The sequence below is a fragment of the Roseateles sp. P2_H4 genome, assembly GCF_056403315.1.
Genome location: NZ_JBFUFR010000044.1, coordinates 1 through 50,880 on the forward strand (window position 1 = coordinate 1; position 50,880 = coordinate 50,880).

Below are 50,880 nucleotides of genomic sequence, written 5' to 3' on the forward strand. Positions count from 1 at the left end.
CACGGCTGGCGCGGCGCCCCACTGAACCCCGAGGACATCTCCATGTTCAACCGACGTTCCCTGCTCGCGGGCTCGACGCTGGCGTCACTGGCCGCGGTCTCCAAGGCGGCCCTCGCGGCCCTGCCCGAGCCCGTCATCCAGACCTCGCCCGACACGCAAGCCCCCCTCGTGCCGCCCAATGGCCGGCCCTACAACCCCGTTGTCACGCTGAACGGCTGGACGGCGCCCTGGCGCATGAACGCCGGCGTCAAGGAATTCCACCTCGTCGCCGAGCCCGTCGTGCGCGAGATGGCGCCCGGCTTCAAGGCCCATCTGTGGGGCTACAACGGCCAGAGCCCGGGGCCCACCATCGAGGTCGTCGAGGGCGACCGGGTGCGCATCTACGTGACCAACCGCCTGCCCGAGGTCACCAGCATGCATTGGCATGGCCAGCGCCTGCCCAATGGCATGGACGGCGTGACCGGCCTGACGCAGCCACCCATCCCGCCGGGCAAGACCTGGGTCTACGAATTCGTCGCACGCCGCCCCGGCACCTTCATGTACCACCCCCATGCCGACGAGATGGTGCAGATGGCCATGGGCATGATGGGCCTGTGGATCACGCACCCGAAAGCGAAGCACCCGCAGATCGACGAGGTCGATCGCGACTACGCCTTCCTGCTCAACGCCTACGACATCGAGCCCGGCAGCGCGACGCCCAAGGTCATGACCATGCTGGACTTCAATCTGTGGAGCTGGAACAGCCGCGTCTTCCCCGGCATCGCGCCGCTGGTGGCGCGCCAGGGTGACCGGGTGCGCATCCGCATCGGCAACCTGACGATGACCAACCACCCCATCCACATCCACGGCCATGAGTTCATGGTCACGGGCACGGATGGCGGCCCGGTGCCCAGGACGGCACGCTGGCCCGAGGTGACGACGGATGTGGCGGTCGGCCAGATGCGCCAGGTCGAGTTCGTCGCCGACGAGGAAGGCGACTGGGCCTTCCACTGCCACAAGGCCCACCACACGATGAATGCGATGGGCCATGCGGTGCCGACCATGATCGGCGTCGACCACAGCGGCCTGACGGCCAAGATTCGCAAGCTGGTGCCGGACTACATGGTCATGGGCGAGCGTGGTATGCACGACATGACCGAGATGAGCATGCCCCTGCCCGACAACACGGCGCCCATGATGGCGGGCGAGGGCCCCTTCGGCCCGGTCGCGATGGGTGGCATGTTCAGCATGCTCAAGGTCAGGCGCGGCCTCAAGCGCGGCGACTACGCCGACCCTGGCTGGTTCCAGCACCCGCCCGGCACGCTGGCGCGAGAAGTGGGCGACGCGCCGCCTGCGCCCAAGGCTCCGGACACGCCGGCGTCCCAACCCGGAGACGTCGAAGTACAGGTCCGCAAACCCAACGGCCATCATGGCCACTGAGATCACGATGAAGACCCTCATCATCACGTTCGCGCTGGCCTTCGCGGCTGTCGCTGCCCATGCCCACGGAGACCATGCCGCAAGCGCGCCTGGCGCGGCCAGGAAGGAACAGAAACCCTGGGGCATCGCCGGCGAACGCCGTGCCGCCAAGCGCGCCATCGAGATCAGGATGAGCGACGACATGCGCTTCATGCCGTCGCGCATCGAGGTCCGCCAGGGCGAGACCGTCCGCCTCGTCATGCGCAACCGCGGTGCCGTACTGCACGAGCTTGTCATCGGCACCCAGCAGGAGCTGGAGGAACACGCGGCATTGATGCTGAGGTTCCCGGACATGGAGCATGACGAGCCCTATATGGCCCATGTGAAGCCGGGCCAGACCGGTGAAATCGTCTGGACCTTCAACCGTGCGGGCGAGTTCGACTTCGCCTGCCTCATCGCTGGCCATTTCCAGGCTGGCATGCGCGGCAAGTTCATCGTCCGCGCGCGTTGAATCGAGGAATCCCATCCATGAAAAAACTGCTTCTCTGCGCCGCGCTGCTGGCGGCACCCGCCCTGCCCCTGGCCGCCGAAGCGCCTGCTGCCGCAGCGTCGGCTGCTGCCGATGCGATGACCGATGCCGAGATCCGCAAGATCGATCTTGCCGCGGCCAAGCTGACGCTGCGCCATGGCGAGATCAAGTCCCTGGACATGCCGGCCATGACCATGGTCTTCCAGGCCCGCGACAAGCGCCTGCTCGAAGGCCTCAAGGTCGGCGACAAGGTGCGCTTCAAGGCCGCACACGAGGGCAGCCAGTTCATCGTCACGCACATCGAGGTGGCGAAATGAAGACTGCCATCACCCTGCTCTGCCTCGCCGCGAGCGGCCCCGCCCTCGCTGCTGCGCAGGTTGTCGACATTGACTGGACGAGCGAAGGCCGCTTCGCCCACGCGACGACGCTGGCGCCCAAGGAGGTGCTGGAGGTCTGCGGCAAGCTGCCCAAGGGCAGCCGTGTCCAGTGGTCTTTCGAGGCCACGGCCGCCCTGCCCTTCAACATCCACGTCCACCAGGGCAAGGAGGTCGTCTACGTGGCCCGGTTGGAGCGCGCCGAACGCGCCCAGGGCCTGCAGACCTTCGACGCCGAGCCGGCGCATTGCTGGATGTGGGCGAACAAGGGCGCGCAAGCCGTGAAGGTCGGCGTCGAGCTGCAACAGCTGCCGCGCTGAGCGCACAAAGAAAAAGCCCGCCGGGGTTGCCGGCGGGCTTGGTCTGGAGGAGAGGGGGGGATTCGAACCCCCGAGACGTTACCGTCCGCCTGATTTCGAGTCAGGTACATTCAACCACTCTGCCACCTCTCCGAATCTGGTGCGAGCTGAGCCCAGCATTATAGCCAGGATTTTTCGGTTCAGCCGCGCAAGGTGTCGACACCACCCAGATAGGGGCGCAGCGCCTCGGGCACCGTGATGCTGCCGTCCGCGTTCTGGTAGTTCTCGAGCACGGCAACCAAGGTCCGGCCGACGGCCAGGCCGGAGCCGTTCAGCGTGTGCACGAACTCGTTCTTGCCCTGGGCGTTCTTGAAGCGCGCCTGCATGCGGCGGGCCTGGAAGGCGCCCATGTTCGAGCAGGAGCTGATCTCGCGGAAGGTGTCCTGCGCCGGCAGCCAGACTTCGAGGTCATAGGTCTTGGTCGAGCCAAAGCCCATGTCGCCGCTGCACAGCAGCACCGTGCGGTAAGGCAGGCCGAGCTTTTGAAGCACAGCTTCGGCGTGGCCGGTCATCTCTTCCAGCGCGGCCATGCTGTTCTCGGGCAGCTCGATGCGCACCATCTCGACCTTGTCGAACTGGTGCTGGCGGATAAGGCCACGCGTGTCACGGCCAGCAGAGCCGGCTTCCGAACGGAAGCAGGGGCTGTGCGCCGTCAGCTTGACGGGCAGGTCCTCGGGCTTGAGCACGCTCTCGCGCACGGTGTTGGTCAGCGAGATTTCCGAGGTGGAGATCAGGTACTGCTCGACCTGCTCCTCGTCGCCGCCGCGCAGCACCCAGAACATGTCTTCCTTGAACTTGGGCAGCTGGCCCGTGCCCTCGAGGATCTCGCGGTTGACGATATAGGGCGTGTAGCACTCGGTGTAGCCGTGCTCGGTGGTCTGCACGTCGAGCATGAACTGGGCAAGCGCACGGTGCAGGCGTGCGGCCGGGCCCTTCAGGAAGGCGAAGCGCGAGCCCGAGAGCTTGGCGCCCATCTCGAAGTCCAGGCCCAGCGGCGCGCCGAGGTCGACGTGGTCCTTGACCGGGAAATCGAAGGACTTGGGCGTGCCCCAGCGGCGCACTTCGACATTGCCGTTTTCATCCACACCCGCCGGCACGCTGGCGTCCGGCAGGTTGGGCACGCTCATCAGCAGCGTGTTCAGCTCGACCTGGATGGCGTCCAGGCGTTCGGCGCCGGTCTTCAGCTCGTCGGCAATGCCACCGACTTCGCTCATCAGCGCCGAGGCGTCCTCGCCCTTGCCCTTGGCCATGCCGATCTGCTTGGACAGCGCGTTGCGGCGCGCCTGCAGCTCCTCGGTGCGCACCTGCACCGCGCGGCGCTCGCCTTCGAGCGACTTGAAGCGCTCCACGTCGAGGAAGGTCTGGGGGTTCTTGCGCGCGTTCAGGCGCTCGATGACGGCATCGAGGTCCTTGCGCAGCTGGGTGATGTCGAGCATGGGATAAAACCTTGGGAATCGAATAGACAAGCGGCGCCGATGTCAGGCGCCGCCGGGAGCTGGACGCACCGGCATCAGGATCGGGACGAACTCACCTCGGCCATGGACTTGTCGCCCAGGCCCATGGGCAGCGGGAAGCGCACATGCTCTTCGACGCCCGGCAGGCTGCGCACCGTCGTGGCGCCGAGGGCGCGCAGGCGGTCGATGACGGCCTGCACCAGCACATCGGGCGCCGAGGCGCCGGCCGTCAGGCCCACGCGGGCGCGGCCTTCCAGCCACTCGGCCCGCAGGTCTTCGGCGGCATCGACCATATAGCCCGGCGTGCCCAGGCGCTCGGCCAGCTCGCGCAGGCGGTTGCTGTTGGAGCTGGTGGGGCTGCCGACGACGATGACGACGTCGACCTGCGGCGCCAGCACCTTGACGGCGTCCTGGCGGTTCTGGGTGGCGTAGCAGATGTCCTGCTGCTTGGGCTCGCGCACCTGCGGGAAGACRCGCTTCACCTCGGCCAGGATGKCGGCGGCGTCGTCCACGCTCAGCGTCGTCTGCGTGACGACGGCCAGCCTGGCCTGGTCCTTGACCCGCACCTTGGCCACGTCCTCGACGTCCTCCACAAGGAAGATGCCCTCGGACAGCTGGCCCATCGTGCCCTCGACCTCGGGATGGCCCTTGTGGCCGATCATGATGAATTCATAGCCCTCGCGGTGCAGCTTGGCCACCTCGACGTGGACCTTGGTCACCAGCGGGCAGGTGGCGTCGAACACCGTGAAGCCGCGTGCGGCGGCCTCGCGGCGCACCTCCTGGCTGACGCCATGGGCGCTGAACACCAGCGTCGCGCCGGGCGGCACCTCGGCCAGGTCCTCGATGAAGATGGCGCCGCGCGACTTCAGGTCGTTGACGACATAGGTGTTGTGGACGATCTCGTGGCGCACATAGATGGGCGAACCGAACTTCACGAGGGCCCGCTCGACGATCTCGATGGCCCGGTCCACGCCCGCGCAAAAACCGCGTGGCTCGGCCAGCACGACTTCCTGGGGAAGGATGACGGCGTTCATCACAGCACCCCGATCACTTGCACCTCGAAGCTGACCGGCTGGCCAGCGAGGGGATGGTTGAAATCAAACAGCAGGGCCTCGTCGCCCAGCTCGCGCACGACGCCGGCGTAGCCGCCCTGCCCGTCCGGTCCGGGGAACTGCACCACGTCGCCGACGTTGTAGACCTCGTCCGGGTCGCCCAGCTGGCGCAGCAGGCTGAGCTTCACGCGCTGCAGCAGCTCGGGGTTGCGCTCGCCAAAGGCCTCGCCCGGCGCCAGCGTGAAGCGCTCGTGCGCGCCCTCGGGCAGGCCGATGAGGCGCGCCTCGATGGCCGGCGACAACTGGCCGGCGCCCAGGGACAGGGTGGCGGGCTTGTCGTCAAAGGTATTGACGATGTCGGCGCCGTCCGGGCCCGAGAGCCGGTAGTGCAGGGTCAGGAAGGACCCGGCCTGGATAGGGTTCATGCGAGGAAGAGAAACGCTTGGCTAGACTGGGCGCGATTTTATGTCGTTGACCCATCTACCCCCGGAAGCCCGTCCGCGCGAGAAGCTGCTCGCCCGCGGTCCGCAGGCACTGGCGGACGCCGAACTGCTGGCCCTGCTGCTGCGCACCGGCCTCCCGGGCCTGCCCGTGCTGCAGCTGGCGCAGAGCCTGCTGGACCGCTTTGGCGGCTGGGCGGGGCTGCTGGCGGCGAGTGTTCAGGACCTGGCCAAGGTCAAGGGCCTCGGGCCCGCCAAGCGCGCCGAGATTGCCGCCGTGCTGGAGATCGCGCGGCGTTCGCTGAACCAGCAACTGGCCGAAAAGCCGGCCATGAACGACGTCGACACGGTGAAGACCTATCTGCGCCTGCACCTGGGCGGCCTGGGTCACGAGGTCTTCGCGGTGCTGTTCCTGGACGCTCAGCTGCGCCTCATTGCGATGGAGACGCTGTTCCAGGGCAGCCTGACGCAGACGACYGTGCACCCGCGCGAGGTCGTCAAGCGGGCCTTGGCCCTGGGCGCAGGCGCCGCCATCCTGGCCCACAACCACCCCAGCGGCGTGGCCGAGCCGTCGCGGGCCGATGAACTGCTGACCCAGCATCTGAGCCAGGCCCTGGCGCTGGTGGACGTGCGCGTCGTCGACCATTTCGTCGTCGGCGCGAGTGGGGTCGTGTCCTTCGCCGAGCGGGGGCTGCTGTGAGCGCCAGGACCGTGCGCAGCCTCGCCGACCTGAAGCCGCTGGCGCGCGAACTGGCCGCGGCCAGGCTGGCCGCCGAGATCGAGCGCGAGCGCGTCGCCGCCGCCGTGCGCCTGGCCGAGCAGGAAAGGCGGGTCTTCGAGCTGACCGTCGGCCCGGTGACGCCGCTGCGCAGCATGGACCGTTTCATCCACGAACTCGAACAGCCGGCGCCCGAGCCGCGCCAGCGCGAAGCCGACGAGCGCGCCGTGCTGCTGCAGGCCCTGTCCGACGAGATCGACGTCGACACGCTGCTGGACACCGACGAGACGCTGAGCTTTCGCCGCGAAGGCATCAGCCTGGAGGTGGTGCGCAAACTGCGCCGCGGCCACTGGTCGCTGCAGGCCCAGCTTGACCTGCATGGGCTGCGCCGCGACGCGGCCCGAGAGGCCCTGGGCCTCTTCATCCATGACAGCGCGCGGCGCGGCCTGCGCTGCGTGCGCGTGGTGCACGGCAAGGGCCACGGCTCGCCGGGCCGCGAGCCGGTGCTCAAGGGCCGCGTGCGGCGCTGGCTGGTGCAGAAGAACGAGGTGCTGGCCTTCGTGCAGGCGCGCGCCAGCGACGGCGGCGCGGGCGCCCTCGTCGTGCTGCTGGCGGGAACGCCCTGACGAAGCGACGCCGCGCGCGCCTATTCGATCTTGCTGGCGCCTTCGATCCCCAGCACCAGCGGGCGCTTCAGGTCACCGGCGTTGTGCAGGCCCGAGGGCGTGAGTTGCAGATCACGCGCCTTGAAGTACAGAAAGCCGTTGACCTGGCTCACGGTGACGCTGCCCTTGGCTGCACCGCCGGAGTTCCATTCGACGATCTTCTTGTTGGACACGTCGGCGAAGTTCACCTTCACCTTGCGGGCCGCGAGATTGGGCTGGGCGGCGACCTGGTAGACGCCCGGCGCCGGCGTGGCACTGCCGAAGTTCAGCGAGGCCACTTGCAGCTTGTCGCTGGGCGCCAGCACGAAGGCCTCGGACGTGGCGAGATACAGCAAGCCGGCCTTGAGGGCGTACTCCTTGGCGCCCGCGCTGGCGCGCAACTCGCCGTAGTTGAACCAGCCGTTGGGACCGGCGTAGAGCTTGCTCTTCGGGTTGGTGTAGCGGTCATCCGGCGCTGGAGACACGTTGGTCCAGGCATCCGCCGCCGGCTGGGCATGGGCCAGCGCGCTGGCGGCGAGGGCGACGCAGAAGAACAGTTTCCGGTGCATGGAGAGCGTCCCTTCAAGATGGCGAAGCGCGCGGCGCGCAGGACGGGCACGTTAGCACGCGTGCCGCCGCTGGCCGAGCGCGCGCGTTGCCCAGCGGAACGGCCTGACGCGCCGCTGACGGCGAATGACACCGGGCTGTCGCGTCGCGCGGCAGACACGCGGTGCAACGCCATTGACCAGTCCGGTTAGCCCGGAGTAGTCTGGGCTCGAGCCGCCATCAGCGCGACATCCGGTTTCCCAGCCCCAACGAGGAGAGCCCATGTCCCTTACCTTTTCCGATCGTGCGCCCCAGCCCAAGAGCTATGTGGGTATCGGTTTCGTCGTCGCGCTGCATCTGGCCGCGATCTATGCGCTGAGTGCAGGGCTGATGAAGACACCCCCGCCACGGCACGAGAGCACACCGATCAAGCCGCTGCCGCCCGAGGTCCGGGAAATTCCGCCGCCCCAGGAGCCGGCGCTTCCGCCTCGCCCGATCTTCCGCGATGTGCACATTCCGATTCCGGAACCCACGGAGCCCGTGGTCGCACCGCAAGATCCCGTCATCCGCGGCACCGTGGTCCGCGAACCGGGTCCCATCACCGATGGGCCGACGGCTGGCACGGTTCCGACGGTCGTCCCACCGACGACCAAGCCCGACACCAGCATCAAGGCGCCCGGCGCCGTCTGCTCCATGATGCCCAAGCCCGAGGTGCCTGTCGTCAACTGGGCCGGCGAAGCCGTGCTGCAAGTGATCGCCACCGTGCGCGGCGGCCGCGTCGTCGGCACGGACTTCCGCGTGGCCCAGGGCGCGCTGGACAGCAAGACCAAGCGCTCGCTGCAACGCTCGGTGGAGTCCGCCCTCGCCGGCTACCAGTGCCAGGGCGACGCGACCTTCCAGCAGGACTTCGCGTTCCGCCTCGACTAGACGTTTCTCATCCAGTCGGCCGTTCCTGCGAAGGACTCGGCCAGACGGGCCTGCAGGGCCGGGTCCACCCCGGTTTCCTGCATGGCCTGGCCCATGCAGGCCAGCCACTCGTCGCGCTCGGCGATGCCGATGCGAAACGGCATATGCCGCGCCTTCAAGCGCGGGTGGCCGAAGCGGCTGATGTAGTGGTCAGGGCCGCCGAGCCAGCCGCACAAGAACCAGAACAGCTTGTCGCGCGCGCTGTCCAGCATGTCGCCATGCGCCGCGCGCAGCCGCGCGTAGGCGGGCTCCAGGTCCATCAGGTCGTAGAAGCGGTCGACGAGTTCGCGCACCCGCGCCTCGCCGCCTGCCCATTCGAAGGCAGTGGTGGGAGTCGATTCAGCCAAGGAGTTTGGAGGCGAGCGCCTTGATGGCCTGGGCTGCGTCGCAGCCGGGGTAGTGCTCCAGCATCAGCTGGCGCTTGAGCACGGCCTGCTTGACGGCGACATCGGCCTTGACCTCACCGTAGAGCTCGAGCCGGAAGCTCTGGCCCGGCGTCGGGCCGACGAAGCGCTGCAGCACCTGCTGCAACTGGCCGCAGATCAACTTGCCCTCGCCGACGCGGTTGGCCTGGTTGACGAGCAGGCCCACATGGCGGCGGTCCTGCTGCGTGGCCAGCACCTTGATGGTGGCGTAGGCATCGGTGAGCGACGTGGGCTCGGGCGTGGCGACGACGAGGACGTCGGTGGCCAGCGAGATCGCGAACAGCACGACGTCGGAGATGCCGGCACCCGTGTCCAGCAGCACCCAGTCGAAACGCGGCTTGACGAGGTCGATGATGTGCAGCAGCTTGTCGCGCACCTCGGGCGTCAGGCGCGAATACTCGACCATGCCCGAACCGGCCAGCAGCACGGAGAAGCCGCCCGGCGCGGGCAGGATGGCCTGCTCCAGCGTGGCCTTCTCGGTGAAGACGTCGTGCAGCGTCAGCTTGGGGTGCAGGTTCAGCACCACATCGAGGTTGGCCAGGCCCAGGTCGGCGTCCAGCACCAGCACCTTCTGGCCGCGCGCGGCCAGGGCCGCGGCGAGGTTGGCGGTGACGAAGGTCTTGCCGACGCCGCCCTTGCCGCTGGTCACGGCGAGGGTGCGGGCGCCGGAGCGCGCCGGGCGTGCCGGCGGCGGCGTGGGGGCAGCAGGATCGGAGGTCGTAGTCATATGAAAACCTTCGTGCTGCGCACTGCGGTGCGAGCCCTTTCGGGCGGCCGTGCAGGGCTCATATCGTGTCCTGTTGCGTTTCGAGATTCAGGGAGGCGAACAACATGCCCTTTTCTTCGGCGCTGACCAGGGAGTCGATCTGGGGTTCGAGGCAGGCGCGGTTGCGGCCTTCGGCCTTGGCGCGGTAGAGCTGGCGGTCGGACCGCTCCGTCCACAGCAGTGGCGACGAGCGCACCCATTGCGGCGCGAAGGCGCCGCCCAGGCTGACGGTGACACTGAGCATCTGGCCCGGGCCGACCTCGATGGCGAGTTCGGACACGCGCTCGCGCACCCGCTCGGCCACGGCCAGGCCCACATGCGAGGCGCAGTTGGGCAGGATGATGGCGAACTCCTCGCCACCCACGCGGGCGACGAGGTCCATGGGCCGCACCGTTTGCTCGACGGCGCGGGCCACGGCGCGGATGACCTGGTCACCGGCACCATGGCCGTGGGTGTCGTTGACCGCCTTGAAATGGTCGATGTCCAGCATCAGCAGCAGCGCGCCCTCACCGGAGCGGGCGACGCGGTCGACCTCGCGGGCCAGGGCCATCTCGAAGCTGCGGCGGTTGACGAGGCCCGTCAGCGCGTCGCGGCTGGAGAGATCACACAGCGCATCGAGCACGGCCTGCAACCAGGCGGCGCTCATCGGTTCTTCGTCCGGAAGCAACGCCCCGGCCTGCTGCAGCAACTGCAGGGCCTGGTCCAGAACGAGCACTTCGGCGTCGATCAGGTGGGGGGCGGGCAAGCGGTGTTCCAAAGGTTGGGACGGAAGACTGGATTGTGGTTTCGGGGCAGTCTAGCAGCGGCCCCTGTGTGTCCAGGTCGTGAAACAGGCACGTTCCTGAGGCCTGTTTGCACTATGCTGGACCGGACCAGGACCGTACAAACGCCCTGCGGTGCAGAATCGGCGCGCCACGCCAGAACTGCTGCGAGCACCAACAAATCTGATTTTTAGACATGCCCGCACCCGACCTCGCCACCGGCAACGACGCCCTCGATCACGAGTTCAGTTTCAGCAAGGCCGACTTCGACCGTGTGCGCGAGCTGATCTACAAGCATGCCGGCATCAGCCTGCATGACGGCAAGCATGCGATGGTCTACAGCCGGCTGTCGCGGCGCCTGCGCGAGACCGGGCACAAGAGCTTCGCGAGCTATCTGCAGTGGCTGGAATCCTCCAGCGGCGCATCGGGCGCCGCCGAATGGCAGGAGTTCGTCAACTGCCTGACGACCAATCTGACGTCGTTCTTCCGCGAGGAACACCATTTCCACGCCTTGAAGGACGACCTCAAGCCCTACGTCGGCAAGCCGGTGCGCATCTGGTGCTGCGCCGCCTCCACCGGCGAAGAGCCCTATTCCATCCTGATGACCTGCAGCGAGGCCCTGGGCGCCAGCGCCTCGGTGCAGCTCGTCTCCAGCGACATCGACACCAATGTGCTGGCCGCGGCCAAGCGCGGCGTCTACAACGCCGATGCGCGCGGCCTGGACGCGACGCGGCTGAAGAACTTCTTCATGCGCGGCACCGGCGCCAACTCCGGCAAGATCCGCGTCAAACCCGAGTTGCAGCGCTGGGTCGAGTTCCGCGCGCTGAACCTGATGGACGCGCAGTGGCAGTTGGGCGACCCCTTCCACATGGTGTTCTGCCGCAACGTGATGATCTATTTCGATGCGCCCACCCAGCGCAAGGTGCTGGAGCGCATCCACCGCGTCATGCGGCCGGGAGGGCTGCTGTTCGTCGGGCACTCGGAGAACTTCACCGAGGCCCGCGACCTGTTCAAACTGCGCGGAAAAACCATCTACGAACGGGTCTGAGCATGAGCACTCCCCTCGCCTCCGCACCCACCATCGGCTTCGGCAACCCGGCCGGGGTCGCCAAGGTCAACCACCTCAAGGCCCAGCCTCGCAAGCAGGGCGAGGCCTCGTTCTTCTTCTACGACGCCCACTTCAAGAACGCGGCCGTCAAGATCCTGCCGGGCGAGTACTTCGTCGACCAGGAGGACCTGCTCGTCATGACGACGCTGGGCTCCTGCATCGCTGCCTGCCTGTGGGACCGCGTCGCCAAGGTCGGCGGCATGAACCACTTCATGCTGCCCGAGGGCAATGGCGACTCGGGCCGCTACGGTTCCTACGCGATGGAACTGCTGATCAACGAGATGATGAAGCGCGGCGCCAGCAAGGCCCGCATGGAAGCCAAGATCTTCGGCGGCGGCGCCGTCATCTCGGGCATGAATTCGCTCAACGTCGGCGAGCGCAACACCAATTTCGTCATCGACTTCCTGAAGCTGGAGCGCATCCCCATCGTGTCCAAGGACGTGATGGACGTGTACCCCCGCAAGGTCTGTTTCCTGCCCGCCAGCGGCAAGGCCATGGTCAAGCGCCTGGCACCGACGAATACCGACGCGCTGGTCCAGCAGGACAGGGCAGCAATCCAAAAGGTGCAGCCGGTCGCCAGCAGCGGCGGCTCCATCGATCTGTTCTAGGAGGCCAACGATGGCCAAGACCAAAGTCGTGGTGGTGGACGACTCGGCGCTGGTGCGCTCCATCCTCACCGAGATCATCAACCGGCAGTCCGACATGGAATGCATAGGCGCGGCCGCCGACCCGCTGGTCGCGCGCGAGATGATCCGCAACCTCAACCCCGACGTCATCACGCTGGACGTCGAGATGCCGCGCATGGACGGGCTGGATTTCCTGTCGCGCCTGATGCGGCTGCGGCCCATGCCGGTGGTGATGGTGTCCACGCTGACCGAGCGCGGCGCCGAGGTCACGTTGAAGGCGCTGGAGCTGGGCGCCATCGACTTCGTCGCCAAGCCCAAGATCGGCGTCGCCGACGGCATCAAGCTGCTGGCCCAGGACATCACCGACAAGATCCGCATCGCCTCCAAGGCGCACATCCGCCGCGCCCCGCCGCCGCCAGCACCCGGCACGGCGGCGCCAGCGCCGGTCAAGGCCGTGACGATGGCCAGCCTGGGCAAGGCCTCGACCGAGAAGATCATCTTCATCGGCGCCTCCACCGGCGGCACCGAGGCCACCAAGGACGTGCTGATCAACCTGCCGGCCGACAGCCCGGCCGTCGTCATCACCCAGCACATGCCGCCCGGTTTCACCAAGAGCTATGCGGCGCGCCTGGACGGCCTGTGCAAGATCCGCGTCAAGGAAGCCCAGGACGGCGAGCGCATCCTGCCCGGCCACGGCTATATCGCGCCGGGCGGCATGCATCTCAGCGTGGAACGCAGCGGCGCCAACTACATCGCGCGCGTGCAGGACGGCGAGCCCATCAACCGCCACAAGCCTTCGGTCGAGGCGCTGTTCCTGTCGGCGGCCAAGACCGTCGGCCCGAACGCCATCGGCATCATGCTGACCGGGATGGGCGCCGACGGCGCCAAGGCCATGAAGGTCATGAAGGACGCCGGCGCCTACAACTACTGCCAGGACGAGGCGAGCTGCGTCGTCTTCGGCATGCCGCGCGAGGCCATTGCGGCCGGCGCGGCGGACGAGGTGCTGCCGCTGAACCAGATCGCGACCAAGGTGCTGGAGCGGCTCCGCGCGACGTCGGGCATCTCGCTCAACCGCGTCTAGAAGCTCAGCGCTTGGAGGCGCTGGCCGGCACCTCCGCCTTGGCCAGCAGCAGCGGGCGCTGGCGGGCGACGACGACGGAGTCGTTCGGGAACACCGGCTTGAAACCGTCCAGCGACTTCGGGCTGGCTGGTACCCATGCCGTCTGTGCGGGAGGCGCGGCCTTGCCAACCACGACGACACGGTTCGAGCGGTCCGCGGCCGCCTCCTTCAGTTCGGCATTGGCATCCGTGAAGGCCCGGGCGGTCGTCGTGGCGAGCACGAGAACGGCGGCAAAAGAGGCAAAAGCAAGCCAGCGGGGCAGCGTGTTCATGGTGGATCTCCTTCAAGTGCTGGTTATGCTATGCATCCAGCGCCGCGCTGAGAAACGCTTATTTCTGCACTGATTGGTTGGATTGGCTTACCAGATGGCCTTACTGGACCGCTTTCCCCTGCACTACCTGGCCGCCTTCCGTGCTGCGGCCCAGACCGAGAACCTGCGCGCCGCGGCCGAGAGCCTGCACCTGACGCACAGCGCCGTCAGCCAGCAGATCCGCGGCCTGGAAACGGCCCTGGGCTTCGAGGTCTTCACCCGCCAGGGCCGGCGCTTGGTGCTGAATCCGGCGGGACAAGCCCTGCAACGTGCGGTCAGCAAGGTGTTTGCCGAACTGCAGGCCGGCCTGCTCGCGGCCGGCCAGGCGCATGGCAACCAGGCGCAGATGCTGCGCGTGACCTCCCTGCCCTCCTTCGCCCAGCGTTGGCTGATGCCCCGCCTGCCGCGCTGGCAGGCCCTGCAGCCCTGCATCACGCTGGACCTGCACACCGGCCAGCAAGTCGTCGACCTGGAGCGCGAGGGCTACCAGGTCGGCCTGCGCGTCGGCCGCGGCGGCTGGGCCGGCCTCGTCAACGAGCGTCTCTTCCACTCGCCGCTGATCGCCGTCGCCGCACCGGCCCTGGCGCACCGGCTGATTGGCCAGCCGCTGGAGGCGCTGGCCTCACAACCGCTGCTGGACGACGTCGACGTCTGGCGCGAATGGTTTGCGCTGGCCGGGTTGCCGATCGCGCCTGTCGTCGTGGCGAGCTTCAACGATGCCGGCGTGCTGCTGCAGGCCGCCGAGCAGGGCATGGGCGTGGCACTGGCGCGGGAGTTGATCGCCGGCGACGCGCTGCTGGATGGGCGCCTGGTGCGCGTGGCCGCGCAGGAGCTGGATCTGGATGCCGGGCGCGACTATCACGTGGTCTACCCCGAGGCGCTGCGCGACGACCCGGCCGTGCGCGCCTTCTGCGACTGGCTGCACGCCGAGATCGCCGCACTCCAACAACGACTCACAGAAACAGCTGCTGTAGATCGCTGAGGAAGTCGAAACCACGCGCCGTGGGCTGGATGCGGGCCGGATCGGCCTCCAGCAGCCCTTGCGCACGGCCCTTGGCCATGCCGGCCGAGATGCTGGAAACGGGCAGTCCGGTGCGCTCCAGGAACTGCGTCATCGTGACGCCCTCCTTCAGCCGCAACGCGTTCAGCATGAACTCGAAGGGCAGGTCCTTGCGCGCGACCTCGTGCTCGTTGCTGACCTTGTTGGTCTGGGCCATGAAGGCCGCCGGCTCGCGCCAGCGCACCTGGCGCAGCACGCGGTTGGGAAAGCTCAGCTTGCTGTGGGCGCCGGCGCCGATGCCGAGGTAGTCGCCAAACTGCCAGTAGTTGAAGTTGTGCGCGCAGCGGTGGCCGTCGCGGGCATAGGCCGAGACTTCATAACGCGCCAAGCCATCGGCGCCGGTGCGCGCCGTGATCAGGTCCAGCATGTCGCTGGCCAGATCCGCATCGGGCAGCCCGGCCGGCGTGCGCGTCGCGAACACCGTGTTGGGCTCGATGGTCAGGTGGTAGATGGACAGATGCGGCGGCTTGAAGCTCAGCGCCGTGTCCAGTTCCCGCGCCAGATCGTCCAGCGTCTGGCCCGGCAGGGCATACATCAGGTCGAGGTTGAAGGTCTCGAAGGCCGAGGCAGCCTCCGCCAGCGCCTCGCGCGCCTGGGCCGAGCTGTGCACGCGACCCAGCGCCTTCAGTTGCGCATCGTCGAAGCTCTGCACGCCCACTGACAAGCGCGTCACGCCGGCCTGACGGAAGCCCTTGAAGCGCTCGCGCTCGAAGGTGCCCGGGTTGGCTTCCAGCGTGATCTCGCAGCCCGGCTCCAGCGGCAGGCGGGCGCGGATGTCGGAGATCAGCTGGGCGATCTGCTCGGGGTTGAAGAGGCTGGGCGTGCCGCCGCCGATGAAGATGCTGACGACATGCCGCCCCCAGATCAGCGGCAGCGCGGCTTCGAGGTCGTCACGCAGCGCGGCGAGRTAGGCCTCGGCCGTGTCGATGGCCAGCGCGCCRTCCTTGACCTCATGCGAGTTGAAGTCGCAGTAGGGGCATTTGCGCAGGCACCAGGGCAGGTGCACATAGAGGGCGAGCGGGGGCAGTGCGGGCAGCTGCAGCGTGCCCGGACGCATCAGATGAACAACGTCAGCCATCACTCACCCGAGGCGCCAGACCTCGCGGAATTGCTCGATCAGATGAACCGCAGCCAAGGCACGATGGCTGTGGCGATTCTTGACCTCGGCACTCAGGCTGGCCACGGTCCGGCCCAGGGCCGGGATGTGCATCAGCGGGTCGTAGCCAAAGCCGCCCTCGCCGCTCGGCGCGGCCAGGATCTCGCCGCTCCAGCGGCCCATCGCGATCAGCGGCTCGGGGTCGTCGGCGCTGCGCACCGCGACGAGAGCGCAGACAAAGCGTGCGCGGCGGTCCTCGATCGCAGCCATCTCGCGCAGCAGGCGCTCGTTGTTGGCCGCATCGCTCTTCTCGCCACCGGCGTCGAGCGCGTAGCGCGCCGAGCGCACACCGGGCGCGCCGCCCAGCGCGTCGACGCTCAGGCCCGAGTCGTCGGCCAGCGCAGGCAGGCCGCTCAGCCTGGCCGCATGACGGGCCTTGACCAGGGCGTTCTCCGCAAAGGTGTCGAAGGGTTCTTCGGCCTCCGGGATGCCCAGGCTGCCCTGGTTCACCAGCTCGATACCGAGCGGCGTGAACAGGGCCTGCAGCTCGACGAGCTTCTTGGCATTGTTGGAGGCGAGGACCAGCTTCATGCTCAGGCCTTCAGCGCTGCCTGCTGGGCGGCGAGCAGGTCGCGAATGCCCTTGTCGGCCAGGTCGAGCAGCGCATTCATCTCGTCGCGCGTGAACACGACCCCCTCGGCCGTGCCCTGCAGTTCGACAAAACCGCCCGACGCCGTCATGACGACGTTCATGTCGGTGTCGCAGGCCACATCCTCGACGTATTCGAGGTCCAGCAGCGGCACGCCATCGACGATGCCGACGGAGATGGCCGCCACGGCCTCCCTGATCGGCGAGCGGGCCAGTTTGCTGTCGGCGATCAGCTTGTTGACGGCATCCTGGGCCGCGACGAAGGCGCCCGTGATGGCCGCCGTGCGCGTGCCGCCGTCCGCCTGCAGCACGTCGCAGTCCAGCGTGATGGTGCGTTCGCCCAGCGCGCTCAGGTCGAACACGGCGCGCAGCGAGCGGCCGATGAGGCGCTGGATCTCCTGCGTGCGGCCGCTCTGCTTGCCGCGGGCGGCCTCGCGGTCGCCGCGGGTGTGGGTGGCACGCGGCAGCATGCCGTACTCGGCCGTCACCCAGCCCTCGCCGGAGCCGCGCTTGTGCGGCGGCACGCGCTCCTCGACGGAGGCGGTACAGAGGACGCGGGTGCCGCCGAACTCGATCAGCACCGAACCCTCGGCATGCACGGTGAAACCGCGGGTGATGCGCACGGGGCGCAATTGATTGGCGGCGCGGCTCGCGCTGCGCGTGAAGGTCTTGGTCATGAGGGCGGGAGGGTTGGCGGCAATCAGCGGCGATGGGCGCCGCGGCCGGATTGGCGGATCACTTCGTTGATCTCGCGCACGGCGCGCTCGATCTCCTCGTCGTCCATGGCAGCCATGCCGGCGACGAGGTCGGCGTCCAGCGCACCCTGGATGGTGGATGCAAAGCCGGAGTTGCCAAGGTTCTGCGTGGTCTCGCCACTGGGCTCGCCCTCGCCTTCCCATTCGACGGCCAGCACGGTGACGTTGTCACTGCGTGCGCCGCCGCGGCGCAGGGCCTCCTCGACGAGATCGGGCACCGCCTCGGAGATGGCCTGGTCGGCGATGTGCTGGACGATCTCGCCGTCCTCGACGCTGCCCCAGAGGCCGTCGGAGCACAACAGGATGCGATCCGCGGCCTCCATGACGAGAGGCCCCTGGCAATCGATCATGGGCTTGCCGGGGCTGCCCAGGCAGGTGAAGAGCACGTTGCGGTTGAAGGGCTCGCCGCCTTTGGCAACGCGGCCGAGGGCTTCCTGCAACTCGGAATAGGAATGGTCGCGCGTGCGGGCGATCAGCTTGCCGGCACGCACGAGATACAGGCGCGAGTCACCGCAATGCGCCCACCAGGCCTGGTTGCCCTGCAGGATGCAGGCCACGACCGTGGTGCGCGGCGTGTCATGCAGGCCCTTGCTTTCGGCATAGCGCAGCAGCTGCTGGTGGGCAATGACGATGGTTTCCTGCAGGAAGCGCTGCGGGTCTTCGATGACCGGCCGGGCATCCTGCTGGAACAGGGCCGCCAGGGTCTGCAGTGCGATCTGGGCCGCGACTTCGCCTTCGGGATGGCCGCCCATGCCGTCAGCCAGCGCAAACAGGCCAGCCTCCCGCGTGAAGCAATAGCCCATGCGGTCTTCATTCGTCTCGCGGCCACCGCGACGACTGACTTGAAAGACGCTGAATCTCAAGCCTTCGCTCCAGATTTAAGGTTCTCGAGCTGGAGTTTGAGCCTTTCGCTGAAAGAAAGCTTGGTGTAGCGGCGCTCGGTCTCGCGGGCGAGCTCCTTCTGCAGCGCGAACACGCTCTGCGGGCGCGACAGCGCGTCCAGCGACATGCACCACTCGGTCACCTCGAGCAGGTTGTCGGAATAGACATTGCGCAGGCGCGACAGGCTCAGGGACAGGCGGTCCTTCTCCAGGCGCTGCGGCGCGTCGTTGGGCGGATAGCCCTGCATGCAGGCATAGATGCAGGCGCCGATGGCGTAGATGTCGGTCCAGGGGCCGAGCGAGCCGTCGCGGCGGTACATCTCCGGCGCGGCAAAGCCTGGCGTGTACATCGGGCGGATGAAGTTGCCTTCCTTGCTCAGCACTTCACGCGCGGCGCCGAAGTCCAGCAGCACGGCCTTGTTGTCGTTGGTGATGAAGATGTTGGCCGGCTTGATGTCCAGGTGCAGCATCTTGTGCTGGTGGACGATGCGCAGGCCGCGCAGGATCTCGTCGAAGAGGCTGCGGATGGTCGACTCGCGGAAGACCTTGTCGCGCTTCATGTCGCGCGCGGTCACGATGAAGTCCTGCAGGGTGTCGCCCTGCAGGTAGTTCATGACCATGTAGACGGTTTCGTTCTCGCGCAGGAAGTTCAGCACCGAGACGACGCTGGGGTGGGAGATCTGCGCGAGCGAGCGGCCTTCCTCGAAGAAGCTCTTCAGGCCGAGTCGGTATAGCGGTTGCTTCTCGGGCTTGACGCGAGGGGTCAGTTCGCCGGGCGAACGTTCGGCCAGCGATGAGGGCAGATATTCCTTCAATGCGACCAGGTGGTGGTCGGGATCCTCGGCGAGATACACCACGCCGAAACCGCCCGCCGCCAATCGCTTGATGATCTGATAGCCCCCAACCACCGTGCCTGCGGGCAAGGGCGCCGGCTTCGGCTTGGACATAATCGCGTTTTGTCTGTTTTGCGAGATGCGAAATGCCAGTCTACAGCATGACCGGGTATGCCAATTCCCTGGCGCAACCCCCTAAAGCCGAGGACGGCAACAGTTCAGTGCAAGCTTCGGTCAGCGTGGAGTTGCGCTCGGTCAACGGCCGGTTTCTGGACCTGTCCATGCGCATGCCCGAGGAAATGCGCGGCCTCGAACCCCAATTGCGCGAACTGATCGCGGCGCGTTTCAAGCGCGGCAAGATCGAGCTGCGCATCAACACCCAGCGCGACGCCGACGGCGCCTGGCCGCAACCCCAACCCGAACAGCTCAACCGCCTCGCCAGCCTGGAAGCCAAGGTTCTTACCTGGCTGCCCCAGGCCGCGCCGCTGTCCGTCCATGAGGCCTTGAACTGGTGCAAGAGCGGCACGGCGGCGCCGGTCCAGCTGGACGCGGTCACGCTGGAAGCCGCCCAGGCCTGCGTACAGGGCCTGGCCGACGCCCGTGAGCGCGAAGGCGAGAAGCTGGTCGCCATCCTGAGTGAACGCATCAAGCGCCTGCGCGAGCTGGCCGACGAGGCCGAGCCCCTGCTGCCCGCCGTCGTCGCGCGCCAGCAGCAGCGCTTCCTGGAGCGCTGGCAGGAGGCGCTGACGGCCAGCGCCGCCGGTAGCAGCGTGCCCAAGGAGGCCTTGCAGGAACGGGCGCTGAACGAGGCCGCGGCCTTCGCCATCCGCATCGACGTGGCCGAGGAACTGGGACGGCTGCGGGCGCATCTGGAAGAGCTGACCCGATTGCTGAAAAAGGGCGGCGAGCTCGGAAAACGGCTGGATTTCCTGATTCAGGAATTACATCGGGAAGCGAATACCCTGGGTTCCAAATCCGCCGCGCTGGAATTGACGAATATCTCCGTCGAAATGAAAGTCGCGATCGAGCAAATGCGCGAGCAGGTCCAGAACATTGAGTAGGTTTTTGAGGCGCCCCAAGACGTCCCGCTTCCCATGAGGCCGCCGTTGCCGAGCGGCGGGTCGCCGCTCGGCATCGATGGCCTCTTCACGGATCGCGTCGACCAGTTCATGCCGTGACGCGGCGCCTTCTGCCGTGGTCCCACGCGCCGACGGTGCCCCTACAGCGCCTTGACGACGAGACGGTCTCCGGAATAGGTCACGGGAACAGCGGGCGCATCGAAGTCGACGGTGCGGTCGCCGGGTTTGAGGAAGCGGATGTTGAAAGTTCGTCTGGGCACCATGCCCGCATAGGTCCCGGAGCGGGGCCCGATGGTGACTTCGGCGCGTTTGTCGTCATAGGCAAAAGGGATGCGCGTGTACTGGCCGGCCTTGTACGAATTCGAGACGCCGTCGTCCTCGTAGAGGCTGAAGCTGCCATCGGCGCCGGTATAGACATGGATGGTGAGCGGCGCGTCGGGCTTCTCGTCCACGTATTGCATGACAGGCCCCATGGGCACGATGGCGCCCGCTTTGACGAAAAGGGGTATCTGGTTCAGCGGTGCGGCCACGGTTCGCGTCTGCCCCCCCTTGACCGCCTCGCCCGTCCAGATGTCGTACCAGGTCGCCGTGCCAGGGAAGTAGACCGTGCGGGACGTCGCGCCATACCGCGTCACCGGCGCCACCAGCATTGATTTGCCGAACAAGTATTGGTCGGCGATCTTCTTGGCCTTGGCGTCTGCCGGGAAGTCGAGGGCCAGGCCGCGCATGATCGGCGCGCCCTCGTAGTGGCTGTCAGCGGCGGCCGTGTAGATGTAGGGCATCAGCCGGTAGCGCAGTTCCAGGAACCACACCATGTTCGCCCGCATGGCGGACCCCTCGGGCGAGATTTCGTGGATCTCGCGCTTCACGCCTTCACCGTGGCTGCGCATCAAGGGTGAGAAGGTGCCGAACTGCCACCAGCGCTGATTCAACTCCTGCCACTCCTGCAGGTCTTCGGCGGACCGCACGCCGCCTGCTGCGCGGTTCTCCTGGAGCCCCGCAACCGACTTGTCCTGGAACCGGGCTTCCTGCGAGTAGCCGCCGATGTCGTGCGTCCAGTTGGGCACGCCTGAAAACCCGGTTTGCACTCCTGCCGAGATCTGCTTGTACAGGCTGTCCCAGGTGCCGACGACATCTCCCGACCACAGCGCCGCCGAATTTCGCTGCACGCCCGCGAAGCCGGAGCGGGTCAGGATGAACTGGCGAGCGTCAGGCCGGTCCCGCTTCAGGCCGTCGTGAACGGCCTCGGTGCTCATGGTGGCGTAGGCGTTGGTCACCAGCGCACCCGGCCCCATCTGCGTCGGCGTGATCAGTTCGGCGAGTTCTTCGGGGCTGGCGTTGGAGCGCACGTCGGGTTCGGTGTTGTCCATCCACCAGGCGTCGAAGCCGAGGTCGACCAGGGGCTTCTTCATCTGGCGGTAGAAGATGTCCCGCGCTTCCTGGTTGTAGGGCGAAAAGTGGCTGTTGAGATGGCCCGCGCCGACCCAATCCTTCATGCCGAGTTCGACATTGCGGCGCCACATATAGCCCTTGGCGTCCAGCTCCTTGTAGTTGGCGGTGTTGGGATAGAACTTGCCCCAGATCGAAATCATGATCCGGGCATGCTGGCGATGAACCTCATCGACCATGCCCTTGGGATCGGGGAAGCGTGCCGCATCGAAGCCATGGCTGCCCCACTGGTCTTCCGGCCAGTAGAACCAGTCCTGCACGATGTTGTCGATGGGCCACCGATTGGCGCGGTAGGTCTTGAGCACGCCGAGCAACTCGGCCTGGGTGCGATAGCGCTGCCGGGATTGCCAGAAGCCGTAGGCCCATTTCGGCATCATGGGCGGGATGCCGGTGACCTGGTGGTAGCCGCGGATGACGCCCTGGATGGAATCGGCGCCGATGAAGTAGTAGCTCAGGCCGGTGCCGGCTTCGGACGCAAAGCGCAGCGAGTGCTTGTCGTCGTTGGGCTCTGGGTCGGAGTGATGCAGCGAGATGAGGCCGCTCGTCGGCCGCCATTCGACGTGCAGGCTGACCGGCTTGCCTGGGCTGAACGGCTGCTCGAAATTGTTGTACCAGCCGTTCCAGTTCACACGCCAGATGTCATGGTCGAAAAGGGTCTTGCCGTCGACCTTCAGCGTCACGTAGTCCGAAGCGAACAGGCGCATCTTGTGCAGCCCCGGCTTGTCGGAGGCGGCCGTCCCTTCCCAGACGACCTTGACCCTCTTGCCGCGGGTGGCGGCCTTGCTCAGCGCGGCGTCGGCGGGCCAGTATTTGCTGACATCGCTGAGGAACTGATAGCGGATGTCGGGCTCCACGCGGGTCAGGATCAATTGATCGTCGACGTAGTACTTCGCGGTCAGGCCGCTGGCGCCGTTCAGCGCCGTGAGCTTCAAGTCACGGCTGGCCAGCCCGAAGCGCTTGGGGTTGCCGAAGCGCGTGACGGCGTTGTTGTCCCAGAGCACGCCGTAGTTCCTGTCGGACACGACGAACGGGATGGCGATGTCCATGTTGTGCTGACGCAGCTCGATGTCTTCGCCGTTCAGGTCCATCTGGGCGTTCTGGTGCTGGCCCAGGCCGTAGAACGCCTCGTTCGTGCCCCGGTTGAACTGGACGGAGGGTGCGACGTAGGGCCGGCCCTCGACCGTGACCGGCTGGAGATCGGCTCTTGCGGTCGTCAGCACGGCAGCACCCTTGGCGTCCAGGAAGGTGACCCGGCCGTCCTTCAGCGACACCTGGGCCGACGCCTTGCCTGCATCGAGCGTCACGGCATCGGGGCCGGCCTTCACCGTGAAGCGGCCACTCGGCTTGGCGACGGCCATCAGCGACTCGAGCTGCGGGCGCGCGGGATCGTCAACCCCGGTGACCTGGATGATCGACTCCGTGATGGCATTGAGGCGCAGTTCCTTCACGCTGCCCGTATCGGGCCTCACCACCACGCCCGTGGGCGTTTGCTGGTAGGTGCCGGCGAAGGAAGCCGTCGTCGCCAGCAACGTGGCGGCGAGCAGGGAAAGCGAAAGGGATGGGGTCATGTCGTTCAGGCCGCGGTGACCGTCAAGGTGGTGGTCTTCAGGTTGACGCTGTTGGGGCCGGTCATGATGGTGAAGCTGCCGGGCTCGACGACGCGCTTCATGTCCATGCCGTAGAACTGGAGTTCTGCTGGCGTGATCGTGAGGGTGACCGTCCGCTTCTCGCCGGGCGCCAGCGTCACGCGGGCAAAGCCCTTGAGTTCCTTGACGGGCCGGGTCACCGACGAGATGTCATCACGGATGTAGAGCTGCACCACCTCGTCACCCGCGCGCTTGCCGGTATTGGTGACGTCCACCGAGACCGTCACGCTGTCCGCCGGCGCTATGGTTGCCTTGGACAGGCGCGGCTCTGACAGCGCGAACGTCGTGTAGCTCAGGCCGAAGCCGAAGGGATAGAGCGGTGTGTTGTCAGCGCCGAGGTAGCCGCGGTTGGCCGTCGGTTTGGCGTTGTAGTAGACGGGCAATTGCCCGACGTTGCGGGGGAAGCTGATCGGCAGCTTGCCGCCCGGGTTGGCGCGGCCGAACAGGATGTCGGCAGCGGCATGGCCGGTTTCCTGCCCGAGGTACCAGCCCTCGATGATGGCGCTGGCCTTGGCATGCAGCAGGTTGATCGCCAGCGGCTTGCCGTTCAGGAGGAAGACGACCGTCGGCTTGTTCAACGCGAAGATGGCGGCTGCCAGGTCGTTCTGCTGGCCGATCAGTTCCAGCGAGTCCCGGTCGCCCAGATGGGTGTCCGACCACGCCTCGCGGGTGGTCTGTTCGTTGTCGCCCAGCACCATCACGATCGTGTCTGCCGTCCTGGCCGCTTCGACGGCCTCGGCGATCAGGCGGGCATTGACCGCCGGGGCGATGAACCGCACGTCGTCTTCCGTCCACTCGCGCTTCTCGGTCAAGCGCACCGCTTCGCGGTACTCGAAGCGGAAGCCCTGCGACTTCGCTTCGCCGGCCAGGGCATCGTGGATCGACACCACATGGCGAGGGATGTCGGAGTAGCCGCCGATGGGCGTGTCCCTGGCGTGCGTGCCCAGCAGCAGCAGCTTGCCGACCTTTTTGCCGTCGAGCGGCAGCACGCCGTCGTTCTTCAGCAGCACGACGGATCGCACCGCCGCTTCGCGCGCCACGGCCACCGCGTCTGGTGTGGCGGTCAGGCCGTCCGCCTTGCTGGCGTCGACGTAGGGGTCTTCAAACAATCCGGCGAAGAACTTCAGCTCCAGGATGCGACGCACGACCTCGTCGATCTCGGCCTCCTTGATGCGGCCGGCCTTCACCAGGTTGACGAGCTCGGGGAAGCCGCCGCTGTCAGGCGTTTCGATGTCGACCCCGGCGGTGAAGGCGCGATAAGCCGCCTCCTTCATGTCAGGCACCAGCCGGTGGCGCGACACCAGATCCCCGATCGCGAAGTAGTCCGAGACCGTCAGGCCCTTGAAGCCCCATTCACCGCGCAGGATGGTCCTCAGCAGCCACGGGTTGGCATGTGAAGGCACGCCGTCGATCTCGTTGTACGACGGCATGACGGCCGCGATCGGCGCCTCGCGGATGATCTTCTCGAATGGCGGGAAGAAGACTTCGCGCAACACCCGCTCGGAGATCTGCGCCGGCGCGGTGTTGATGCCGCGCTCGGGCTGGCCGTGCCCTGTCATGTGCTTGAGCGTCGCCAGCACCTTGGCCGGCGCCAGCTTGCGCTCGGTACCGGAGAAGCCGATGACGGCCGCCTTGCCCAGCACGCCCGTCAGGAAGGGGTCTTCACCGAAGGTCTCCTCCACGCGGCCCCAACGCGGATCGCGGCAGACATCGACGACCGGCGCCAACGCGAGGTTGGCGCCCCGCGCCCGCATCTCCCGGGCGCAGACCGAATAGATCCGCTCGATCAGCGCCGGGTCGAAGGACGACGCCAGCCCGATCGCCTGCGGGAAGCAGGTCGCGTCGCGCGCCGCGTAGCCATGCAGGCTTTCCTCGTGCATGAACAGCGGGATGCCCAGGCGCGTGCGCTGCACCGCCCAGGCCTGGGCGGCATTGACGTAGGCCGCCGTCTCGGCCGCCGTGCGGTTCGCCATGCCGGCATCTGCACCGGCGTTGGTGTTGCCCACACCCTTGCGGTCGCTCGGGCGGCCCAGCATGCCCAAGCCGTGCGGCAGGGCCTGCGCGGCCCGTACCGCATCGAAGTCACCGCGTTCGTTCTGCACGCGGTTCTTGCCGATCCAGATGCACAGGGTCTGGGCCACCTTCTCTTCCAGCGTCATGCGGGAAAGCAGGTCTCTGACACGCAATTCCACGTCCGCGGAAGCCTGCTTGTAAAGCGGCTGATCGGACTGAGCCGCCACCGCATGGCCTGCCGTGGCAAGCCCGACGGCACCGACGCCTTGGACAAAGTTGCGACGCGTCACACCGGCAGTACTCATGGATCTCCCTCGCAGGCTGTTCAGTCTGGGCGCACACCCTAACGCAGGTCGACGCATGGCGGCAGGAACTGGCGGGAAAGGGGGCTCACCCGCATGCGGCCGAGTATTGCAACCCGCCAGTCGGCGCGCGATGCCACGGTGCTACGGCCGCAGTGTCACGTCCACGTCTTGGACGACGCCTGCCCCGACAGCGGGCAGCAGGCAAAGGGGCCAGTGCTTGCAGCGGTGGCACACCGCGAGCAAGATGGGTGCGGAGCGATCCAAGCGCCAACTGCGGGTAGCTGCATCACGTGATGCATGCGCTATCGAGTCCGAAAATGCCGCTGTGAATCCCCGTTGCGTTGGTTGAGGGCGCTGCGTTCCATCCCAAGGAGCAGCCATGTTTGCAAATCTTCGGCTCGGCACCCGCCTGTTGCTTGCCTTCTCCACATTGGTCGCCGTGGGTGCCATCGTGGCCGGGTTTGGCATCAATGGCCTGTTCCGACTCAACATGGTCAACGACGCGCTCTACCAGCGCGAACTGCTTGCCATTTCCTACGTGAAAGAAGCGAACATCAACCTCATCTACGCGGCGCGGGCGCGGGGTCAGTTCGCACTCGCAACATCTGAGGCGGAGCGCCAGGCCGCGCATCAGACCTTCAAGGAGTCCGTCGACGTCATGCGCAGTTGGATCGACAAGTCCCGACCGCTGTTCTACCTGCCCAAGGGACAGGAGGAGCTTCGCAAGCTGGACGCGACGATCCAGGCCTGGCTGCCCGCCACCGAGGCCTACTTCAAAGCCGCATCGGCCAAGGACGTTCATCCTGCCGACGCGTCGCTCGCGGATCTGGACAAGGCCGTGAAACAGACGAACAAGGTCGTCGACGATCAGCTTTCGCTGCTGACTGAAATAAAGGAGAAGAACGGCGAACAGGCCTCCAAGGACGGGACGCGCCTGTTCGAGACGGTCARCATGACCATGGGCTTGCTGACGCTCGCCAGTGCCCTCGGCGGCTTGGCGATAGGCGTGATGCTGACCCGGAGCGTGACTCGGGCGCTTGGCGGAGAGCCCGGAGCAGTGGCCGCCGTGGCCAATGCCGTCGCGGCGGGCGACCTGACGACCCGCATCGATACGTCTCAGGCCCGAGCGGGCAGTGTCGTCGCGGCGATCTGCGATATGCAAGCGTCGTTGTCCGAGGTGGTGCGCAAGGTTCGTGCGAGCAGCGACAGCATTGCGACGGGGTCTTCCCAGATTGCCACCGGAAACGCCGACCTCAGCCAGCGCACCGAAGAGCAGGCGGCCAATCTCGAGCAAACGGCGGCGTCGATGGAGGAACTCACAGCCACGGTCCAGACCAATGCGGAGACGGCCCGCACGGCTACGCAGCTTGCGGGCTCCGCGTCCGCTGCAGCGGCCCACGGGGGGCAGGTGGTGGGACAGGTGGTCCGAACCATGGAGGGCATCACCGCGTCGAGCAGGAAGATCGCAGACATCATCGGCGTCATCGACAGCATTGCGTTCCAGACCAACATCCTGGCCCTGAATGCCGCGGTCGAAGCAGCGCGTGCCGGCGAGCAGGGCAGAGGCTTCGCCGTCGTGGCAACCGAGGTCCGCACCTTGGCGCAACGCTCGGCAACGGCGGCGCGGGAGATCAAGACCCTCATTACGGAAAGCGTCGAGAAGGTAGACGCGGGCAGCGACCAGGTCAATGAGGCGGGCAAGGCGATGAATGACATCGTCTCGCAGGTCCAGCGTGTCAATGATCTGATCACCGAGATCGGCTCGGCAACGAAGGAGCAGACGCAGGGCATCAGCCAGATTGGCGATGCCGTCAATCAGCTCGACCAGGTCACACAACAGAATGCGGCGTTGGTTGAAGAAAGCGCGGCGGCCGCGGAAAGCCTCAAAGTGCAGGCGGAGAACCTTGTGACCGCGGTGCGGGTATTCAAGCTGAGCTGATTGCGCTATTCACGCCTGACTCGGGCGAGCCTCGACGACCAACGAATCCCCCTGGCCTGCGGGAACCGCAGCCTTCGAGCGCTGAACACGCCACCGTCGACGCCGAGGCCATGCCAGTGGCGTGTCAGGCTTTTGCGGGATCACCAACGGGTACAGGCATGTTGATCCACCGGCAGCGGCTTATCGCGATACGCTGCTTGCCTTCTGGCCAGCGGCAAAGGATTCCAAGTGAGTCAACTGGTAGGCCGACCTCAAAGATGCCTCCTGCCAGGCCTGACCCTGGCATTGGCGCTGCTTGCCTCGCTCCCCGCCCGCGCGCTCGATCCACCCCTGCAGATCTCGCAGTACGCCCACACCTCGTGGACAGCCCGGGACGGCGCCTTGCTGGGCCTTGTCTTCACGATGGCGCAGACGCCCGACGGCTATCTCTGGGTCGGCGGGTCATTTGGCATGTTTCGCTTTGACGGCCTTCGCTTCGTTCCCTGGCAACCCCCTCAGGGCCAATCGCTACCAGACAATCCCTACGCCCTGTTGGTCGCCCGTGACGGAACGCTGTGGATTGGCACCTTCAATGGCGTTGCCAGCTGGAATGGTGTCGAACTGACGCGGTATCCGCAAATCGCCGGCGGCTTCGTGACGTCCTTGCTCGAAGATCGCGATGGGACGATCTGGGTCGGCCTGCTTGGGAACCCGGGCCGGCTTTGCGCGATCCGTGCTGGGCAGGCCGAATGTTTCACGCAGGACGGCGGCTTCGGCCAGTTTGTCTGGAGCCTGGCCGAAGACGGTGCGGGGGTGCTGTGGGCGGGTGCGGACTCCGGCCTCTGGCGATGGAAACCCGGGCCTCCGCAGCGATTCGAGACGCCCGGCATGCGCGTGGGTGACCTGAGCACGACTGCCGATGGAGAGTTGCTGGTCGGCATCCGGGGCGCAGGGATCAAGCGGATGGCCGGCGACAAGTTGCTGCCTTACCCGACGCAAAATGCCGCCAGGCCCGTCGAGTTGCTCCGTGACCGCGAGATCAAGTCGAACAAGTTGCTGCGCGATCGCGATGGCGGTCTTTGGGTCGGGACCGAGGGCAACGGCATCGTCCATCTGCAAGAGGGCAAAGCGGACGCGTTCACCCGTGCAGATGGCCTCTCGGGCAACATTGCCTGCAGTCTCTTCGAAGACCGCGAGGGCAACATCTGGTTCGGCAGCGAGAAGGGGGTGGACCGTTTCCGGAAGCTGCCGGTCACCACTGTTTCAACGCCACAAGGTCTGCCCAACGAGGCAACGAAGGCCGTGCTGGCCACCACGGACGGCAGCGTCTGGGTGGCAACGAACGATGGACTTGCCCGGTGGAAGGGCGGCATACCTGCCATTTACAAGGAACGCGAGGGGCTGCCGGATGCAAAGGTGCAGTCGCTGCACCAGGACGCCGACGGGCGCCTCTGGGTGAGCACGGGCCGTGGCCTGGCCTATTTCGCGGCCGACCGCTTTGTCGCCGTCAGCGGCGTGCCGGGCAAGGAGTTCTACTCCATCACGGCGGACGCGGCGGGCCACCTCTGGCTGTCGGGCAACGAAGGCCTCGTGCGGCTGCACAAGGGCCGATTCGTCGAAAGCATTCCGTGGACCGCGCTCGGACGCCGGCAACAAGCCAAAGTCATCGTCGCCGATAGCGACGGCCTGTGGCTGTCCTTCTGGCAGGACGGCGGGGTGTTGTATTTCAAGGATGGGAAGGTCCAGGCGAGTTACACGGCCGCGCAAGGACTGGGGGCGGGCCATGTCGCGGGCCTGCGGCTCGATGCCGACGGGGCCGTGTGGGCGGCCACGGAACAGGGCGGCCTGAGCCGGATCAAGGACGGTCGCGTCACCACGTTGACGGTGGGCAATGGCCTGCCCTGCAATACGGTTCACTGGTCGACGTTGGACGACAACGGCTCGCTGTGGATGTACGCGTCCTGCGGACTCGTGCGGGTCCTGCGTGACGACCTCGCCGCCTGGATCGCCGACCCGGGCCACCGGGTCGCGCCCAAGCTCTGGGGCGCCGCGGATGGCGTGCCGTTGCTGGCTTTTACGCCGGCCTACTTCAACCCTCCGGTGGCGAAAGGCCCGGATGGCAAGCTCTGGTTCGTGTCGGGCGCCGACGTCCAGGTGATAGACCCCGATCACCTGCCCATCAACCCGCTGCCTCCCCCGGTCCACATCGAGACGCTCGTCGCCGACCAGCAGGCCTATGCCGTCGCCAACGGCCTGAACCTGCCCCCGCTGGTGCGCGACATGACGATCGCGTTCACCGCGCTGAGCCTCGTCGATCCGAAGAGCACGCGCTTTCGCTACCGGCTGGAAGGGCACGACAACGATTGGCAGGAGGCCATCGACAGGCGCCAGGCCACTTACACGAATCTGCCGCCGGGAAACTACCGCTTCCACGTGAAGGCGGCCAACAACAGCGGCGTGTGGAATGAGGATGGCGCGCAGCTCGAGTTCGCCATTGCGCCGGCCTTCTACCAGACGAGCTGGTTCCGCTTCGCCGTGGTGGTTGTGCTGCTGGGCCTGGCCTGGAGCGGTTTCCAGCTCTGGCTGCGCATGCGCATCCGGCGGCTGCACCGGCAGTTCGAGGCGAGGCTGGAGGCGCGCGTGGCCGAGCGCACGCGCATCGCCCGCGACCTGCACGACACGCTGTTGCAGCATTTCCACGGGCTGCTGCTGCAGTTCCAGGCGGCGTTCAATCTGCTGCCCGACCGGCCGCGCGAATCGAAGCAGGTCCTCGCGAGCGCCATCGACCGGGCGGCCGAGGCGATCACGGAGGGCCGCCACACCGTGGAAGGTTTGCGGGCCTCGGCGCTGGAGACGAACGACCTCGCGGACGCCTTGCGGGCGCTCGCCGAGGATCTCGCGAACGAGAACAGCCATGCGACATCGGCCCATGTCGAAGTGCAGGGCAGGCCGCAGGCTCTGCATCCCGTCGTGCGTGACGAGGTCTTCCGCATCGCCGGTGAGGCGCTGCGCAACGCCTTCCATCACGCCGACGCGACGCATATCGAGGTTGAGATCCTCTACGACGCACGGCAACTGCGCGTGCGCGTGCGCGACGATGGCAAGGGCATCGCCCCGGAGGTGCTGCGCACCGGCGCGAAGGAGGGGCACTTCGGCTTGAGCGGCATGCGCGAGCGCGCCGCACTCGTCGGCGGCACGCTCACCATCAGCGGCCTGGACAAGGGCACGCAATTAGAGTTCAGCGCTTCCGGGTCGCGGGCGTACAGTCAACCGTCATCCACCAAGTCGTGGTTCCTCAACAGGAAGCTGGCGGCCAACGAGACCGGCGAATGAGCGAAGAACTGACCCGCATCCAGGTTCTCTGCGTCGACGACCACCCGATCGTGCGGCAGGGCATCRCAACGCTGCTCGGCGTGGAGCCGGACATGGTCCTCGTGGCCGAAGCGGCGAACGCCCGCGAAGCGATCCAGCATTTCCGCGCCCACCGCCCGGACGTCACGCTGATGGACCTGCAGATGCCCGGCATGAGCGGGCTCGACGCCATCGGCGCCATCCGCGCCGAGTTCCCCGCCGCGCGCATCATTGTGCTCACCACCTATGCCGGTGACACCCAGGCGCAGCGCGCCTTGCAGGCCGGTGCCTGCGGCTACCTGCTGAAGAACGCCCTGCACAAGGAGTTGCTCGACGCCATCCGCGCCGTGCACGCAGGCCGACTGGCACTGCCCTCGGAGGGCTCGTTCGAGCTGGCGGGTCAAGTCGCGGACGTGGCCATCACGCCGGCCGAGATCAGCGTGCTGCGGTTCATCGCGCAGGGCAACGCCTACGCGGAGATAGCCCGGGCGCTTGCGCTCAGTGAAGAGGCGGTCGAAGGCCAGGTGAGGAGCATCCTGGCCAAGCTGGAAACGCCGGGCGCCACGCAAGCGGCGGCGGTTGAAACCGACGGCGGCCTGCTCCAGGCCGAGCGCGCTGCCCGGCACGCCGCCGAGGCAGCCAACCGCGCGAAAAGCGAATTCCTCGCCGGCATGAGCCACGAGTTGCGCACGCCGCTGAATGCCGTCCTTGGCTACGCGCAACTGCTGACCATGGAGGGCGGCCTGAGCCCGCGGCAGGCGCGCGGCCTGGACACCATCCACCAGAGCGGGCAGCACCTGCTGGCGCTGATCAACGACATCCTCGACCTGGCGCGCATCGAGGCCGGCCGCACCGACCTCAACCCAGAGCCGGTGAACCTGTCCGGTCTGTTGCGATCGGTCGTGAACCTCATGCGAGTGAAGGCCGACGAGAAGCGCCTGGCCTTCGTGTTCGAGGCCCAAGCGGATTTGCCCGAGGCCGTCCTGGCCGACGAGCGCCGATTGCGCCAGGTCCTGCTGAACCTGCTGAGCAATGCGATCAAATTCACCGATACCGGCACGGTCGCGTTGCGCGCCTGCGCCGAGCCAAGGGGCCCAGCTGAGGTGCAACTGCGGCTGGATGTTGAGGACACCGGTGTCGGCATGCGCTCCACCGATTTGGAACGCATATTCAAGCCCTTCGAGCAGGTGGGCGACGCGCAGCGCCGCAGCGGCGGTACGGGACTGGGACTTGCAATCACCCGGGCGTTGGTGAACGACATGGGCGGACAAGTGCACGTGAGCAGCGAGTTTGGTCGCGGCACCCAATTCCGCGTGGAGCTGCCGCTGCCAGTAGTCCAGCCGACGGAGCTCGCCTCGCGGAACACGCCTGGCGTCGCGCGCTACTCGGGGGCTCCGCGCCGGGTACTTGTTGTAGACGACGTGGAGGCGAACCGCACGCTGATGTGCGATTTCCTCACCCGTGCCGGATTCGAAGTTGCTCAGGCCAGCGATGGCAGCGAGCTGCTGGCAGCTGCGAGGAGCTTCCGGCCAGACCTGATCGTGATGGACAGCGTGATGCCATCCGTGGGCGGTGTGGAGGCCACGCGCCGCCTTCGGGGAGAAAGCGATCTGGCTGCTGTGCCTGTCATCGCGGTCTCGGCCTCGGCCACCGCCGAGCATCGTGCCGCATGCCTGCAGGCCGGAGTGAATGTGTTCCTGACCAAGCCCGTGTCCCTGGACGCGCTGCGCTCGCACATCGGGGAGCAGCTCGGTCTGCAATGGCAGTCAACCCCAAGCGCTGACTGAGCGGTGGATTGGCTGAGGAGACCAGGCCAATCTTCAAGAAGAAGCTGTTCGATCGCTGGGCTGGGTGCACGGCAACAGGCCAACGTCACCTGCGCTTCTTGGTCAGCCAAGCTTCGTATGCCGCCGCATCGTGGCAAGCGATCACCGAAGCTTGGCTGTCGGCGGGATTGGGAAGCCGCATGCTTGGTCTACTCTCTGAGAGTTAGATCGCGTGCTGGAACCGGTACTCCTGCGTTCGACCTCCGTACCCGTAGGCCGTCGGCCGGACATCCTGCACGTAGACATAGCTCTCGGGATGCAGGTTGCCGAGCAACTGAGCAAAAGCCTCGAATACCTCCGAAACGTAAAGAGCCTTCTCAGCCTTGGTGTTGGTCTCGTCAACCACCTTGATGTCGAAATAGAAGCTGCTCTTGCGTTGCTCAGCCAGCGACGTGCCGCCAACGATCCAATGGTGAGGATCGACGTACTCGATGGCGATAGCAGTGAGCTCAGGCTTCTTTTTGAGAATGCGGCTCGTCTTTTCGAGCAAGAGGCTGGCGATGCGGGCGCTCATTTCCGGCGAAGGCGTCGCGCTGACTTTGACGTTGATGATGGGCATCGTGTCTCCAAATGATTGGCCGTGAAACTAGGCGAATGGACGGGCAGACCGGTCAGCCGCCCTGCCAGCGCAGCGTTCCCGGCGGAACGCCGAACAGACGCTTGAATGCGCGGCTGAAGGAAGCTTCAGATTCGTAGCCCAGCCGCTGCGCGATATCCGAGACGGTCAATCTCCCATGACGCAACCACGCACCGGCAACATGCATGCGCCAGTGCGCGATATACCGTGCTGGAGACAACCCTACCGCGGCGGTGAAGCGCTCGGTGAAGACCGACCGCGACAGGCCAGCGATCTTCGCCAACGCCACGACCGACCAAAGATGGCCCGGCTGGTGATGAATTGCGGCCAGCGCTCGGCCTATCGGCGCATCGCGCGCTCCGGCCAGCCACCCCTTCAGATCCCCCGCGTGGGTCTCGGCCCAGCCGCGCACCATGGCCGTGACCACTGCATCGGCGAGCCGCGTCATCATCGTGGCGGCGCCTACACGTTGCGCGGCCACCTCGGCGGCCATCAAGGACAACAGCGCCGGTAGCGCAGGGTCGCTCGCTTCGGTATGCCGCAGCACCAGCACTTCGTCCATCAGCTGCGTCAGGGGGTGCACCGCCGGCTCGTCGAACTCGAGCGCGCAGCAGACGATCAGTGAGCGTGCGCCGCCACCGCCAGCGCGCATGTTGTGCGTGGTCGGACCGACCGAATCCTGGTCGAATTCCTCGAGCGGCCGGGCCGGCGTGGCGGGGGCGTCGGCGATCGCATGGCCAGTGCCGCGCGGCAACAGCGCAACATCGCCCGGGCCGATCCAGAATGGCTCGCGCGCAGGCAGTCTCAGCCAACAACCGCCCTGAACAACGAAGTGGAAGCACACGCCGCTCTGAGGCGGGATCTGCACGCCCCATGGCGCCGTCATGTCGGTGCGACAGTACGACGCGCGCACCAGCCGCAGATCCTGCAGAACGGGGTTCAGCAGATCGAGGTCCGGTGTCATTGGATCGGCCCGGTGTGTGCTCATGACCAATGAGTGTGCGCGGGCTGCGCGGGTGAGTGCAGAACGGGGTCTTCCGGCGCTGCAAGGCGCCTCGTAATCCAAGTCGCGGGCAGCGCGAGCGCGCACAGCAACAGTGCCGTCTGCATCGGCGCCTCGACGCCGTATCGCGCCAACGCCACGCCGCCGCCTAGCGCTCCGGCTGYGATGCCTGCGTTGACTGCGGAGGCACTCAACGAGGCTGCGAGGTCTGCACCCGGACCTGCGAGGCCGACGACGCGCAATTGGATCGCCGGAACCATGCCAAAGCCGGCGAGTCCCCAGGCACCCAGTGCGAGCAATGCCACCATGGGGTTCGAGCCGAAGAGGTAGAAGAGGCCAAGCACGATGACCAGGAGCACGTTCGCCGCCACCAGCGTCAATCCTGCATCGCGATCGGCAAAGCGCCCCCCGAGGAACATGCCGACGGCGCTGGCAATGCCGTAGGCGAGAAGATAGAGGCTGATCGTCGCTTCCGATGCGCCGCTGATCTGCTTCAAGTAGGGCGCGATGAAGGTGAAAGCGCTGAACTGCCCACCCATCAGCAGCGCGGCCAGCCCCAGCAGCGCCAACACGCGCGGCGCGAAGGCTGCGCGCGCCTGCATGCCGAACGTGCCGGCAGGGCGTGCGCTTGAGCGCGGCACGCAGTAAAGCGTTCCCACCCAGGCCGCGGCACCGACCACGACGACAGCCATGAAGGCCGTGCGCCAACCCGTCGCCTGCGCCACCCAGGTGCCCAGCGGCACGCCCAGCACGGTCGCGACGGCAACGCCGCCGAAAACCATCGCCATGGCTTGGCCGCGCTGCTCCGGACGCACGAGCCCGGCCGCGACCACCGAGGCCGCGCCAACGAAGAGCCCGTGCATGGCACCGGTTACGAAGCGCGCGAACAGGAGCAGACCGAACTCACGCGCGACGATCACGAAGAGATTGAATGCGACGAACGCCGCGAGCGACAGCGCAAGCACCGAGCGTCGCTCCAGGCGCGTGGTCAGCGCGGTAGCAATGGGACCACCGATCGCGATGCCCAGTGCATAGGCCATCACCAGATAGCCGGCACGGTCGATCGACGTGCCGAGGTCGCGCGCAACCAAGTCCAGCACGCCAACGATGACGAACTCTGCCGTACCGAAAGCGAAGGCACCGAGCGCCAGCACCATCAGTGCTGCGCGCGCATCGGACGGCTGGCTCACGGCGCGGTGCGCGTATAGACGGCGCGGGTGGCCAAGGCCTCCTTGTGACCGGGTCGCGTGAAGTAGAGCTCGATAACGTGGCGGTCCTGCCCTTCAATGCGTATCACGGTACGCATCGGGATCGTCTTGCCGACGAAAGCCTCACCTGCCACACCCTGATCGACAAACGTGCCAAACAGGTCAAGCCGTATTTGCGGCCCCGATCCGGTGAGGCTGACGTACCGCATCATTCCGGCGTTTGCTTCGTCGATCGTGACCCATTCGTAGCGCGCGGCCATGTTGTCGTAGCCCAACCAGCCGCGGCGCCAGTAGCGAGACTTGTCCAGCGTGCCTTCGGTCGTGTCCTCGAGGTAGCGCCCCCCGGCCACCCACTGGCGGCGCGTAACAAGGTCATCCGAGGTGATAGGCGGTGCATCGGCGCTCCGGCCGAGGGTGGCGTAGACACCCATCTGCACGCGCCAGGTGCCAGCCAGCGGAGCTAGCGTGGCGTGGCCTCGCCCTGGCAGACCACGACGCAGCCAAGGCGGCAAGTCAGCGGACACAGCCAGGGACGGCGCCGTACCGATCTCCTTGTCCTGGGCATGCGTGACGCCGAGCATCATGCCGATCGCCACGACGCTGATAACCGTTGCGCGCATGCGCTTCCAGAGAATCTTCACATGAGCCCTTTCGTGAGTACGAAGGCCCACTTTGCCCATTGCTGCGACGCAGGGCCATGGCCCGCCGACCGGTTTGATTGGCTGTTCGTCCTGCGCGATGCTCAGCGAGATTGATCGATGACGTGCTATCTGCCCCCCCAAGGCGCCGGGCTTCTCGATCACGACGAATGCAGAGTCGCTTGAGCTCTGTCTTTTCCAAGCCTGAAGCGGGCCTATCGCAACCCACCGTCGCGGGCCTGACGATCACGTTCCGAACGCGGCGCACTCCCACCTCGAAGGCAGGAAGCCGCAAGGACCCTTGCGCTGGGGGTGATAGGTGTTTTTACTGGTATTACCAATTAACAGATTTGAGAAACTGGTAATACCGCGCAAGCGCTGTACCGGCGTTATGCGATGGGCGGGCGCGGCACCCGAACCCGACGACAACACTGGAGACACCATGCTGAATCGATACAAGACCGTCTTAGCTGCCTCGCTGATCGCTGCATCCCACCTGGCTGCTGCCGACATGGCGGAGGTGAGGATTTCGAACTTGACGCTGTCAACCTCAGGTGGCGAATGGTGGTACTACCTGCCCACAGAGGTGGAGTGGGTTTCCAAGACCGCAGGTGCATCCAGCGCTCTGCTGACTCCCAGCTTCAATGACAGCGTTATCGGATGGCACGGCAATGCGCTGGGCGCCTCGGTAGCGAACCAAATGTCCTCGGCCCAGGCCGGCCTCACCGCCAAGACTTCCAGCGACCTCAATGGCGTGACGGCATTTGCCTCCGTCCAAGTCGACGGCGGCCAGTCCGGATGGGCTTTTGCCAAGGTGTTCGATGGCCAGATCATGGTGAGCGGCAACACCACGATCACGGTCAGCGCCACGCTGGACGGCATCCACGCCAGCGGTTCGATGGCGCAGGCCAACGCCTACATCGAACTGTGCAGCACCGACTTCGTCACCGATACCTGCGATTCGGCCAACTACGTCGAAGCCTTCATCGACGCCAGCTCGCCTAACTACGGGGGCCCCACCCTTCTGACCGCCTCCTGGACCAATCCCGGGGCCACCACCTGGGCAAAGATGCGCATCGGCCTGACCGCCTCCGCGGACTCCGTGTCCGCCGTCCCGGAACCGACCACCACAGCCCTCTGGCTGCTCGGCCTGGCAGCCGTGGGCATCAGCGCACAGCGCCGCCGCCGCCGCAACGATTAACTGGCTCGTCTCCGAGTCGGCCAGGCACACGTTGACCTGGTTTTGTCGCGCGGTCTTCAAAAGGGGCCGCGCGACCTATTTTTTCCTCGATTGAGCCCCGCCCGGACCTCCGCAGCCGCCGGGGCTTTTCCATTTCGAGCGCCCGATCCATAGAGAGTTGAGTCATGCCCCGCGCGTCTTGCATCCCGTATTGGCTGATTGCCACGATCGTCGCCCTGCTCGCACTGGCGACAGGCCCCGCACAGGCCGCTGGCCGCGAGCGCCTCTCGCTCGACAGTGGCTGGCTCTTCCACCGCGGCGACGTGCCGATGCCGGCGGTCAAGGGCCATGGCATGAGCTATCACAACGGCAAGGCCAACGGCGCCTGGGGCGCTGCCGCCGCCGATTTCGACGACTCCAGCTGGCGGCGCGTCGACCTGCCGCATGACTGGGCAGTCGAGAACCCGTTCGACCGCAACGAGAACGCGTCGCAGGGCTACCGCCAGCGCGGCTTCGGCTGGTACCGGCGCTACCTGCCCCTGCCCGAATCCGACCGCGGCCGCCACATCGAACTGCAGTTCGATGCCATCGCCACCCACAGCACGGTCTGGGTCAACGGCATCGTCGTCGACCGCAACTGGTCGGGCTACAACGGCCGCAGCATCGACATCACGCCCTATGTCCGCTACGGCGCCGACGCCAACACCATCGCCGTGCGCGTCGACGCCGAAGCTCAGGAGGGCTGGTGGTACGAGGGCGCTGGCATCTACCGCCACACCTGGCTGGTCAAGCGCGACGCGCTGCACATCGCCACCGACGGCCTGCATGCCAACCCGGTCAAGCAGAACGGGCGCTGGACCATTCCCGTCGAGGTGACGCTGCAAAGCAGCGCCAAGTCCGAGCGCAGTGGTGTTGTCGATGTGGTCGTCATCGATCCATCCGGCCGCGAAGTCGCCAAGGCCAGCACGCGCGCGCGGGTCAGCGGGCTCGAGTCGGCCGTCGCACGCATGAAGCTCGATGTGCGCGAGCCCAGGCTGTGGTCGCTGGCGCAGCCCCATCTCTACCGTGTGCGGGCGACGCTGCGCGACGGTGCGAAGGAACTCGACCGCACCGAGGTGCAGACGGGCTTTCGCAGCATCCGCTTCGACGCGGACCGCGGCTTCTTCCTGAACGACCAACCGGTGAAGCTGCAAGGCGTCTGCGTCCACCAGGACCATGCCGGCGTCGGCGTCGCCGTGCCGGAGGCCATCTGGGAGTTCCGCCTGCGCCGCCTGAAGGAGATGGGCACCAACGCGATCCGCTTCTCGCACAACGCGCCCGCGGCCGAGGTGCTGGATATCGCCGACCGGCTGGGCCTGCTCGTCATGGACGAGAACCGCAACTTCAATCCCTCGCCCGACTACCTGAAGCAGCTGACCTGGATGGTGCGCCGCGACCGCAACCACCCGAGCGTGATCCTGTGGTCCATCTTCAACGAGGAGCCGCTGCAAAGCACGGAGCCGGGCTACGAGATGGCCAGCCGCATGGTTGCCGCGATCAGGAAGCTCGACCCAACGCGGCCCGTCACGGGCGCGATGCACGGCGGCCTGTTCACCGACCTGAACGCGGCCGATGCGCTCGATGTCGTCGGCGTGAACTACCAGATCGGCGCCTATGACGGGTATCACCAGAAGCACCCCAAGCGACCGATGACGAGCACCGAGGACACCGCCGCCTACATGACGCGTGGCGAGTTCACGAGCGACCGCGCCGGCCAGGTGTTCGGCAGCTACGACGACGAGCCCTCCTCCTGGGGCAACACGCATCGCCAGGCCTGGCGTGCCATCGGCGAGCGGCCCTTCATCGCCGGCAGCTTCATCTGGACCGGCATCGACTACCGCGGTGAACCGACGCCCTACGAGTGGCCCAGCGTCGGCTCCTTCTTCGGCGCGATGGACCTGGCCGGCTTCGCCAAGACGGCGTTCTGGATCCACCAGGCGCAATGGGTGAAGGACCGCCCGGTCGTCAAGCTGGTGCCGCACTGGAACTGGGCCGGCCGCGAAGGCCAGGCCGTGCACGTGATGGTCGCCAGCAACGCGCCGCGCGTGCGGCTGCTGCTCAACGGCGTGGTCGTCGGCGAACAAGATGTCGACCCCTACGAGATGGCGAACTTCAAGGTGACCTATGCACCGGGCCGCATCGAGGCCGTGGCGCTCAAGGACGGCAAGGAGATCGCGCGCGACACCGTCGAGACGAGCGGCGCGCCCGCCCGCCTTGTGCTGACGCCGGACCGCCCTGCCCTGGCCGGCGACGGGCTGGACGCCATGCCGGTGACGGTCAGCGCCGTCGACGCCCAGGGCCGGCCAGTGCCGACGGCGAACGCCCGCGTGCGCTTCGAGCTCGATGGCCAGGCCAACCTCATTGGTGTGGGGAACGGCGACCCGAACTCTCACGAGCCCGACAAGGCCAGCGAGCGCAGCCTGTTCAACGGGCTGGCCCAGCTCATCGTGCAGGCCCGGCGCGACGGCCGCGGCGAGCTGAAGCTGCGCGCATCTGCCGACGGCCTGCAACCCGCAGAAGTCGTGCTCAAGCTGCAGCCAGCCGCCGCGCCGCCGAGCGTGCCGACGGCCGAGCCGACGACGCCGCTGCTGAGCTGGCGTGTCTCACCGGCCCACGCCACCCGTCCTGATCCGAATGTCGTGCTGGCCGAGACCGACATGAACTCCTGGGGCTGGGACGAGCCGCCCATCCGCCGCGGCGCAGAGGCGCAGGCCTTTCGTCTCTACCGCGGCAGCGTGCAGGTGCGCGCCGACCGCAACGACGGCCGCGCGCAGCTCGTCTTCGGCAGCATCGCCGGCAAGGCCGAGGTCTGGGTGGACGGTGTCAAGCTCGGCGAGAAGGCCGGCGCCGAGCCGGCGCCCTTCGCGGTGACTCTGCCTCAGGGCGGCCCGCGCCGCCAGGTGACCGTGCTGGTGGAGGCCACGGCCGGTCAACCCTCCGGCCTGTGGGGCCGCGTCGTCCTCGAACCGGGCGCCCGCTGATGCTGCGCGCCGCGCTCGCATTGACGCTGAGCCTGCTCGCGCTGCAGGCCCAGGCCGCCCGCCTGTCGACCCTTGTCGGCGGCACCTGGCGCTTCGAGCGCGCCGACGCGGCGGGGGCCGAAGCACCCGGCTTCGACGACGCCGCCTGGGCGACCGTCGCCCTGCCCCACTCCTACAACGGCGTGGACGGCGAGGCTGGCGGCGCCTACTACCGCGGCGCGGCCTGGTACCGCCGTGCCATCGACCGGCCCGCCGCAGCCGGCGCCGGCCGCCGCCAGTTCCTGGAGTTCGACGGCGCGACGATGGCTGCCGACATCTGGGTCAACGGCCGCCACGCCGGCCGCCACGAGGGCGGCTATGCGCGCTTCCGGCTGGACATCACGCCGCTGCTCCAGCCCGGCCGCAACCTGCTGGCCGTGCGGGTGGACAACGGCACGCTGCCGCAGACCGCGCCACTCGGTGGCGACTTCACCGTCTTCGGCGGTCTGGTGCGGCCGGTGCGCCTGATCGAGACCGACGCCGCCCACATCGAGCTGCTCGACCACGGCGGCCCCGGCGTGCAGATCGACACCGAGACGCTGACCAGCGAACGCGCGCAACTGGCCGTGCGGGTGCAGCTGCGCAACGACGGCGCCGCTCCCGCAGCCCGCGAGTTGCGCGTGACGCTGCGCGATGCCCAGGGCCACGTCGTTGCCGCACAGCGCCAGCCGGCGCAGCTCATGGCCACGCAGGCCGGCATCCTCAGCGCCAAGCTGCAGGTGCCCAGGCCGCATCTCTGGCAGGGTGTGCAGGATCCCTATCTCTACCGCCTCAGCGTCGAGCTGCTGGACGGCACGCGCATCGCCGACGCGGTGCAGCTGCCCATCGGCCTGCGCAAGATCGAAGTCGACGCGCAGCGCGGCTTCCTGCTCAATGGCAAGGCCTACCCGCTGCATGGCGTCAACTACTTCCACGCGGGCCGGCCCGGCCGCGGCGTGGCGGTGAGCGATGCCGACATCGACGAAGACCTGCGCATCCTGATGGACCTCGGCGTCACCGGCCTGCGGCTGGTGCATTACCAGCACCCGCCGCATGTCTACGAGCGCGCCGACGAGCTCGGCCTGGTGCTGTGGACCGAGATCCCGCTGAACGCGCTGATCAGCGAGACGCCGGCCTTCCGCGACAACCTGTTCCAGCAGCTGCGCGAGCTGGTGCGGCAGAACCGCCATCACGCTTCGGTCGGCGTCTGGGGTGTCGGCAATGAGGTCTACCGCTCCGACGAGGCGATCACGACGCTGCTGGGCGACCTGCACCGGCTGGCCAAGCAGGAAGACCCGTCGCGGCCCACCACCTATGCCCACTGCTGCGCGCCCGACGACCACACCATGGCCCTGCAGACCGATCTGGCCTCCTACAACCGCTACTGGGGCTGGTACGACGGCGAGTTCACCAACATCGGCCCGTGGGCGGACGCCCTGCATGCCAAGCTGCCGACGCGACCCATCGGCCTCGGCGAATACGGCGCCGGCGCCAGCGTGCTGCAGCAGGAAGACCCGCCCGCGCGCCCGGGGCCCGGCGCGCGCTGGCACCCCGAGCAATACCAGGCGCTCTTCCACGAGTCCTATGCGCGGCAGATCAACCAGCGGCCCTTCCTGTGGGGGCATTTCATCTGGCTGGGCTTCGACCACGCCTCGGCCGGCCGCAACGAGGGCGATGCGCCCGGCGTCAACGACAAGGGCCTCGTCACCTATGACCGGCGCTTCCGCAAGGACGCCTTCCACCTGTGGCGCGCCTGGTGGCAACACGAACCGGTGGTGCACCTGGCCAACCGCCGCGCCAGCCTGCGGCGCGCCGGGCCAGCCCTTGTGAAGGCCTACAGCAATGCGCGTGAACTGAGCCTGGAGGTCAACGGACGCACGGTGGGGCACAGCCAGGTCGTCGACCGCATTGCCGTCTGGCCGCAAGTGGCGCTGTCACCGGGCCGCGCGACGCTGCGTGTGCGCGACGAGCATGGTCATACCGACAGCATCGAATGGACCGTTCAACCTTGACCTCGCGCACCGACATGACAGCCAACATGAACAGGAAACTTCGCACGGGATCGACCTCCGGCGATGCCTGGGACGGTGAGCTTCCGGCGGATCTCCTGCGACGCCGCATGCTGCAGGCGATTGCCGCGGCGCCGCTGCTGCTCGGCATGCCGGCCGAGGCCGACGAGGCGAGTGGTGAGGAAAGCGGCCCGGGCGAAGCCGCGCAGCCTTTCCCCTTGTCGGATGTGCGGCTGCTCGACGGCCCATTTCGCAAATCCGAGAACCTCAATGCGCGCTATCTCGAGTCGCTGAACTGCGACCGCCTGCTGCATAACTATCGGAAAAGTGCAGGCCTCATGCCAAAGGCGCCGGTGTACGGCGGCTGGGAGGCCGAGGGGCTTTGCCCGGGACACACCCTGGGCCATTTCCTGAGCGCCTGCTCGCTGCTGTGGGCGTCCACCGGGCGGCAGAGTGCGCGCGTCAGGATCGACTACGTCATCAAGGAGCTGCAGGCCTGCCAGGAAGCGGCGCCTGGTGGCCTGGTCTGCGGCTTCCCCGATGGCGGTACGCAACTGCGCAACTGCCTGGCCGGCCGGCCTGTCATCGGGGTGCCCTGGTACGCGCTGCACAAGTTCATGGCCGGGCTGCGCGACGTGCATGTGCACCGCGTGAACAAGCGGGCGCTCCCCATCCTCGTGCGTATCGCCGACTGGATCGACGAGGCCGCGCGGCCCATCGACGAGGCGCGCTTTCAGAAGATGCTCGATCTGGAGCACGGCGGCATGAGTGAAGTGCTGGCGGACCTGCATGCACTCACCGGAGAGGCGCGCTACCTGCGCCTGGCCGAGCGCTTCAGCCACCGGGCACTGCTCGCGCCGCTGGCCGAAGGGCGTGACACCCTCGACGGCATGCACGCCAACACGCAGATTCCCAAGGTCATCGGCTTTGCCCGGCTGCACGGGCTCACGGGACAGGCGCAATACCGACGAGCCGCGCGCTACTTCTGGCGCGCGGTGGTCGAGCAGCGCTCGTTTGCGACCGGCGGGCATGGCGACAACGAGCATTTCTTTCCGCCCGCCGAGTTCGAGAAGCATCTGGCCTCGGCCTCGACCATGGAGACCTGTGGCACCTACAACATGCTGCGCCTGACGCAAGCCCTGTTCGCGGCGCAACCGTCGGTGGCCTACGCCGACTTCCACGAACGTGCCCTGTTCAACGGCATCCTCGCTTCGCAGGACCCGGACAGTGGCATGTTCACCTACTTCCAGGCCACCCGACGCACCTATCCGAAGCTCTACTGCTCGCATGAGCATTCGTTCTTCTGCTGCACCGGCACGGGGATGGAAAGCCACGCCAAGCACGGCGACTCCATCTATTTCCACCGCGGGGACGTGCTGTATGTGAACCAATACATGGCGTCGGATCTGCACTGGGCCGACCAGGGCGTGCATCTGCGCCAGACGACCAACTTTCCCGAGCGCGGCGCCAGCCGGCTCACGCTGCGGCTGGAGCGGCCCACCCAGCTCGTTCTCAGGCTGCGCCACCCGGGCTGGTGCAAGCAGATGAGCGTGCGCCTGAACGGCCGCCAACTCATGGCCAGTGACCAGGCCGGGCGCTACATGGAGCTCTCGCGCACCTGGCGCAACGGCGACGTGCTGGATATCGATCTGCCGATGCATCTGCACCTGGCGCCGTTGCCGAACGCGCCTCAGATTGCAGCGCTCATGTATGGGCCGCTGGTGCTGGCGGCGCGCATCGATGGCCCCGCCATGGCGCCCGGTGCCGACCTGGTGGCGCACAACGTGTCCTATGGCAAGAAGTTCACCGAGCCGCTGGAGATCCTCCCGCTGCACCTGGAGGGCGTCGGCCTCGACCGGGCGGTCCGGCGCGGTGCTGGCCCGCTGACGTTCCATCTGATCGGGCCGAGCCCGGGCCAAGCGTACGAGCTGATGCCGTTCCACAGCATCGCGCACGGCTACTCCAACTTGTATTGGCGGCTCAGCTGACGCGGCGAAGCCCCTTTTCTACGAATCACCAAGGAACCTGAGAAATGAAAACAAGGCACACAACACACAAGTCGCTGTTCCACAGCTGGGCAATGATGGCCGCCGCGGCGCTGACCCTGTTCCTTGGCGCGGCAGGCAATGGCTGGGCTCAAAAGACTGAAGGCCTGGCGCTCACCCCGCCCATGGGCTGGAACAGCTGGAACAAATTTGCCTGCGATATCGACGAGCGCCTGATACGCGAGACCGCCGATGCCATGGTCAAGTCGGGCATGAAGGACGCCGGCTACCAGTACGTGAACATTGACGATTGCTGGCAAGGCCAGCGCGACGCCGACGGCAACATCCAGCCCGACCCCAAGCGCTTCCCATCCGGCATGAAGGCGCTGGCGGACTATGTGCATGGCCAGGGACTCAAGCTGGGCATCTACTCGGATGCCGGCGCCACCACCTGCGGCGGCCGTCCCGGCAGCCGCGGCCACGAATATCAGGATGCGCTGGTCTACGCGCGCTGGGGCATCGATTACGTCAAGTACGACTGGTGCGACACCCCGGGCATGAGCGCCGAGCCGGCCTACACCACCATGCGCGACGCGATCGCCAAGGCGGGCCGTCCGATGGTGTTCAGCATCTGCGAATGGGGCATGAGCAAGCCGTGGGAGTGGGCCGGCAAGGTCGGCCATCTGTGGCGCACCACACCCGACATCTACAACTGCTTCGACTGCCAGTTCAATCCCGGTTTCTCGACGGGTCTGGGCGTGCTGCGCATCCTCGACAAGCACGCTGACGCCAACCTGCGCAACTTCGCAGGGCCCGGTCACTGGAACGACATGGACATGCTCGAAGTCGGCAACGGCATGAGCGAGGATGAAGACCGCGCCCATCTGTCGATCTGGGCCATGCTGGCCTCCCCCCTCATCCTGGGCAACGACCTGCGTTCCATGTCCGAGTCGACCCGCCGCATCCTCACCAACGCGGGCGTGATCGCGGTGAACCAGGACAAGCTGGGTGTGCAGGCGCTGCGCGTCCTGGTCGACGGTCCGCTGGAGTTCTATGCCAAGCCGCTCGACGGCGGGGATTGGGCACTGATGTTCCTGAACCGCTCCAACCAGCCTGCCGACGTTCACCATGACTGGAAGAAGCAAGTCCTGGGCGATGACCTGAGCAAGCGGTCGGTCGATTTCAAGCAGGCCGTCTACCGCTGGTCCGACCTGTGGAGCAAGAAGACGGGCGACACCAGCGGCAAACTGCAAGCGCGGCTGGCGCCGCACAGCGTGCTGATGCTGCGTCTGACCGGCCCTGCGAAACCCTAGGGCCCGGCCGCGATGAAGAAGACCTCCCTGATCGCGGCCCTGCTCGCCGCAATGCTTGTCACGCCCGTCAGCGCCGCCGAAGCCCCGCGCCTCGTGCAGCGGGACGGCCACCATGCCTTGCTCGTCGACGGCAAACCCTTCCTGATGCTTGGCGCCCAGGCGCACAACTCCAGCAACTATCCCAAAGCCCTGGGCAAGGTCTGGGCCGCGGCCAACGATGCGCATGCCAACACCGTGCTGATGCCGGTGGCATGGCAGCAGGTCGAGCCCCAGGAAGGCCAGTTCGACTTCAGCTTCCTCGACGTCCTGGTCAAGGAAGCGCGGCAGCAGGACAAGCGCCTCGTGCTGTTGTGGTTCGCGACCTGGAAGAACACCGGCGGCTCGTACACCCCCGACTGGGTCAAGCTCAATGGGAGGCGCTTCCCTTCCATGCTGGACCGCGACGGCAAGCCCAACTTCTGCTTCAGCCCCTTCGGCGAAGAGACGCTCAAGGCCGACAAGCGCGCCTTCGTGGCGCTCATGGCCCACCTGAAGAAGATCGACGCGACCGAGCGCACCGTGCTGATGGTTCAGGTCGAGAACGAGGCCGGCACCTACGGCCTCGTGCGCGACTTCGGGCCAGCGGCCCAGGCGGCCTTCGAGCAGCCGGTGCCCGCCGAAGTGCTGGCGCGCCAGAAGCCCAAGGCCGCCGCATCAGGCAACTGGCGCGAGGTCTATGGCGAGTACGCCGACGAGTACTTCCACGCCTGGGCCATCGCCCGCTACATCGGCGAGATCGCCAAGGCCGGCCGCGCCGTCTACGACCTGCCGATGTACGTCAACGGCGCGCTGCGCGAGGCGCTGGAACAGCCGCCCAAGCCCTGGCAGGGCAACTTCGCCAGCGGTGGGCCGGTCTGGGACGTCATCGACATCTACAAGGCCGCCGCGCCCGCCATCGACATCGTCGCGCCCGACATCTATACGCCCAACTCCGAGGGGATCAAGGCCAATATGCGCCTGTACCAGCGGCCTGACAACGCGCTGTGGATTCCCGAGATCGGCAATGCCGAGGGCTATGCGCGCTGGATCTACGCGGCGCTGGGCCGCGGCACCCTGGGTGTGGCGCCCTTCGGCCTGGACTACTTCAACTACGCCAACTTCCCGCTGGGCTCCAAGCGCACCGACAAGACCATGGTCGAGCCCTTCGCCCGCGTCTTCGGCGCCTTTCGGCCGATTCAGCGCCAGTGGGCGCAGTGGGCCTTCGAGGGCCGCACGCGCGGCGCCGCTGAAGGCGACGACCGCAAGCCCCAGTCGCTGGAACTGCCAGGCGGCTGGATCGCCAAGCTGACCTACCGCCAATGGCAGTTCTGGGACCTTGCGTGGGACAGCAAAGACGAGCGGCCGACCGGCACCGAACAGCCCGGCGGCGGCGTGGCCATTGCGCAGATCGGCGACGACGAGTTCCTCATCGTCGGCCAGCGCACCCGCGTGCGCATGGAAGGCGGGCCGCAAGCAAGCGGCTTCATGCTGCGCGTCGAGGAAGGCAGCTTTGACGACAAGGGCCGCTGGCAGATGGAGCGCGTCTGGAACGGCGACCAGGTCGACAGCGGCCTGAACCTGATGGCCGAGCCCATCATGCTCAAGGTCAAGATGGCGCGCACGCGCTGAAGCGATGTTGCTGCGCCTCCAACTGAACGAGCTCAGGGCCGCCACGAAGGGCCCTGGCCTCTGCATTTCCGACTTCAACCGCGGCGTGAGCACCACGGACCCAGCGGAAGATGCACCCTGTCTCACGGCTCGTCTTCAGGCTGCGTCACCCGGGCTGGCGAAGACAGCTGAGCGTGCGCCCGAACAGCCGCAGACTCATCGACAGTCACGGCGAGCGCAAGCCCACGCCGTCAGCATGAGCATCCGCTCGTCGCGAGTGAGACATGCGTCGCCCTCGCCCTCGCCATCGCCCAGCCTGCCCCCGCTCATGTTCAGCACGCCGGCATAGGGCCAGGCTCGGGGCGCGCCTGCGACGCGCACTCCAGCAGTTTGACGATGCCGTCGCGCAGTTCGGGCCAACCGCCCTCATGCAGCAACTTCGGGCTAGGCGCCAAGCATCAATTCGATGCGACGGCCCGTGGCTTCGATGGCGCGGCGGAGCAAGCCGACCTCGTCTGCCTGGCCGTCCAGCGAGGCGCTGGCATCGATCGAGACCGCGTCGACTCCGCATGCCGCGAGCTGGGCGAACCAGGCACGGTACCAATCGAAAGCGCCGGGGTGGTCGAGGTTGACGCCGCACATGTCGGTGTTCCAGGCGCCGGCCGAGCCCGGGTTGGCGACCTCATCGCAACGCCATGGGCTGCCGGCGATGGGCAGCCCTCGCGCGACCGCTTCGCGGGGGATGCCGCGCGTCAGGTGCACACCGAAGCGCAAGCCGAGGCGGTGAACCTGGGCTGCCAGCGGAGCGAAGCCGCATCCCTCCATGGCGCTGGGGAAGCGGTCCGCCGCGGGCTGCGGTCGGCCGTGGGCATCCAGTTGCACCAGGGCAAACGGCGGGCATCCTGAGGCTGTCGCGTCCGCCACATACCACTCGGGCGCGACCATGGCGACGTCGTAGCCAGACGGCAAGAGGCGCTCGGCCAGGATGCTCGCATTCGCCAAGTACCCGGCTTCAGTCATCGGGGCGCCAAGACCATCCCGGCTGCTCCAGCCCATTGACGGCGCGGAACCGCATTCGTCGCCGGGCTCGCCGTTCCCCGCCGTCACCGCAAATCGGTCGCTCGCGGCATCGTGACGATCACGCGAGCCGCCTAGACCAGGCCTGGGAGCCATCATCGGAAAAGAGCCCGCCGGAGAGATTGTGTTCAACCTGGATGAGGACATAGGACGCTTGAAGGCTCGCACCTTGATTCGACGCCGAATTGGAGTTGATTCGGCGCCGAATCAACGGAGGAAAATAATTGCGGCCGTGCCGCGCAAGCATCGTAGTTCGGTCGATGGTCGAACTAACTAGGGAAAAACCTAGCCACTTTCCTGCGTGTCAAGGGATGGTCAGCGGCTCGCTTCGAGGTCCCGGCAGCGTTCGCCTGTGAACAAGCTCGACCGGCATGACGATGTCGCGAGGGCCCTGGTAGGCCTCACCACGGCGCTGCGCCTCGATCAGCTGCATCAGGACCTCAACCGCGCGACGACCCATCTCAAGCAGGGGCTGGCGCACGGTCGTCAGGCGCAAGGTGCGGGCCATCAAGGTGTTGTCGAAGCCGGTGATCGAGATGTCCCGAGGAACGCTCAGCCCGCAGCCCTCCAGCGCGTCGATGCAGCCGAAGGCGATGTCGTCGCTGCCACAACAGACCGCCTCGGGCAACGGCTGACCGCGGTGGCGTTCCATCCATTCCTGCATGGCCTGCCTACCCCCTTCGGACGTGAACCAAGTGCGAATCACGTGGTCGGAAGCAACTTCCACCCCGGCTTCGGCATGGGCGCGCAGGAAGCCATCGACGCGATGGTCTGCTCCCTTGGTGCGCATCGGTCCGCCCACACAGAGGATTCGGCGATAGCCAAGCCCGAGCATGTGGCGCGCGATCGCATAGCCGCCCGCTTCATCGTCCGCCTCGACGTTCACCTCGGCCCGCAGCAGCCTGCCGGCGTGGATCGTGACCAGGGGTGTGTGCGGTGGCAGCCAGGTCGTGGTGTCGTCTTCCAGGTAGGGCGCCAGCACGACGAGCCCGTCGACACGGCCGTCGCACAAGGCCGGAATGCGCTTGGGTGCTTCTTCCCAGCCGCCAAGTGGAAAGATGCACGCGGTCTGGTGGGCCTCCGTCGCGCCCCGCACGACGCCGTTGAACACCTCCAGGAAGTAGAGGTTGGGTTCCTCATGGGCGATGTTGGCGACGAAACCGATGGCGTTGGTGCGTTGATACGTCAGCGCACGCGCGGTCGCGTTCGGCCGGTAGTGCAGGCGCTCCGCCGCCGCCAGCACCCGCTCCCGCGTCTCGGCCGATACCCGCGTCGAACCCCTGGCGCCGTTGAGCGCGCAGGACGCCGCCACATCGGAAACCCCGGCTTCTCGCGCGACATCGGCGAGCGTGGGCAACTTGTGACGACGGCTCTTCGGTGGCTTGGAAGGCTTGGGTAGGGAAGCGGGCACTGTCCGGCGGGCGGGGGAGGACGGGGGCGCCGCACTCTAGCACCGCGCCCTTTCGGAACCCATCAGCACGCCGTGCGTAGGTGTTTGCACTGGTTAGACCACTTTGGTCAAAATTGCGAAACTGGTTATACCAATCGATGGGGTGCGATGAGGTTCCGTAGCCGGCTGCTGCCTCGGGCCTCACGGCGAGCCACCAGCGTGAGTTGGCCGAGCAACGAGACAAGCTCGACACGCCAGACAACCAATAAAAGTTCACACCTGAGCCATGCGCCTCCCTAGCCTCCTGCACCACATCGCCCTTTGCTGCGCCGCCCTCGCCTGCGGGACTGCGCCAGCCGCCGAACCAGCGCCCGGCGCCAACCCGGTGCTGCGCGACCGCTTCACCGCCGACCCCGCGCCGCTGGTCGTGGGCGACACGGTCTACCTCTACGTCGGCCATGACGAGGCCAAGGGCGACGACTTCTTCCTGATGAAGGAGTGGCTGGCCTATTCGTCCAAGGACCTGCGCCACTGGACCGCCCACGGCGCCTTCATGAAGCCCACCGACTTCAAGTGGGCCACGGGCGACGCCTGGGCCGCGCAGGTGGTGCAGCGCAACGGCCGCTTCTACTTCTACGCCACCGTGCAGCACGACAACACCCACCCGGGCAAGGCCATCGGCGTGGCGGTGGCCGACAACCCATTGGGCCCGTTCAAGGATGCGCGCGGCTCGGCGCTGGTCACCGACGCGATGACGCCCGGCCCCTACAACTGGAACGACATCGACCCCACCGTCTTCATCGACGACGACGGCACCGCCTGGCTGGCCTGGGGCAACCCCGTGCTCTACCTGGCGAAGCTCAAATCCAACATGACCGAGTTGGACGGGCCCATCGAGAAGATCGCGCTGCCCAACTACACCGAGGGCCCGTGGCTGTCCAAGCGCAAGGGGCTGTACTACATGACCTATGCGTCCATGGCGCACCAGAACGTCTGGGAGCACCTGTCCTATGCCACCGCGCCCAGCCCCCGCGGGCCCTGGACCTACCAGGGCGTGCTGACCGGCCCGACGAAGAACAGCTTCACCATCCACGCGGGCATCGTCGACGACTTCAACGGCCAGTCCTACCTGGTCTATCACAACGGCGCGCTGACCCTGCCGGATGGGGAGACCGGCGCCGGCGCCCGCCGCTCCGTCACGATGGAATACCTCTACTACGACGCCGATGGCCGCATGTGGCCCGTGACGCAGACCGAGGCCGGCATCAGCACGCCGCCCCGACCGCCCGCCGGCAAGGTGCCCGCGCCGGCGGACCCGGGTCGCTCCGACCCCCGCGTGGCCGTTCAGCAGTTCGCCCAGGGCTATCCCGAAACCTGGCC

The 50,880-nt window shown here is 67.0% G+C and carries 43 protein-coding genes and 1 tRNA gene; 22 read left to right on the plus strand and 22 right to left on the minus strand.

What is annotated here, in order from left to right; translation table 11 throughout:
- Positions 1-42 precede the first annotated feature (42 nt).
- From AC1DW3_RS25420 to AC1DW3_RS25435, 4 genes are read left to right on the plus strand one after another with little or no spacing between them, the layout of a single operon-like run.
- Positions 43-1,419: a multicopper oxidase family protein gene (locus AC1DW3_RS25420; protein WP_477936200.1), complete on the plus strand. Its 1,377-nt coding sequence runs from the start codon at positions 43-45 to the stop codon at positions 1,417-1,419.
- A 7-nt stretch (positions 1,420-1,426) separates the two neighbouring features.
- Entirely contained in the window at positions 1,427-1,909 is a 483-nt protein-coding gene (locus AC1DW3_RS25425) for a cupredoxin domain-containing protein (protein ID WP_477936121.1), read from the plus strand.
- A 17-nt stretch (positions 1,910-1,926) separates the two neighbouring features.
- On the plus strand, positions 1,927-2,244 hold the full coding sequence (locus AC1DW3_RS25430; protein WP_477936123.1) for a copper-binding protein: 318 nt from the start codon (positions 1,927-1,929) through the stop codon (positions 2,242-2,244).
- Positions 2,241-2,621, plus strand: coding sequence for a hypothetical protein (locus AC1DW3_RS25435; RefSeq protein ID WP_477936125.1), 381 nt, complete (start codon positions 2,241-2,243; stop codon positions 2,619-2,621). Before AC1DW3_RS25430 ends, AC1DW3_RS25435 begins: the two co-directional genes overlap by 4 nt.
- 44 nt (positions 2,622-2,665) lie before the next feature.
- On the opposite strand, the gene AC1DW3_RS25440 is transcribed toward AC1DW3_RS25435, so the two are convergent.
- From AC1DW3_RS25440 to AC1DW3_RS25455, 4 genes are all read right to left on the minus strand, one after another.
- Positions 2,666-2,753: transfer RNA gene (locus AC1DW3_RS25440), tRNA-Ser, on the minus strand.
- A gap of 47 nt (positions 2,754-2,800) precedes the next feature.
- Positions 2,801-4,096: a serine--tRNA ligase gene (serS, locus tag AC1DW3_RS25445; protein WP_477936127.1), complete on the minus strand. Its 1,296-nt coding sequence runs from the start codon at positions 4,094-4,096 to the stop codon at positions 2,801-2,803.
- A gap of 74 nt (positions 4,097-4,170) precedes the next feature.
- Entirely contained in the window at positions 4,171-5,148 is a 978-nt protein-coding gene (gene ispH / locus AC1DW3_RS25450) for a 4-hydroxy-3-methylbut-2-enyl diphosphate reductase (RefSeq protein WP_477936129.1), read from the minus strand.
- Positions 5,148-5,591, minus strand: coding sequence for an FKBP-type peptidyl-prolyl cis-trans isomerase (locus tag AC1DW3_RS25455; protein ID WP_477936131.1), 444 nt, complete (start codon positions 5,589-5,591; stop codon positions 5,148-5,150). The genes ispH and AC1DW3_RS25455 overlap by 1 nt, the downstream gene beginning before the upstream one ends.
- 40 nt (positions 5,592-5,631) lie before the next feature.
- On the opposite strand from AC1DW3_RS25455, the gene radC reads away from it, so the two are divergent.
- Together radC and AC1DW3_RS25465 are read left to right on the plus strand one after the other, a co-directional pair.
- Positions 5,632-6,306 carry a RadC family protein gene (gene radC / locus AC1DW3_RS25460; protein WP_477936133.1) on the plus strand — a complete coding sequence of 225 codons (675 nt, stop codon included), beginning with the start codon at positions 5,632-5,634 and terminating at the stop codon, positions 6,304-6,306.
- Positions 6,303-6,950 carry a Smr/MutS family protein gene (locus tag AC1DW3_RS25465; protein ID WP_477936135.1) on the plus strand — a complete coding sequence of 216 codons (648 nt, stop codon included), beginning with the start codon at positions 6,303-6,305 and terminating at the stop codon, positions 6,948-6,950. Before radC ends, AC1DW3_RS25465 begins: the two co-directional genes overlap by 4 nt.
- Before the next feature lie 20 nt (positions 6,951-6,970).
- On the opposite strand, the gene AC1DW3_RS25470 is transcribed toward AC1DW3_RS25465, so the two are convergent.
- Positions 6,971-7,537 (minus strand): hypothetical protein, encoded by a 567-nt coding sequence (locus AC1DW3_RS25470; protein WP_477936137.1) that lies wholly within the window; start codon positions 7,535-7,537, stop codon positions 6,971-6,973.
- A gap of 259 nt (positions 7,538-7,796) precedes the next feature.
- Here AC1DW3_RS25470 and AC1DW3_RS25475 point away from each other — a divergent pair, with 259 nt between their 5' ends.
- Entirely contained in the window at positions 7,797-8,441 is a 645-nt protein-coding gene (locus tag AC1DW3_RS25475) for a hypothetical protein (RefSeq protein ID WP_477936139.1), read from the plus strand.
- On the opposite strand, the gene AC1DW3_RS25480 is transcribed toward AC1DW3_RS25475, so the two are convergent.
- From AC1DW3_RS25480 to AC1DW3_RS25490, 3 genes are read right to left on the minus strand one after another with little or no spacing between them, the layout of a single operon-like run.
- A complete protein-coding gene (locus AC1DW3_RS25480; RefSeq protein ID WP_477936141.1) occupies positions 8,438-8,827 on the minus strand; it encodes a group II truncated hemoglobin in 390 nt (129 codons plus the stop codon). The genes AC1DW3_RS25475 and AC1DW3_RS25480 overlap by 4 nt on opposite strands.
- A complete protein-coding gene (locus tag AC1DW3_RS25485; RefSeq protein WP_477936143.1) occupies positions 8,820-9,632 on the minus strand; it encodes a MinD/ParA family protein in 813 nt (270 codons plus the stop codon). The genes AC1DW3_RS25480 and AC1DW3_RS25485 overlap by 8 nt, the downstream gene beginning before the upstream one ends.
- A gap of 58 nt (positions 9,633-9,690) precedes the next feature.
- Positions 9,691-10,416, minus strand: coding sequence for a GGDEF domain-containing protein (locus AC1DW3_RS25490; RefSeq protein WP_477936145.1), 726 nt, complete (start codon positions 10,414-10,416; stop codon positions 9,691-9,693).
- A gap of 212 nt (positions 10,417-10,628) precedes the next feature.
- Here AC1DW3_RS25490 and AC1DW3_RS25495 point away from each other — a divergent pair, with 212 nt between their 5' ends.
- The 3 genes from AC1DW3_RS25495 to AC1DW3_RS25505 are packed head-to-tail and all read left to right on the plus strand — an operon-like array spanning position 10,629 to position 13,247.
- Positions 10,629-11,480, plus strand: coding sequence for a CheR family methyltransferase (locus tag AC1DW3_RS25495; RefSeq protein ID WP_477936147.1), 852 nt, complete (start codon positions 10,629-10,631; stop codon positions 11,478-11,480).
- A 2-nt stretch (positions 11,481-11,482) separates the two neighbouring features.
- Positions 11,483-12,148, plus strand: a complete 666-nt coding sequence (gene cheD / locus AC1DW3_RS25500) for a chemoreceptor glutamine deamidase CheD (protein ID WP_477936149.1) — start codon at positions 11,483-11,485, stop codon at positions 12,146-12,148.
- A gap of 10 nt (positions 12,149-12,158) precedes the next feature.
- Positions 12,159-13,247, plus strand: a complete 1,089-nt coding sequence (locus tag AC1DW3_RS25505; RefSeq protein WP_477936151.1) for a protein-glutamate methylesterase/protein-glutamine glutaminase — start codon at positions 12,159-12,161, stop codon at positions 13,245-13,247.
- A gap of 4 nt (positions 13,248-13,251) precedes the next feature.
- Here the strand turns inward: AC1DW3_RS25505 and AC1DW3_RS25510 are convergent, their stop codons facing one another.
- Entirely contained in the window at positions 13,252-13,557 is a 306-nt protein-coding gene (locus tag AC1DW3_RS25510; protein WP_477936153.1) for a hypothetical protein, read from the minus strand.
- Between the two features lie 94 nt (positions 13,558-13,651).
- On the opposite strand from AC1DW3_RS25510, the gene AC1DW3_RS25515 reads away from it, so the two are divergent.
- Positions 13,652-14,578, plus strand: a complete 927-nt coding sequence (locus tag AC1DW3_RS25515; RefSeq protein WP_477936154.1) for a LysR substrate-binding domain-containing protein — start codon at positions 13,652-13,654, stop codon at positions 14,576-14,578.
- On the opposite strand, the gene hemW is transcribed toward AC1DW3_RS25515, so the two are convergent.
- From hemW to AC1DW3_RS25540, 5 genes are read right to left on the minus strand one after another with little or no spacing between them, the layout of a single operon-like run.
- Positions 14,550-15,734 carry a radical SAM family heme chaperone HemW gene (hemW, locus tag AC1DW3_RS25520; protein WP_477936156.1) on the minus strand — a complete coding sequence of 395 codons (1,185 nt, stop codon included), beginning with the start codon at positions 15,732-15,734 and terminating at the stop codon, positions 14,550-14,552. The two genes, AC1DW3_RS25515 and hemW, sit on opposite strands and share 29 nt — an antisense overlap.
- A gap of 3 nt (positions 15,735-15,737) precedes the next feature.
- A complete protein-coding gene (gene rdgB, locus AC1DW3_RS25525) occupies positions 15,738-16,343 on the minus strand; it encodes an RdgB/HAM1 family non-canonical purine NTP pyrophosphatase (RefSeq protein WP_477936158.1) in 606 nt (201 codons plus the stop codon).
- 2 nt (positions 16,344-16,345) lie between these two features.
- Positions 16,346-17,077 carry a ribonuclease PH gene (gene rph / locus AC1DW3_RS25530; protein WP_477936160.1) on the minus strand — a complete coding sequence of 244 codons (732 nt, stop codon included), beginning with the start codon at positions 17,075-17,077 and terminating at the stop codon, positions 16,346-16,348.
- 23 nt (positions 17,078-17,100) lie between these two features.
- Entirely contained in the window at positions 17,101-18,018 is a 918-nt protein-coding gene (locus AC1DW3_RS25535) for a PP2C family protein-serine/threonine phosphatase (RefSeq protein WP_477936162.1), read from the minus strand.
- Positions 18,015-18,983, minus strand: a complete 969-nt coding sequence (locus AC1DW3_RS25540) for a serine/threonine protein kinase (protein ID WP_056195338.1) — start codon at positions 18,981-18,983, stop codon at positions 18,015-18,017. Before AC1DW3_RS25540 ends, AC1DW3_RS25535 begins: the two co-directional genes overlap by 4 nt.
- A gap of 32 nt (positions 18,984-19,015) precedes the next feature.
- Here AC1DW3_RS25540 and AC1DW3_RS25545 point away from each other — a divergent pair, with 32 nt between their 5' ends.
- Positions 19,016-19,930, plus strand: coding sequence for a YicC/YloC family endoribonuclease (locus AC1DW3_RS25545; protein ID WP_477936164.1), 915 nt, complete (start codon positions 19,016-19,018; stop codon positions 19,928-19,930).
- Positions 19,931-20,088: 158 nt separating this feature from the next.
- Here AC1DW3_RS25545 and AC1DW3_RS25550 read toward each other — a convergent pair whose 3' ends face one another.
- Both AC1DW3_RS25550 and AC1DW3_RS25555 read right to left on the minus strand, forming a co-directional pair.
- Positions 20,089-22,965, minus strand: a complete 2,877-nt coding sequence (locus AC1DW3_RS25550) for a glycoside hydrolase family 31 protein (protein WP_477936166.1) — start codon at positions 22,963-22,965, stop codon at positions 20,089-20,091.
- Between the two features lie 5 nt (positions 22,966-22,970).
- Positions 22,971-25,361: a glycoside hydrolase family 3 N-terminal domain-containing protein gene (locus AC1DW3_RS25555; protein ID WP_477936168.1), complete on the minus strand. Its 2,391-nt coding sequence runs from the start codon at positions 25,359-25,361 to the stop codon at positions 22,971-22,973.
- A gap of 379 nt (positions 25,362-25,740) precedes the next feature.
- Between AC1DW3_RS25555 and AC1DW3_RS25560 the strand changes: the two genes are divergently transcribed.
- From AC1DW3_RS25560 to AC1DW3_RS25570, 3 genes are all read left to right on the plus strand, one after another.
- The gene (locus AC1DW3_RS25560) at positions 25,741-27,300 is read left to right on the plus strand and encodes a methyl-accepting chemotaxis protein (protein WP_477936170.1); all 1,560 of its coding nucleotides are present in this window, start codon (positions 25,741-25,743) and stop codon (positions 27,298-27,300) included.
- A 285-nt stretch (positions 27,301-27,585) separates the two neighbouring features.
- A complete protein-coding gene (locus AC1DW3_RS25565) occupies positions 27,586-30,612 on the plus strand; it encodes a sensor histidine kinase (protein ID WP_477936172.1) in 3,027 nt (1,008 codons plus the stop codon).
- Complete coding sequence (locus AC1DW3_RS25570; protein ID WP_477936174.1) at positions 30,609-32,417, plus strand: response regulator; 1,809 nt, start codon at positions 30,609-30,611, stop codon at positions 32,415-32,417. The genes AC1DW3_RS25565 and AC1DW3_RS25570 overlap by 4 nt, the downstream gene beginning before the upstream one ends.
- 202 nt (positions 32,418-32,619) lie before the next feature.
- On the opposite strand, the gene AC1DW3_RS25575 is transcribed toward AC1DW3_RS25570, so the two are convergent.
- The 4 genes from AC1DW3_RS25575 to AC1DW3_RS25590 are packed head-to-tail and all read right to left on the minus strand — an operon-like array spanning position 32,620 to position 36,047.
- Positions 32,620-33,015 carry a tautomerase family protein gene (locus tag AC1DW3_RS25575; protein WP_477936176.1) on the minus strand — a complete coding sequence of 132 codons (396 nt, stop codon included), beginning with the start codon at positions 33,013-33,015 and terminating at the stop codon, positions 32,620-32,622.
- A 52-nt stretch (positions 33,016-33,067) separates the two neighbouring features.
- Complete coding sequence (locus tag AC1DW3_RS25580) at positions 33,068-33,997, minus strand: AraC family transcriptional regulator (RefSeq protein WP_477936178.1); 930 nt, start codon at positions 33,995-33,997, stop codon at positions 33,068-33,070.
- A gap of 20 nt (positions 33,998-34,017) precedes the next feature.
- Positions 34,018-35,226: an MFS transporter gene (locus tag AC1DW3_RS25585; RefSeq protein ID WP_477936180.1), complete on the minus strand. Its 1,209-nt coding sequence runs from the start codon at positions 35,224-35,226 to the stop codon at positions 34,018-34,020.
- Positions 35,223-36,047, minus strand: a complete 825-nt coding sequence (locus AC1DW3_RS25590) for a DUF1579 family protein (RefSeq protein WP_477936182.1) — start codon at positions 36,045-36,047, stop codon at positions 35,223-35,225. Before AC1DW3_RS25590 ends, AC1DW3_RS25585 begins: the two co-directional genes overlap by 4 nt.
- A gap of 277 nt (positions 36,048-36,324) precedes the next feature.
- Here AC1DW3_RS25590 and AC1DW3_RS25595 point away from each other — a divergent pair, with 277 nt between their 5' ends.
- From AC1DW3_RS25595 to AC1DW3_RS25620, 6 genes are all read left to right on the plus strand, one after another.
- Positions 36,325-37,083, plus strand: a complete 759-nt coding sequence (locus AC1DW3_RS25595; RefSeq protein ID WP_477936184.1) for a PEP-CTERM sorting domain-containing protein — start codon at positions 36,325-36,327, stop codon at positions 37,081-37,083.
- A gap of 164 nt (positions 37,084-37,247) precedes the next feature.
- Positions 37,248-40,082, plus strand: a complete 2,835-nt coding sequence (galA, locus tag AC1DW3_RS25600; protein WP_477936186.1) for a beta-galactosidase GalA — start codon at positions 37,248-37,250, stop codon at positions 40,080-40,082.
- On the plus strand, positions 40,082-42,112 hold the full coding sequence (locus AC1DW3_RS25605; protein WP_477936188.1) for a glycoside hydrolase family 2 protein: 2,031 nt from the start codon (positions 40,082-40,084) through the stop codon (positions 42,110-42,112). The genes galA and AC1DW3_RS25605 overlap by 1 nt, the downstream gene beginning before the upstream one ends.
- Positions 42,094-44,097, plus strand: a complete 2,004-nt coding sequence (locus AC1DW3_RS25610; RefSeq protein ID WP_477936190.1) for a glycoside hydrolase family 127 protein — start codon at positions 42,094-42,096, stop codon at positions 44,095-44,097. Before AC1DW3_RS25605 ends, AC1DW3_RS25610 begins: the two co-directional genes overlap by 19 nt.
- 44 nt (positions 44,098-44,141) lie before the next feature.
- Entirely contained in the window at positions 44,142-45,407 is a 1,266-nt protein-coding gene (locus AC1DW3_RS25615; RefSeq protein ID WP_477936192.1) for a glycoside hydrolase family 27 protein, read from the plus strand.
- A 12-nt stretch (positions 45,408-45,419) separates the two neighbouring features.
- On the plus strand, positions 45,420-47,054 hold the full coding sequence (locus AC1DW3_RS25620) for a DUF5597 domain-containing protein (RefSeq protein WP_477936194.1): 1,635 nt from the start codon (positions 45,420-45,422) through the stop codon (positions 47,052-47,054).
- Between the two features lie 423 nt (positions 47,055-47,477).
- On the opposite strand, the gene AC1DW3_RS25625 is transcribed toward AC1DW3_RS25620, so the two are convergent.
- Positions 47,478-48,053: a hypothetical protein gene (locus tag AC1DW3_RS25625; RefSeq protein ID WP_477936196.1), complete on the minus strand. Its 576-nt coding sequence runs from the start codon at positions 48,051-48,053 to the stop codon at positions 47,478-47,480.
- Between the two features lie 361 nt (positions 48,054-48,414).
- Positions 48,415-49,467: a LacI family DNA-binding transcriptional regulator gene (locus tag AC1DW3_RS25630; RefSeq protein WP_477902228.1), complete on the minus strand. Its 1,053-nt coding sequence runs from the start codon at positions 49,465-49,467 to the stop codon at positions 48,415-48,417.
- 319 nt (positions 49,468-49,786) lie between these two features.
- Between AC1DW3_RS25630 and AC1DW3_RS25635 the strand changes: the two genes are divergently transcribed.
- A partial coding sequence (locus tag AC1DW3_RS25635; RefSeq protein ID WP_477936198.1) for a glycoside hydrolase family 43 protein occupies positions 49,787-50,880 on the plus strand: 1,094 nt, incomplete at its 3' end.

What these genes read in the sequence shown, in the direction of transcription:
- AC1DW3_RS25470 (WP_477936137.1), bottom strand. Translation starts at nt 7,537, where the DNA reads ATGCACCGGAAACTGTTCTTCTGCGTCGCCCTCGCCGCCAGCGCGCTG.
- AC1DW3_RS25510 (WP_477936153.1), bottom strand. Translation starts at nt 13,557, where the DNA reads ATGAACACGCTGCCCCGCTGGCTTGCTTTTGCCTCTTTTGCCGCCGTT.
- AC1DW3_RS25475 (WP_477936139.1), top strand. Translation starts at nt 7,797, where the DNA reads ATGTCCCTTACCTTTTCCGATCGTGCGCCCCAGCCCAAGAGCTATGTG.
- AC1DW3_RS25625 (WP_477936196.1), bottom strand. Translation starts at nt 48,053, where the DNA reads ATGACTGAAGCCGGGTACTTGGCGAATGCGAGCATCCTGGCCGAGCGC.
- AC1DW3_RS25430 (WP_477936123.1), top strand. Translation starts at nt 1,927, where the DNA reads ATGAAAAAACTGCTTCTCTGCGCCGCGCTGCTGGCGGCACCCGCCCTG.
- AC1DW3_RS25550 (WP_477936166.1), bottom strand. Translation starts at nt 22,965, where the DNA reads ATGACCCCATCCCTTTCGCTTTCCCTGCTCGCCGCCACGTTGCTGGCG.
- AC1DW3_RS25420 (WP_477936200.1), top strand. Translation starts at nt 43, where the DNA reads ATGTTCAACCGACGTTCCCTGCTCGCGGGCTCGACGCTGGCGTCACTG.
- AC1DW3_RS25580 (WP_477936178.1), bottom strand. Translation starts at nt 33,997, where the DNA reads ATGACACCGGACCTCGATCTGCTGAACCCCGTTCTGCAGGATCTGCGG.
- AC1DW3_RS25615 (WP_477936192.1), top strand. Translation starts at nt 44,142, where the DNA reads ATGAAAACAAGGCACACAACACACAAGTCGCTGTTCCACAGCTGGGCA.
- serS (WP_477936127.1), bottom strand. Translation starts at nt 4,096, where the DNA reads ATGCTCGACATCACCCAGCTGCGCAAGGACCTCGATGCCGTCATCGAG.
- rph (WP_477936160.1), bottom strand. Translation starts at nt 17,077, where the DNA reads ATGACCAAGACCTTCACGCGCAGCGCGAGCCGCGCCGCCAATCAATTG.
- AC1DW3_RS25555 (WP_477936168.1), bottom strand. Translation starts at nt 25,361, where the DNA reads ATGAGTACTGCCGGTGTGACGCGTCGCAACTTTGTCCAAGGCGTCGGT.
- AC1DW3_RS25425 (WP_477936121.1), top strand. Translation starts at nt 1,427, where the DNA reads ATGAAGACCCTCATCATCACGTTCGCGCTGGCCTTCGCGGCTGTCGCT.
- AC1DW3_RS25540 (WP_056195338.1), bottom strand. Translation starts at nt 18,983, where the DNA reads ATGTCCAAGCCGAAGCCGGCGCCCTTGCCCGCAGGCACGGTGGTTGGG.
- AC1DW3_RS25505 (WP_477936151.1), top strand. Translation starts at nt 12,159, where the DNA reads ATGGCCAAGACCAAAGTCGTGGTGGTGGACGACTCGGCGCTGGTGCGC.
- galA (WP_477936186.1), top strand. Translation starts at nt 37,248, where the DNA reads ATGCCCCGCGCGTCTTGCATCCCGTATTGGCTGATTGCCACGATCGTC.
- AC1DW3_RS25435 (WP_477936125.1), top strand. Translation starts at nt 2,241, where the DNA reads ATGAAGACTGCCATCACCCTGCTCTGCCTCGCCGCGAGCGGCCCCGCC.
- cheD (WP_477936149.1), top strand. Translation starts at nt 11,483, where the DNA reads ATGAGCACTCCCCTCGCCTCCGCACCCACCATCGGCTTCGGCAACCCG.
- AC1DW3_RS25595 (WP_477936184.1), top strand. Translation starts at nt 36,325, where the DNA reads ATGCTGAATCGATACAAGACCGTCTTAGCTGCCTCGCTGATCGCTGCA.
- AC1DW3_RS25455 (WP_477936131.1), bottom strand. Translation starts at nt 5,591, where the DNA reads ATGAACCCTATCCAGGCCGGGTCCTTCCTGACCCTGCACTACCGGCTC.
- AC1DW3_RS25495 (WP_477936147.1), top strand. Translation starts at nt 10,629, where the DNA reads ATGCCCGCACCCGACCTCGCCACCGGCAACGACGCCCTCGATCACGAG.
- AC1DW3_RS25545 (WP_477936164.1), top strand. Translation starts at nt 19,016, where the DNA reads ATGCCAGTCTACAGCATGACCGGGTATGCCAATTCCCTGGCGCAACCC.
- AC1DW3_RS25610 (WP_477936190.1), top strand. Translation starts at nt 42,094, where the DNA reads ATGGACCGTTCAACCTTGACCTCGCGCACCGACATGACAGCCAACATG.
- AC1DW3_RS25575 (WP_477936176.1), bottom strand. Translation starts at nt 33,015, where the DNA reads ATGCCCATCATCAACGTCAAAGTCAGCGCGACGCCTTCGCCGGAAATG.
- AC1DW3_RS25620 (WP_477936194.1), top strand. Translation starts at nt 45,420, where the DNA reads ATGAAGAAGACCTCCCTGATCGCGGCCCTGCTCGCCGCAATGCTTGTC.
- AC1DW3_RS25605 (WP_477936188.1), top strand. Translation starts at nt 40,082, where the DNA reads ATGCTGCGCGCCGCGCTCGCATTGACGCTGAGCCTGCTCGCGCTGCAG.
- rdgB (WP_477936158.1), bottom strand. Translation starts at nt 16,343, where the DNA reads ATGAAGCTGGTCCTCGCCTCCAACAATGCCAAGAAGCTCGTCGAGCTG.
- AC1DW3_RS25485 (WP_477936143.1), bottom strand. Translation starts at nt 9,632, where the DNA reads ATGACTACGACCTCCGATCCTGCTGCCCCCACGCCGCCGCCGGCACGC.
- AC1DW3_RS25515 (WP_477936154.1), top strand. Translation starts at nt 13,652, where the DNA reads ATGGCCTTACTGGACCGCTTTCCCCTGCACTACCTGGCCGCCTTCCGT.